Below are 56,824 nucleotides of genomic sequence, written 5' to 3'. Positions count from 1 at the left end.
ACGGCGTCGTACTCGTAAAGGCCTTGCTGGGCCTTGGTGGTCGACTTGATGTGCCACTGCAGCAGTGGCATGTCCAGCGCCTGAGCCACTTCCTCGGCCAGCATGGTCTTGCCCGTGCCGGGCTCGCCCTTGATGAGCAGAGGGCGCTGCAGGGTAGCGGCAGCGTTGACGGCCAGCATCAGATCTTGCGTGGCCACGTATTTGTCGGAACCTTGAAACTTCATGGGCGGTATCAGCGTAAGTATTGATAAGCGTGCGAAATTCTCACTGCCATAATCGTTTGCACTGCAGCAAGGCTTTTGAGCACCCGTCTGAACTCTTGAAGGATTGTGCGCGCAAAATGATAAAAACTTGGACCACGGTATTGGCAGTAGTTGTCGCATCAGTGACCGGCGCGGCAAACGCCCAGGCTGTCAAGGGCGATGCAAAGGCCGGCGAAGGCAAGATCGCCATGTGCATAGGCTGTCATGGCATCACCGGTTATCAGGCCAGCTTCCCTGAGGTTTACAAGGTGCCGATGATCGGCGGGCAGAACGAAGCCTATATCGTCTCGGCTCTGAATGCCTATAAAAAAGGCGAACGAAAACACCCTACCATGCGTGGCATTGCCGACTCGCTGAGCGAGCAGGATATGGCTGATGTGGCGGCCTTCTATGCAGGTCATGGCAAGGCCAAGGACGGCAAGGCCAAGGAGGCGAACCCTGCTGTCACGGCGCTGTTGCAAAAAGGTGCTTGCTTCTCCTGTCACGGAGAAGGCTTTTCAAAGCCCATTGACCCGTCCTATCCCAAGGTGGCAGGGCAGTATTCGGACTATGTTTTCCGCGCGTTGCAGTCATATAGAACCGATGGCAATCCGCTCATCGGGCGCAGCAATGGCGTGATGGCCGGCATTGCCAAGCAGTTCAAGAGCGACGAGCTGCAGCAACTCGCCAAGTACATCGGCAGCCTGGACAGCGAGATGCAGGTAGTGGCGCAGCCGCACTTCCGCCTGGGCCAGAAATAGACCTTGTTTCAGAAAAAGCCAAAGCCCGTGAAGACGGGCTTTGGCTTTTTCTGAACTGGATGCAGCTCAGGGGCCCGGTACCCAGGGCTTGGAGGATACAGAGCTGGAACCCTCCTGCAGCGATTGTGTCATCTCCCGCCGGAGGCTGCGCAGCACATCAGGGGGTACTTCTCGGCGCGTACCTGGGACCAGTCGTAGGCCACTGGCACGACCTGCCAACGTTCGAAGGGGTTCCACCAGCGGTACCTAAAGTTGTAGGCGTAGATGCGTTGACGGGCGCGGTTGAAGCGGAGAGGCTCATCGCGAGGAGGAGACACATCCAGTCGAACTCCTGACGCGACACACCAGGTTACAGCGCCTATACATAGCGGGCCGATGAAGAACATCAATGCTTCCCCATACTTCCATGTATCTCTCAAGAGGCTTGGAACGAACAGCAGCCAGAAAAATGCAGGGACACATATCAACATGAGGAGTCCACGCTTTGCCAAGGCGTTTCGGCTAATCTCCAAGTACACATTGTCCCTATGATTCGGGGCGTCAAATCCCAAATCGAGCATCGCGACTGGAGGTTCGTTTGGTCCGGGCAGGTCCTCTTGCCAACCAGAGCAAGGCGGACTGAGACGGGGTCCTTTCACTGTCGAATTCCTTGATTCAATTGTCGGTTTTGTCTTCTTTAACTATCAGGCGCGCTGCACCAGATTCATCACTCATATCCGGCCATCCCATATGCCGTCACAGGCATCGATTAGTTCTTGTGGCCACTTTCGACGGGGCAGGATGCGATCGAGCCCCATATAGAGCAGGTCACCTACTGTTATCAACCAGAGGACTGGCGCTGCAACTGGAAAGAGGAATGGAGCCAGGAGGCGCTTCCACCAACTACGGCTGCGGAACATCTTGAATGGAGACCAGAGAGAGAAGCACTCTCGAACGCTGGTGGCTCGATAATTACTAAGGGCCGACGACGGCGGCAGGGCAATCATGCCCTCACGCATATAAAGCCGAATGTATTCCCAAATCATGGCGGCCCCATAGATGCCGCGATTAAAGAAAGCTTCGTCGGCATCCTTCGTGGCGGAAATTCCAATGCGCAGTCGGTCATCGGATTGCTGGTGGTCGTGTTCAGCATAGGGAATGGCTAGCGTCAAAACGCCCTCATTTATGGGGGCGCCACCGGCAGCAAAGCTCGTAACATCCTTGATGTAGGCTTCCAGACAGTCCCAGGACTGGCTCGCAATTTTGCCCCGTGCCAGGTAGGTAACCTTGCGCGTTCTTCGATTAAATATGACTGGAAGTTGAGTGCGCCACGGGATGAATAGCCAAAAACAGAAGATGAGAAACACCGCACTAATGCCAACTGGGTAATACCAGTTTTCTAAATAGTGAGCTATAGCGCCGGCGCTGTATCCATTAACCGAACTGTCGTGACGATAGCTGATGTATTCCACTACAGAGAAAAACACGAATACAAATGGGAGCACTGTTGTTGCCCACCAGCTCATGCTGAACCTTCCGCCATAAATGCTGCCGGAGGCGGGGCGCATGAAAAGACAGCTCTTGGTCACTTTCATAACATTGTTGTCGGCTGCCGGGGCGACACCTAACGGAGGATCATGTGGGCGTAGGGCATCTACGCGCGTGAAAAAACTACTTTTCTCTTCTCTTGGGATAGGTCGCTTTCCCACTACTCTCTCCCATCCCATATGCCATCGCAGGCGTCAATGAGCCCCTGTGGCCATTTTCGTCGCGGGAGGATGCGGTCGAATAGCATATACGTGATATCCCCAGCAAGCACACAGCTCAAGAACGGTACGAAGATTGGTGAGAGAATTAAGGCAATGAGCAATTTCCACCAAACACGGTAGGTGAATGGCATCCACGGATTCATATAGTTAATGCAGTCGAGAATGTTTTTCCCAATGTGGCGAGCCTCCGGAGCCGGAGAAGGAACTGCATCTGCTCCTTCCTGCATATAAATCCGTATGTATTCCCAGATTATCCCTGCTCCATAAAACCCACCGTTATTATGGCTGCTGGCGCATCCTCAGTCGCCTTGATCACGGCTCGGGGCCTTGAGTTGCCCTTGCCGCTGTGCCCTGGAAAAACGAGTGTCAAAACTCCTTCATTAATTGGAGCGCCGCCAACAGCTATCGTAGACACGTCCTTGATGTAAGTATCAATCAGTTTCCACTCACAAGTAACCAGCTTGCCTTCAATAGTGCAAGCCACCTTTAAAACTGCCGTCGGTGGTGGCCAGGCGCTGAACTCCGGCGACATACGCCTCACCATCGGGCGGGCGTCCCGAGCGTTGGCTTTCCCAGAGCATCTGGCCCAGGCATTCCATGGTGGCGTGATGGGCGTCATGCAGATCACGCTTTCTGGTCAGCAGTTCCACGGCCTGGCGTATGCCGCGTGGCGAGTCCACGCTGCACTGCTCGCTGATGGACAGATGCATGGACAGATGCAGAAACGGGTTGGTGCGCTCGGTCTCCGCATCGTAGTTGCGCGCCACGGCGGCATCCACGTCGGAGAGTTCATCAAAATACTCGGGGTGCTCGTCTATCCACAGGCTGGCCAGCGTCTCGATGGCCTCCATGGGCGCGCCGCTGATCATCTTGGCGCGCACACCGCAAAAAAATCGCCGTACGTCGGCTTGACTCGGGTTGAACATGATGGCGCGCAGCGTATCACGGCTGCCGGGCGTCGGCTGGACTGTGGTCTTGCTCGCTGGCTAGGGGCGTATCGGGTACATCTGCGTTGTCGGCCAGCAGATCGGCACGCTCCTTGGCCATCTGCTCCACCAGTTGCTGGCGGCCCTGCTTGGCCACTGCAATCAGCTGGTTCTTGTCCTTGTAATGCGGGTACATGCGCTCGGCCAGCGCCAGATTGTGCTCCCTGAAGCGTGCCGTGATGCGTTTGGCTTCCGCCGGACTCTGACCCAGCAGTTCCAGCACTGACTGGGCCGAGATCAGGCTGGACTCGAAGACTTCGCGCTGGGCATGCTCGACTCCGAGATCGCGCAGGCGGAACCAGTGATCCAGGTCTCGGGTACGGGCCACGATCTCGAGGTTGGGGAAATGCTTGCGCACCTGACTGGCTATCTTGAGGGACTGCTCGGTGGTGTCGACGGCAATCACCAGCACATGGGCCTGGGCCGCACCTGCGATGCGCAGCAGGTCCATGCGTGTGGCATCGCCGTAGAACACGCGGTGGCCGTAGATCTGCGCGGCCTCCAGCATTTCCACGCTATGGTCCAGGATGGTCGGGCGTATGCCCTGGGCCAGCAACACACGAGCCACGATCTGGCCGTAGCGGCCGAAGCCGGCAATGATGATGGGCGAGTCCTGAGGCTCGGAGATTTCCTGGGCCTTTTCCATGCCGCATTCCTCGTCACTGATGGTGGAGAAGCGGCGCAGCAGCAGTTTGTCCAGCAGCACCAGCAGCAGCGGGCCCAGCAGCATGGACAGGGCCACGGCCGCGACCAGCATGGACGAGACGCTGTGGCGAAAAACCTTGTACTGCGCCGCCGTCTGGAACACCACAAAGGCGAATTCGCCACCTTGCGCCAGCATCAGCGTGAACACCGGGCGCTCGCGCCAAGGAATCTGCATGAATCTGGCCAGACCGAAGATCATCACTGCCTTCAATGCAATAAAGCCCGTCACCATGGCGGCCATGGTCCAGGGGGACTGGAGGATGACGCCAAAGTCAATGCTCATGCCCACGGCCATGAAAAACAGGCCCAGCAGCAGGCCTTTGAACGGCTCGATATTGGTTTCCAGCTCGCTGCGGTATTCGCTGTCGGCCAGCAGCACGCCGGCCAGGAAGGCGCCCAGCGCCATGGACAAGCCCACCTGTGTCATCAGCATGGCAATGCCTACGACCAACAACAAGGAAGTGGCGGTAAAGATCTCGGGGGTCTTGCTGCGCGCAATCCAGCGCAGCACAGGTTGCAGCAGCAGGCGGCCGCCAATGATGACGGCGCCAATCGTGCCCACGGTCTTGAGAATGGCCAGCCAGACATGACTGTCACCGTGGCTTGCATAGGCGGCCTTGTAAGCGCCGAGAATCGGAATCAGCGCCAGGATGGGGATGGCCGCGACGTCCTGGAACAACAGGATGGAGAAGGCGGCCTGTCCGCTGGGAGTACGCATCAGATTGCGCTCGGCCATGATCTGCAGGCAGACAGCGGTAGACGACAGTGCCAGGCCCATGCCCGCAATCAGGCTGACGCGCCAGGACAGACCAAAGGCCCAGGCGGCTAGAAACAGAATGCCGGTGCAGACCACCATTTGCGCCATGCCCCAGCCGAAGATGGGGCGCCGCAGCTCCCAGAGGCGCTTGGGCTGCAGCTCAAGCCCGATCACGAACAACATCAGCACCACGCCAAATTCGGCAAAGTGCAGGATGTCGTCCACATTGCGCACCAGGCCAAAACCCCAGGGGCCCATGGCAATGCCGGCGCCCAGGTAGCCGATGATGGCTCCCAGGCCCAGGGCTCTGGCGATGGGGACGGCCAGAACCGCCGCCGTAAGATAGATGAAGCCGTAAGTCAGCCAGATGGGAGAGCCGTGTTCCATGGGAATGTTATGTGGTGTTAACCCTAGAGAGATTCCATTTTGGCACCCGCAGCCAAGCGTCAGATTTTTGACAGAAAGAAAAAGGCACGAATGTTTGCCTAGTGCTTATAGCGCCTGGTCAACCATGCGTCTGCAAGTTGACAGCGCAACTTTTAAGATAGTCGTTTTGTGACTGGCGCTGAAGATCGGCGTTTGGAGTGAGTATGGATCTGCACACGTGGTTTGCTTTTTTTGTGGCCTCCTGGATCATCGCGGTCTCCCCGGGGTCGGGGGCTGTGCTGTCCATGAGCCATGGTCTGTCCTACGGTGTGCGCAAGACCAGCGCCACCATAATGGGTCTGCAGCTCGGGCTGTTGCTCATCTTGTTGATAGCAGGTGCCGGCGTGGGCTCGCTGCTCATGGCGTCCGAGTGGGCTTTCAATGCCGTCAAGATCGTGGGCGCTGGCTATCTGATCTATCTGGGCATCAGCCAGTGGCGCTCGGGCGGCTCGCCGCTGGCTGCGCAAGAGGCAGTGCCCGAGGCCAGTCTCAAAAAGCGCGTGCTGACGGGCTTTCTGACCAATGCCACCAACCCCAAGGGCATCATCTTCATGGTCGCCGTGCTGCCCCAGTTCATGACCACCAGCCGTCCACTGGCTCCACAACTGGCCATTCTGGCCGTGACCATGCTGGCCGTGGACACCACGGTGATGCATAGCTATGCCGCAGGTGCCAGCGCCTTGCGTGGCCTGATGCGCAGCGCACGCGCCATGCGCAATCAGAACCGCGTCTTCGGCGGCCTGCTGATGGCGGTGGGCACAGGCCTGTTCTTTGTTCAGCGCTCCAGCGAAGCCTGATCCGCTTTGAAAAGCATAGCTGCCAGCGTATGAATAGATTGAGCCAGCGGCATATTTGATCGAATAATCTAGGGTAAGCCCCTTGTCCCGCGTCAGACATGGCGCAGGGCAGGGGGCTTCTACATTGGGGGCATGAAAACCTTTCGCTCCTACTCCGAAGTGCTGGCCTCGATTGGGCAGGAAGTCGCCGTCAGCGACTGGATCACCATCACACAGGCCCAGATTCAAATGTTTGCCGATGCCACGGGCGATCAGCAGTGGATCCATACCGATCCCGAGCGTGCAGCCCAGGGGCCGTTCGGCGCGCCGATTGCCCATGGCTTTCTCACGCTGTCCCTGCTGCCCAAGTTCTTCGAAGGCACTTTCAAGATCGAAGGCGCCAAGATGGGGGTGAACTACGGGCTCAACCGTGTGCGCTTCATGGCCCCGGTTCCCGTCAATAGCCGCTTGCGGGCGCGCATGACCTTGCAGGCGGCGGAACGCATCGAGCCTGAGGGTATTCAGATGACCTGGCTGGTGACGGTGGAGCGCGAAGGTAGCGACAAGCCTGTGTGCGTGGCCGAGTCGCTGGCGCGCAGCTTTGGTGCGGCGGCCTGATTCGCGGCGTAATTTTCAAGCCATGAAAAAAGCCCCTTGGCTTCTGCCTTGGGGCTTTGTTATTGAGCCGCACCTTGCACAGCAGGGTGCTGCGCACAGTCCGTCATTCGCCATAGTTGTCCAGCAAACCGGCCTTGCCTGCGGCAATGGTTTCCTGGCGCACTTGCTCACGGCTGAGGTTGCTGGATTGCTGTTGCTGGGACAGGGGCAGATAGGCATCGCCAACGAGCTGCAGCTGGCCCTTGGCCATGGCGTCCTGCACCTGGGCATTGACCTGGGCACGGGTCAGGGTGGACTGACCTGCAACTTCGGGAGGGTAGTGATCGCCGGTGAAGTCAAAGCTTGCAGCCTGTGCAGCGGCGGCAGACATGGCCAGGGCGGCAACGATGGCAAAGCGGTTGGCGTATTTCATGATTCGTCCTTTGGTACGTCGGGCCTGCAGTCCTGGCGGATATCGTCGGTCGGCTGCAAGTCCATGTGTCGTACTTTAGGACGATCTAATTGCGAGAAAAACCCCCTGTTGCGCAACTTATTGTTCCGAAAATAGAGACAATAAGCGGGAACTTAAAGAGGCGTCTTGGGCTCTGCAAGGGCAGCACCCGCGAAGCCCTGCTGGCGCCAGGCTTCGAACACCGTCACAGCAACGGCATTGGATAGGTTCAGGCTGCGCTGAGATGCCAGCATGGGCAGGCGCAGTCGCTGCTCGTTGGGGAACTGGGCGCGCACCTCGGGTGGCAGTCCCTTGCTTTCAGAACCAAAGACCAGCCAGTCGCCAGCTTTGAATTCCATGGCATGGGCCGGGCTGCTGCTATGCGTGGTCATGGCGAACATGCGGTCGCGCTGCGGCTGACAGGTTTCGAGGAAGTCGTCCCAACTGGCGTGGCGGGCCACATTGGCGTACTCGTGATAGTCCAGTCCGGCGCGGCGCATATGCCGGTCTTCCATGGAAAAGCCCAGCGGCTCGATCAGATGCAGGCTGCAGCCCGTATTGGCGGCCAGACGGATGACATTGCCCGTGTTGGGAGGGATCTCGGGCGCCACAAGAACGATATGAAACATGGGGCGCTATTGTGCAGCCCGGCTTTTACCCACGCTGGCCGCCTCCGCAGTTCCAGACTGGCGAATATGGGTCAAGGCGTGCGTGCCAGCACGACGGCGCTGACCGATGCCGCGCCGGCCGACAACAAGCTGCCTGCCAGTGCATCCAGCGTGGCACCGGTGGTCATCACGTCGTCGAGCAGCAAAATCTCCCGTCCTTTCACCAGAGCCTGTCGAGCCGGAGCGAGGCTGAAAATGCCGCGCAGCTGGCGCAGTCTTTGTTCCCGGCTGGAGGCATGTTGGGGCAGCTCCAGATGTTGGCGTTGCACAGCCTCGCTCAGCAAGGGCAAAGGCCTGTCGTATTGCTCCGAGAGGGAGCGTGCCAGCAGCAGGCTGTGGTCAAAGCCGCGCTCGCGCACGCGCTGTGCGGAGGCCGGCATGGGCAGCAAGGCATCGCAGGCCCGCAACTGCTCCCTGACGTCGGGGTGACTGGCCATCAGCCTGCCCAGGCTGCGTGCCAACCCCAGATCGGCCTGAAATTTGTAGCGTGTGATGAGGTTTTGCCAGGGGTAGGCATAGTCCAGCGCGGCGGTGCAGCGCTTGAGTCGGGGTGGTTGCTTGAGGCAGTTGCCGCAGAGGCTGACCAGAGCGGGCAGCGGCAGGGCACAGCTGTGGCAGCGGTGCTTGTGCTGAGCCCAGCGTGCATGGCAGTCGCGGCAGATGCGTGGCCCCGGCCAGCGTCCACAGACTGCGCACTGGCTGGGCAAGGCATCCATCCAACGCTGCTGCTGGCGGCGAAGGTGTGAAAGCCATGTCGCATGAAGGTCGGGCATGGAATCAATATACTCGCGCCGCATTGATCTTCACTCCGGTAGTTGGCGAGCGGCTCGCTTGCTCGACTCTCTGCCTGCTTTTGTCTGCCCATGTCCCACGTCCTGCCTCCAACAATTGATTCTGCAGCTGCAAACCATTGGCAAATGGCCGCTCCGGCCGAATCCCCGTGGTTGCACGAAGAGGTGGCCAGTCGCATGCAGCAGCGCCTGGACTGGATAGTGAAGCCGCCTGAGAAATGGTGCCACTGGGAGCCGACTCGCGGCGGCATGCAGGCTCACCATCTGCTGCGCGAGCGCTATCCGCAGGCCGAATGCACGATCTATGAACCCGTAGCCCGCCGCGAGGCCGTGGCCCAGGACAAGCTCGGAAGCCGCTGGTGGCAGCTCTCGCGCTGGAAGGGGGCTGCCGTGCAGATGGGGGCGCCAGCAGATGCCAGCATGGACATGCTCTGGGCCAATATGCTGCTGCATACGGCCGCCGATCCGCAGACCCTGATCGAGCGCTGGCACAAGGCCCTCAAGGTCGACGGCTATGTCATGTTCTCCTGCCTCGGGCCGGATACGGTGCAGCAGCTGCATCGGCTCTACGCCGAACTGGGCTGGGGCCCGGCAGGTCATACGTTTACCGATATGCATGACTGGGGCGACATGCTGGTGCAATCCGGCTTTGCCGAACCGGTGATGGACATGGAGCGCATCACCCTGACCTTTGCCACGCCGCAGCGTCTATTGCAGGAGCTGCGCGAACTGGGCCGCAATCTGCACCCCGGGCGTTTTGCCGGCCTGCGCGGCCGTGGCTGGAAGGCCGAGCTGCTGCAGAAAATGGCGGAGCGCTGGGCCGACAAGCAGCCCGATGGCCAGCTCTCGCTGACCTTCGAGATCGTCTATGGCCACGCCTACAAACCGCAGCCCAAGCTGCGTCTGGAGGCCAACAGCGCCGTGTCGCTGGAAGACATGAAGGCCATGCTCAAGCAACCGCGCAACACGGGTTTGCGATAGCACATCTGTCGTTTTCCAGTCATTGATTCGACGCAAAGCTGCCTACAATTTCCCCAAGTTATTTCATGGATAGCAGCAATCTTTCGGGCTTCTCTCCTGCCTGAAGGAAAACAGACAGTGCGGCCCAAGCCGCCAGGGGAGATATCGGGTGTTTCGCTTTGCCAAGGGGACTGGCCAGCGGGTTCTACAGCGGCCGGTTTTCGCATTTCATCATCACCACAAGCCAGCCTTTTGCTGCGCTGACGCATCCCTGTGCCCGGCGGTTGTCGCGGTGCCGGGGCGTCCCATCTTCTCCCCTTCTGTCTTGGCTGCCAGGCCAGTTTCAGCCATGTCCGGCACTTGCCGTGAGATGCGCTTGCCAGTACGAGTTTCAAGTCCGGTCAGGCCCGCTTGCGCAAGGTCGATTGGCATGGGTTTCCGGTACATGCATTAGTGAATGCGCGCAGACAGTGCTATCAAATTCTGGGGCATGCTGCGTTGAAGTTCGCGAGGTAGTGTGAGTGTCACAGCCTTCTGGCCAGCCAAGGTGGAAGCGGTGTGAGCGAGTGGACAACTGAGGCTTAGAGGTAAGTGAAAACGATGAAAAACATTTCCACCAAGCTGGTTCCCTGGAGTTTGGCCTTGGCGGCATGGGGTAGTTCCATGGCCTATGCGGCGCAGGATCTGCCGGGAGGCCCTGCCGTCAACCAGCTCAATCTGCATCCACCTGTGACACGCATTGCCGTGGAACAGCACTGGCTGCACTGGATGATGCTCATCATCTGCACGGTGATCTTCATCGCGGTGTTCGGGGTGATGTTCTATTCCATCTGGAAGCACCGCAAATCCCAGGGTGCCAAGGCCGCGAACTTCCATGAATCGGTCAAGGTGGAAGTGGCCTGGACGGTGGCTCCCTTCATCATCGTGATTCTGATGGCGCTGCCCGCCACCAAGGTGCTGGTGGCACAGAAGGACACGACCAATGCCGACCTCACCATCAAGGCCACCGGCTATCAGTGGAAATGGGGTTATGACTATCTGAGCGGCGAGGGCGAAGGCCTGGGCTTTGTTTCCACGCTGGACAACGCCCAGCGCCAGATGTCCAACAGCGGCGATGTGAGCAATGCGCCCAACGACTACCTGCTCAGGGTCGACAACCCGCTGGTCGTGCCCGTGGGCAAGAAGGTGCGCATCATCACCACGGCCAACGATGTGATCCACTCCTTCATGGTGCCGGCCTTTGGCATCAAGCAGGACGCGATTCCCGGCTTTGTGCGCGATACCTGGTTCAAGGCCGAGAAGACCGGCGACTACTACGGCCAGTGTGCCGAGTTGTGCGGCAAGGAGCATGCCTACATGCCCATCCATGTGAAGGTGCTGTCTGCCGAAGCCTACAGCGCCTGGGTGGCCGAAGAAAAGAAGAAGCTGGCTGCCAAGGCCGATGATCCGAACAAGGTCTGGGTGCTGGCCGATCTGGTGGCACGTGGCGAAAAAGTCTATGCCGCCAACTGTGCAGCCTGCCACCAGGCCAATGGCAAGGGAGCCGGGCCCATCAAGCCGCTGGACGGCAGTCCCGTGGTGCTGGGCCCCACGGCCGACATGATGCATGCCGTGCTCGAAGGCCGCGCCAACGGTGCCATGCCGGCCTGGAAGCAATTGAGCGACACCGAACTGGCCGCAGTGGTGACCTTTGCCAAGAACCATTGGAGCAACCAGACCGGCCAGCTGGTTCAGCCCGCCCAGTTCGTGGCTGCGCGTGGCGGCAAGTTTCCGGAAGGCGGCGGCAGTGCTGCACCCGCAGCTCCTGCTGCTGACTCTGCAGCCCCTGCGTCTGCCGCCCCTGCGCAAGGTGCAGCCGCTGCTGCCAGCGACGCCGGCCCTTATCAAGTCTTTTTCGAGACCGGCAAGAGCGTGCTGGATGACAAGGCTCAGGCTGCGGTGAAGAAGGCGGCCGAGTACTGGAGTGCCCACAAGGACGGCAAGATTGCTCTGTCGGGCTTTGTGGACTCCACCGGCAACGCCGACAAGAACGCGGAGCTGGCCAAGGAGCGAGCCAAGGCCGTGGCCAAGCTGCTGGAGGACAGCGGCATTGCCGGTGACCGCATCGAGCTGCGCAAGCCCGAGACCATCACGGCTGCGGCAGGCGCGGACCAGCAGGCACGCCGTGTTGACATCACGGCCGCGAAGTAAGCCCCGGGTATAGAGACCGATTGGAGAAAAGAATATGAGCGCCGTAGTTCCTCCCGTCCACACCCACGAGGGCCATGGTCACGACCATGGGCACGACGACCATCACCACGCCATGCCATCGGGCTGGCGCCGCTGGCTGTTTGCCACCAATCACAAGGACATCGGCACGATGTACCTGCTGTTCTCCTTCACCATGCTGATGGTGGGAGGCATTCTGGCCATGCTGATCCGTGCCGAGCTGTTCGAGCCCGGTCTGCAGATCGTCAACCCCGAGCTGTTCAACCAGCTCACCACCATGCACGGCCTGATCATGGTGTTCGGCGCCATCATGCCGGCCTTCGTGGGCTTCGCGAACTGGATGTTGCCGCTGCAGATCGGCGCGTCCGACATGGCGTTTGCGCGCATGAACAACTTCAGCTTCTGGCTGCTGATTCCTGCGGGCATCATGCTGGTGGGCTCGTTCTTCATGCCCGGTGGTGCGCCGGCGGCCGGCTGGACACTGTATGCGCCGCTGACGCTGCAGATGGGTCCGTCCATGGACACCAGCATCTTCGCCATGCACATCATGGGCGCCAGCTCCATCATGGGTGCGATCAACATCATCGTCACCATTCTGAACATGCGCGCGCCCGGCATGACGCTGATGAAGATGCCGCTGTTTGCCTGGACCTGGCTGATCACCGCCTATCTGCTGATCGCCGTGATGCCGGTGCTGGCCGGTGCCATTACCATGACGCTGACCGATCGCCACTTCGGCACCAGCTTCTTCAACCCTGCAGGCGGCGGCGATCCGGTGATGTACCAGCACATCTTCTGGTTCTTCGGCCACCCCGAGGTCTACATCATGATCTTGCCGGCCTTCGGCATCGTCAGCCAGATCGTGCCCGCCTTCAGCCGCAAGAAGCTGTTCGGCTACACCTCCATGGTCTATGCCGTGGCGGCCATTGCCATCCTGTCCTTCATCGTCTGGGCGCACCACATGTTCACCACGGGCATGCCGGTCACGGGTCAGCTGTTCTTCATGTACGCGACCATGCTGATCTCCGTGCCCACGGCCGTGAAGGTGTTCAACTGGACGGCCACCATGTGGCGCGGCTCCATGAGCTTTGAAACCCCGATGCTGTTCGCCGTGGGCTTCATCTTCGTGTTCACCATGGGCGGCTTCACGGGGCTGATCCTGTCCATGGCGCCCATCGACATCCAGCTGCAGGACACCTATTACGTGGTGGCCCACTTCCACTATGTGCTGGTGGCCGGTTCGCTGTTCTCCATGTTTGCCGGCTATTACTACTGGTCGCCCAAGTGGACGGGCGTGATGTATTCCGAGACGCGCGGCCGCATCCACTTCTGGGGCTCGCTGATCTTCTTCAACATCACCTTCTTCCCCATGCACTTCCTGGGTCTGGCCGGCATGCCGCGTCGCTATGCCGACTACCCCATGCAGTTCGCCGACTTCAACATGATTGCGTCCTTGGGTGGCTTTGGCTTCGGCCTGATGCAGGTGTACTTCTTCGTCTTCGTGGTCTGGCCCGCCATGCGCGGTCACGGCGAAAAAGCGCCGCAAAAGCCCTGGGAAGCGGCCGAAGGTCTGGAATGGGAGGTGCCTTCTCCGGCTCCGTTCCACACCTTCGAGACGCCACCCAAGCTCGATGAAACCGCCACCAAGGTGATCGGCTGAGGAGGCGCGCATGACGACACAGGAGCAACGCAAGGCGAACCTGAGGCTGGGGCTGATCCTTGCCTCCACGGCTGCCGTGTTCTTTATCGGCTTTGTGGTGAAGATGACCTGGCTGCATTGAGGCAGCCCGATGGCAACTGAGTGAAGGAGCTTGAGGTGAGCATAGCCAAGGAAAACGCGAAGATGGTGGGCAAGCTGGCGATCGTTGCCCTGGGCATGTTTGCGTTCGGCTATGTGCTCATCCCCATCTACAAGCATATCTGCGAGCTGACGGGCATCAACATCCTGTCGCTGTCCGAAAAACAGGTGCCCGGCGCGGGCGTGGCGGGCCGTGACGTGAAGCTTCCGCCCAACAGCCAGATCGACACCAGCCGCACCATCACCGTGGAGTTCGATGCCAATGCACGCGGGCCCTGGGACTTCAAGCCGGCCAAGCGCTCGGTGCAGGTGCACCCCGGCGAGCTCGCCACGGTGATGTATGAGTTTCAGAACGTGCAGAACCGCCGCATGGCCGCTCAGGCGATCCCTAGTTACGCACCGCGCCAGGCTACGGCCTTCTTCAACAAGATGGAGTGCTTTTGCTTTTCGCAATACACGTTGGAGCCTGGTGAAAAGCGTGAATGGCCGGTGGCCTTTGTCATCGATCCGCGCATCTCCAAGGACGTGAAGACCATCACGCTGTCCTACACATTCTTCGAGGTGGGAGGCAAGACCCCCGCAGCGCCCGAAGGCAGCACGGCTGCAGTCGTCACTCCAGGAGGCAGCTCATGACGCAGGACGCAAAGAAGACCGGATTCTGGCGCAGCATTGTGGCCGTCGCCTGGGCCATGCTGGGCGTGCGCAAGGGCAAGGAGTACGAAAAGGATTTCGCCAGCATCACGCCGCTGCATGTGATTGCCGTGGGGCTGGTAGCGATTTTTGCCTTGGTATTAGCGTTGATATGGATCGTTAACCTGGTCGTTTAGCCTTGGCTGAAACAGGTGTGGCGAATGCAGTGCAAGTGATAGTGGAGCGTCGGTCAAAACAACGATCAACAGAGTCAGGAGCCGAGTGATGAGTGCAACCCCGCAGGGCGCAACCCCTTACTACTATGTGCCAGCCGAATCCAGCCATCCCGTGATGGCGGCCATCGGTCTGTTCTTTGTGATTCTGGGCGCAGGCACCTGGATCAATGGTCACGAATGGGGAATGTATTCCCTGTTCATCGGTCTGGTCTGGTGGCTGGCCGTGCTGTTCGTCTGGTTCCGCGATGCAGCGCGCGAAAGCGAAGCCGGGCTCAACAGCCGCAAGATCGACCTGTCCTACCGCTGGAGCATGAGCTGGTTCATCTTCTCGGAGGTGATGTTTTTCGGCGCCTTCTTCACCGCGCTGTGGTGGGCGCGCGCGCACTCGGTGCCGGCACTGGGCAGTCTGGCCAACGAGCTGCTGTGGCCCAACTTCCAGGCCGTGTGGCCCAGTGTGGCCCCTGGTGCAACGGCGTCGCCCGCGAATATCGTCGAGCCCTTCAAGACCGTGGGCCCGTTCTGGCTGCCTACCATCAACACGGCGCTGCTGCTGACTTCGGGCGTGACGCTGACCATCGCCCACCATGCGCTGCAGGTCAACAACCGCGCGCGCTGCATCAGCTTCATGTGGATGACGGTGATTCTGGGCTTTGTCTTCCTGTGCGTGCAGGGCTACGAGTACCACCATCTCTACAACGACTACAACCTCAAGCTCAACTCCGGCGTTTTTGGCTCGACCTTCTACATGCTGACGGGCTTTCACGGCTTCCACGTGCTGGTGGGCATGCTGATGCTGTTCTTCATCACCATCCGCCTGATGAAGGGCGACTTTACCGACAAGCACCACTTTGGCTTCGAAGGCGCGGCCTGGTACTGGCACTTTGTGGACGTGGTCTGGGTCTTTCTCTACATCCTCGTGTACTGGATGTAAGACTCTCAAAAATAGAAGCGTCTTACGCAAGGTCAGCATGGATTTCAGCATCAAATAATGCTGAATTCAATGAGTGGCAAGCGCAAGGCGCTTTTTTTTTAGGAGCGCTGAAAAGCGCTGCACCAAACCGGCTATTGCCCGGGCTGCCATCCCGTGGGCTGTATCCAGCCCAGCTTGGCCGCCATCAGAACGCAGAGAAACAATGCAATCGACAAAGCCACGCGCAGGGCCAGGGCGCGAAACATCTTGCGGCTGCGATCGGCATCGTCGGCCTCCGAGCTTTCGCCGCCGTCGCCCCTGCGCATCATGAAGAACAGCGCACTGCCAAGGCTCGCCAAAATGGCGAGAAAGGCGAGAATGATCACGAATTTCATGAACGGATTATCTGGTGCGCATTTCCCGATTTCCAGACCTCTGGCGGTTTCTACTGATTTCTGCGGCGGCCTTGATCTGCGTGGCCGTCACTGCATCGCTGGGCTTTTGGCAACTGGGCCGGGCCGCGCAGAAGCAGGCTGTTTTCGATGCCATCACGCGCCAGCAGGCTCTGCAGCCCTGGCATAACGCCCAGCTGGCCGCCGAAGTGGCTCTGGCGGCAGACTCGGCCGGCGAAGCGCGGAAGGCGCATCTGTTGCATAGACCCGTGCAACTGCAAGGCCAGTGGCTGGCCGAGCAGACCATCTTTCTGGACAACCGCCAGATGCAGGGCCGCGCCGGCTTCTATGTACTCACACCCTTCAGACTGAGCGCTCCTTACGAGCAAACGGTCGTCATCGTGCAGCGTGGCTGGGCGCCGCGCAACTTCATGGACCGCACGGTTTTGCCCGAGGTGCAGACCCCTGCAGGCCTGGTCGGCATCGAGGGCCGACTGGAAGCGCCGCCCTCCAGGCTGATGGAGCTGGAAGCCGCCCATGGCGGGGCAGACCCTGATGAGCAAAAGTCGCGCATCCGACAGAATGCAGACATTGCATTGTGGGCACAGCAAAGCGGCTTGCCGCTGCTGGCCCTGAGCGTGGTGCAAGGCGGCGGCGCCAGCGAAGGTCTGCTGCGCGACTGGCCGCAGATCAATGCCGGGGTGCAAAAGCACTACGGCTATGCTTTTCAGTGGTTCGGACTCAGTGTCCTGGTAGTGTTGCTCTATGTCTGGTTTCAACTCGTCCGACGCTTTTACCCCCGCCGCCGCGCCGCGCAGCCACGGTGATGAACCGCTGAGCTTTGCGGTCCACAGCCTGCCCGATCCCGCACAAAGCCGCACACAGCAGGCGCTGCTGGCGCACAGCGGTCGCTGGAAGATGCTGGCCGTGCTGCTGGTCTGTGCGGCGCCGGTGCTGGCCTCCTACTTCACCTACTACGTGTTGCGTCCCTCGCAGCAGCGCAGCTATGGCGAGCTGATTGCCGAGCAGCCCGGCCTGCCCGATGTGCAGGCGCAGACGCTGGACGGGCGCAGCGTGAATCTGAAAAGCCTCAAGGGCCAGTGGCTGCTGCTGAGCACCAGTGCCGGGGACTGCGGGCAGCGCTGTCAGGACCATCTCTACCTGCAGCGCCAGCTGCGTGAAACCCTGGGCCGTGAAAAGGACCGGCTGGACTGGGTCTGGCTCATCAACGACCAGCAGCCCGTGCCGGAAAAAATCCTGCCTGCTGCCGAGCAAGCCATAACGGTACGTGTGCCCGCTGCAGTCATCGGCAACTGGCTCAAGCCCGAGGTCGGGCATGCACTGGACGAGCATCTGTATGTGGTCGATCCGCAGGGACACTGGATGATGCGCTTTCCTGCAAGCATGGACAAAGCAACGGCCGGCAAGGCCAAGCGCGATCTGGAGCGGTTGCTGCGCGCCTCTGCCTCATGGGACGAGGCCGGGCGAGCTACGGCCGATGCAGCAAAGAAATAGGTGTTGAAGTCGGCTTTAGCCTGATTTCTCAAAGCACTACCAGCCATCTGATTCATCGTCAGCCAGGAGGGCGCATGCAGGCAGATATCTCGGATTTGAAAGACGCTGTTTCGGCAGCAGGAGCGGCTGCTTCGCGCTGGGAACAGTACCACGCGCTGACCAAGCCCAAGGTGGTGCAGCTCATCGTCTTCTGCGCCTTCATCGGCATGGTGCTGGCCGTGCCGGGCGTTCCCGGCTGGCAGGATTGGGGACGCATGCTGGCGGCCTGTGCCGGCATCTGGCTGGTTGCGGCAGCGGCAGCGGCGTTCAACTGCCTGGTCGAGCGCAGCATCGATGCACGCATGAAGCGCACGGCCTGGCGGCCCACGGCGCGCGGCGAGCTCTCGCATTCCCAGGCCTTGCTGTTTTCGGCCTTGCTGTGCGCAGCAGGTGCCGCCATCTTGCTGCTGGCCGTGAATGCTCTGACGCTGTGGCTGACGCTGGCCACCTTCATTGGTTACGCAGTGATTTATACCCTGGTGCTCAAGCCATTGACGCCGCAGAACATCGTCATCGGCGGGGCATCGGGTGCCATGCCGCCCGTGCTGGGCTGGGCCGCGATGACGGGACAGGTGGGGCATGAAGCCCTGCTGCTTTTTCTCATCATCTTTCTCTGGACGCCACCGCATTTCTGGGCGCTGGCGCTGTACCGTGTCGAGGACTACCGCCGCGCCGGCCTGCCCATGCTGCCGGTCACGCATGGCAATGCCTTCACGCGACTGCAGGTGTTTCTCTATACCCTGGTGCTGTTTGCCGGCTGTCTGCTGCCTTTTGTGGTGGGAATGAGCGGCTATGTCTACCTTTTTGCCGCAGTGATTCTGGGGTTGGGCTTTTGCGGTTATGGTTGGGCACTGCTGCGCAACTACTCGGATGCGCTGGCACGCAAGACCTTCCGCTTTTCCCTGATCCATCTGAGCCTGCTGTTTGCCGCGCTGCTGGTGGATCATTACCTAGCCTGACCGATCATGGATAAACGAGCTGTGCTGCGCGTACTCGGCGCTTTAGGCGCTGCAACACTGGCCGGTGCGGCCACATTGACATTGACTGGCTGCAAGGACGATAGCAAGCCCAAGTTTCAGGGCGTGGATGTGACGGGCGCAGACTACGCCAAGGACATTCCGCTCACCGATGTCCACGGAAAAAAGCGCAGTCTCAAGGACTTCTCGGGCAAGGTGGTGGCCGTGTTCTTCGGCTACACCCAGTGCCCCGATGTCTGCCCCACCACGCTGCAGGAGTTGCTTGAAGTCAAGCAGGCCTTGGGAGCCGATGGCGACAAGCTGCAGGCCGTGTTTGTGTCGCTGGACCCCGAGCGTGATACGCCTGAGGTACTCAAGGCCTATCTGGCCAACTTCGACGAGAGCTTTGTGGGGCTCAGCGGTACGGCCGACGAGATTGCTGCCTTGGCCAAGGATTTCAAGATTTTCTTCAAGAAGGTGCCAGGCAAGGTCGAAGGAACTTACACACTCGATCATTCGGCCGGTACCTATCTTTTCGATCCCCAGGGCCGGTTGCGCGTGTACGAGCGCTACGGCGCGGGGCCGCAGTTGCTGACTCAGGACGTGAAGGCACTGCTGGGCTGAAGCGGTTGCGACCAGCAGTATTGGTCTCGGGTTCTGAAATTTATGGTTACATGTTGGTGTTTGATGTAGCGCAATGAGAGCGTGCAATGTCGCGCGCATAGTGAGCGACTTCAAACACTTGGCAAGGCTCAATCCAGCTTCCTAGAGTTGGGCATGCAGGCCGTTGATGCAGCATAGGGAGTGGCTGCACGCAGGGACGCCAGAGTGGATATCTGGAGTCTGTGTATGGCCGAGTGCCCTTTTTCTTCAATGCTCAAACCGGTGTCTGAATCAGCGCTGGCGGACTGCCAGCGTCGGTTGCGACTGGCCATGTCGGCCTGGCAGGAGGGCGTGAGTCTTTCTGCCATGCTGAGCCGGCGTGAGCAGCAGGCGCTGGATGCCGCTCCGGACGGCATTTTGCTCGTGGACCGCAACGGGAACATCGTGACGGCCAATGCCGCCATGCAGGCCATTTCAGGCTACGGGCGAAGCGAGCTCGAAGGGCAGGCGCTGGACATGCTGCTGCCGCCCGAGTTTCAGGCCGGGCATGGCCATTACCTGCGCAGCTACTTTGCCCAGCCATCGCGCCGGCCCATGGGGCTTGGCGGCGTGCTGTGGCTGCAGCGCAAGCAGGGCAATGCCGTGCCGGTGGACATTGCTCTTGGCTATTTTGGCGATGACGACAAAGGTCTGGCCATAGCCTTTGTGCGCGATGTGACGGAGCTGCATCAGATGCAGCAGCGCCTGAAGTTCCAGGCCACCAAGGACACCTTGACCGGCCTCAATAATCGCTGGCAATTCGGCCAGGAGTTGCAGGAGCAGCTCAAGCTGGCGCAGGCCGACGGCGAAGCACTGGCCCTGCTGCAACTTGATCTGGACAACTTCAAGGCCATCAATGACGGCTACGGCCATGCGGCAGGCGATCAACTGCTGCGGGAGGTCGCCAGGCGGCTGAAGTCCCAGCTGCGCAGCGAGGGCGTGCTGGCACGCCTGGGTGGCGACGAATTCATGGTGCTGCTGGTGGGTGAGAATGCGGCCCGAGCCCGCTTCTGGAGCGAGCAGATACTGGCTGCGCTCTCCATCCCCTTCAAGCATGACGGGCTGGCGCTGGATTTTGGTGCCAGCGTGGGCATTGCCTTTTATCCCGACGATGCGCAGACGGGTGACGACCTGATGCGTTTCGCCGATATGGCCATGTACAGCGCCAAGGGCCAGGGGCGCGGCCATGCGGTGTTTTTCGAACCCGCCATGGGCAAGGAAATGGCCGAACGCGTGCAACTGGCCGAGCGCTTGCGCATGGCGCTCAGCTATGGTGGCTTGCAACTGCACTACCAGCCTCAGGTCAAGGTCGAGAGCGCCGCAGTGGTGGCTGTGGAGGCCTTGCTGCGCTGGCATGATCCCTTGCTGGGCAATGTCAGTCCGGCGCGCTTTATTCCGGTGGCCGAGGCCTCGGGCCAGATCGTGGCTCTGGGCAACTATGTGCTCGACGCAGCCTGCAAGCAGATCGCTTTGTGGCTCAAGGCCGGTACGCCGCTGCGGGTTGCGGTCAATCTTTCTGCCTATCAACTGCGGCAGGTGAATCTGGTCGAGCAAGTCAGCAGCTGTCTGCAGCGCTATCAGGTACCGCCGCAATGGCTGGAGCTGGAGGTGACCGAATCCCAGGCCATGATCAATCCCGCTCAGGGCAGCGAAGTGCTGCAGGGGCTGGCGCAGCTGGGAGTGACGATTGCGCTGGATGATTTCGGCACCGGCCATTCGTCATTAGCCTATCTTCAATATCTGCCGCTGCAGCGCGTCAAGCTGGGGCGGGAGTTTCTGTTTCCATCGCCTTGTCGGGACAGGCTGATGGGCGGCATTGTGCATATGGCCCATGCGCTGGATCTGGAGGTGGTGGCCGAAGGTGTCGAAGAGCTCGATCAGCTGCAGCTTCTGCGCGACATCGGCTGCGAGTTTTTCCAGGGCTGGCTGCATTCGCGTGCCATGCCCGCCGAGCAGGTACGGGACTGGCTGGCAGTGGCTTGATGATATTGACTGACGGGATTAGCGTGGCTGCTGCTTCCAGTCAGGCTCGGGAAAATGCTCGTTGGATGCGGTGACGATCAGGTCCAGCACCGGTTTGCCATCCTCGCCGAAGCGCACTCCGGGGCCCCAACGCGCCTGTTGGCGCTGGCCCGAGAACCAGAACAGCTTGCGCTCCCAGCTGCAGGGCTTGGGCGGCTTGCGGTTGGCCTGAATCAGGTGCTCCTGTATGCGTTGCAGGCCTGCTGTGAGACGCCACGGAGCCAGTTGCAGAAGAGCATCTCGCAGCTCTTGCACCCAGGGCTCTGGCGCGGGCGAGAAGCGCTGGAATGACTGACCTGCGGCAAGTCTTCGCACGCGTTCGTGAAGCTCGATGCCATACAGTGCGCAGGCCTCGCTGACCTTGCCTTGTGCCATCAGATTGCGTGCCTTGCGCTCCAGAGCCAATTCCTTGGGGGGCTCTGCTGGCGACCACAGCCAGCGGGCATCGCTCCATTGATGGCGACAGTTGTAGAGAAACTCGGACGACACAAGCAATTGCCATCCCGGCATCTTTGACCGCATGACCGATCGAACCATCAGGCAGGGCTGGCGCTTGCGTGTGGCTGGGCCATAGGCCGCGAGTATGGCGGTGGTGCGCGCTGCAGGTCGTCCGCGATCATCGCGTGGCCAGGATTGAAGCAGGCGCATGAGGTCGACAGCGGCCACATCGGCCTTGAGCCGTTCAAGCGCCTGCTGAGCATCCGCGAGCTTGTCCAGCAGGCCGAGGTTCAGGTCCTGATCTATCGAAGGGACGCAGGCTTCAGTCTCATCGGTAGATGGACTGCAAGCCATGGCCTGGATGGTGACTTGTTCCGGTGCTGCACCAGGCGCTGTACGCCATTCATGCAGCAGCTGTGCAAAGCGCCCGGGGTTGCAGCTGACTTCATGGTGTATGACTTCACCGGCCGCATTGCGCAGCGTGATCCAGGCATGAAGCCGATGCTCCGCACCCAACTGCATGGCCTCCTCATACCTGGTGGCCGAGAAAGCGCCGTTGCCACCGTGGTGCACAAAGAATTCAACATCCATGCAGCCGGCTGCCTCGCTGCTGGTAATGCGTGTTCTGGCTGCGTCCTTGTGTTCGGCCTGGCAATCGGGCAGCTGCAGCCATTGCTGCGAAATCTGGGCAATGAAGTCTTGCATGAAGAAAATGGAAAAACGCCGGAGCTGCGTCAGTCGTCAAAAAGCCCGATGTAGCTCAGTCCGTTGTAGAGCTTGTCCGGATCGGTGATCGGCTCGGTGGGGTCGGCATAGACAAACATGGCGTTGGCTGTGTGAATGCCCTGAGTTTCACAGGCCTGCACGATGAGCGCGAGCGATGTGTCGGAGTCCAGAGTGCTGTGGCTCACCAAGGCAGAGACAGGGACAGGCTCGGGCAGCCAGATCATCAGCAGCAGGTCTTCGTCGAACAGGAATTGCCTGCCCAGATCCTGGCAGAAGCCGCAGCCCGTGACATCTTGCTTGCTGCTTTCAATGTCTTCGACTTCCAGCTCCCAGTAACTGTCTGCATGTTCAAAGTGGCGGGCAAATTCCGGCTCGCCCAATGGCGTATTTCCTATCCAGAAATGCAGTGCAGAAAAAGGCGCAGGCGGTGGTGTCGGACCCAGCTCCTCGACCCAGTCGAACAAGGTTCCGGGCTTGAGATGGTGGCGCTTTTCCAGCTCCGGAAACCCGCCACCGGGTGTGCGATTGAGCGCTGCGTCCACCAGGGCTTTGCGAAATGCCAGCGAATAGGTCTTGCCGGATTTATTGTCAGACTTCATTGGGCGGCTCCGTAGTGCATGACCACGAGCTTGTTCAAAGGCTCCGGGTAGTCCCAGAAGGCTTCTTCCAGTTCCTGCAACTGCTCATGTTCGGCGTCCGTCAGCAGCGCAGGCAGATCGGAGAAGTCCACATTTTCTGGCATGTCTTCAAAGCGCCTGAGCACCGCAAACATGTCTTGCAGACATTGCTGCGTGACGGGAGCGCCTATGGCCTGCAGAGCCTGCAGTGTGAGCTGATGGTTCTCCACTCCCCAGTTGCCCAGAAACTGCAGAAAGCCGCCGTTGTTGATGTCGGCTTCCATGCGCCACAGAGCCACCAGCTCATGCTGGATCGGGGATATGCGGGTGACGTCCCATTGGACGGCGTGCAGCGCGCCCATGGCCTGACGGTAGAGGCTGTCCTGATCCAGGTCCCAGACGCTGACCATGCCCGCAGGAGAGGGCTGCCACAGCGCCGGCCAGTTCAGACCGTGATCCTCGTCGCTCAGAACCCAGTGCAGTCTTTGCTCGGGTGTGGCTTTTTCGAGGCGGATATGCCGCTTGATGGGCTCGGCCAGTTCACGTCCGTCCGCGAGTGCCAGCCAGATGGTCTGCTCGTCGATGCGAACGCCTGTGATGCGGTTGCTGTGTGGGTCCATGGCTCAGCCTTGCACTGCGGTCTGATCCATCACCGTACCGGCGGCTTTGTGCATCTTGGCCAGCTCGCGCGCCGGAATCGGCAGCTCGCCATTGGCCATGCGCATCAGCAGCGAGTGCAGCATCTCGGTGGACAGGCCGTGCAGCACCAGCCGGTAGGCTGCATACAAGGTGGACAGCGGCACCATGGGATGCTTGTTGTTGAGCAGCACCAGATGCTCTGGCGAGGCCAGAATCTTGGCGCAGTAGATGGCAACGGTTTCGTCGAGCTGCAGCGAGTTGCTGGCGCGCCAGAAGTCGTTGTCGGTCAGCAGCAGCTGGTAGATGGGCGTGTACAGCTCGATGGCGCTTTGCAGGTCGATGACGTTGAAGCGCCCGCGCGGCATGTCTTCGAGCCTGAGATCGGGCTCGCGGATCATGGAGAAGTCGGGCTCGGCCACGGGCACCAGTTCCTGCCCGTTCTCACGCAGTGCCTTGTTCAGGCGAATCACGAAGTTGAAGAGGTTGAGGTCGTGCTTGAGAAACAGCTCGTCCTTCACATCGTCGATTTCCATGGGCATCAATGGCGCGGTGCTGACCTTGGTCGGGGCGTTGGCGGCGACGAAGGCCAGTACCTGGGAGCCCAGATGAAAGTGGCGCATGATGAGCCAGTTGGCCTCTGGCGAGAGAAACTTCTTCATGCCGAAGGCCAGCAGGCGGTGAAGCAGCATGGAGTGCGACCAGCGCTTGGGCAGAAAGATCTTCAGCGCCTGAATGATGATCATGGACAGCCGCGCCAGCGGCCGCATGGCCGGCAGAAAGAACTGGCGCGAGCTGCTGCTGCAGTCGCGCAGCCAGGCGGCCTTGACGTCATCTGGCAAAGGCGTGCTCTGGTCGAGGTAGAGCGCCAGCCAGGGGCTGGGGTCGCGCTCGTCCCAGACATGGTCGTTGAACTCGTTCTTCATGAATCCTCCCGGTGCTTCTTGCTGTTTCTGGTTATCGCTCGGCCAGCACATGTTGGAACTGCATCAGGTACATGGCGGCCGTGTTGCGTGCGGTCTGCAGGATGGCCTGCTGGGCCGTGCCTTCACTGTCCAGCTCCAGCGCCATCTGCACGGCCAGCAGCCATCGCTCCAGGTGGTTCTCGTCATTGGCGCCGTGGTACTCGAGAAAGCGGAAGGCATCGGGCGGCAGCGACAGGCTCTGGCGCAGCAGGGGCAGCAGGCTGGGAACGATGCGCTGACCCGTGCCTTCGATGATGTAGATGGCGCCCAGCAGGCCGATCGGGTTGGGCGTGGCAGCCACGCTGTGCAGATAGGCATTGAGCGCTTCGCCGCCAGGGTTGCGGCGCAAGCGGTTGATATCTGTCTCGGTGCCGCCAGCCTTCAGATAGTCGCTGTGCAGAATCTTGAAGTCGTTCTGCTCCTCGCCTGCATGCAGGTCGATCAGTGAGGCGAGCGTGGCATAGTCACCGGTCAGCGAGGCCGCGCCTTCGCGCATCCACAGACTGCCTTCGCGCACCTGGGGAATCCAGTGGCTCATCCAGCGCAGATAGTCGGTGATCTGCAACTGGCGCGTGCGCATGCGCTGGAGCAGGGGCGTGCGCCAGACATTGCTGCGGTAGTCCTGCCAGATGCTGGCCAGCTCGGTCAGCAGTGGTGCCAGCTGCGATGGCGCAGCGGCCGGGTCATGGGGTGCGGCGATGGTGGATACATCGGGAAGAGCATCATTCGGCAGCGCCGCTGACTGTGCCGATTTCCGAGGGAAATTGGCCTCTGGCGCATGCTCGGTATTCGCATCCAGCTCTACTTCCCATAGCATGTAGCCTGCGGTAAAGCGGCCCGACTCGGGGATGAAGCAAAGCACGGTGTCGCCGGCTTTGAGGCTCTGGCCCTGCTTTTGCAGAAACTCCGACAGCATGATGAAGATGGAAGCTGCACCCGTGTTGCCGCGCCATGCCAGATTGCTCCACCAGCGCTCGCGCGGAATGCTGAGATGGGCCTTGTCCAGCAGTTCGTCGACAACGGGGATGAAACGCTCCGACGAGTAGTGGCAGAGAAAGTGGTCTATGCCGCGTGCGGGCACCCAGCCCTGGTGGGCCAGGGCTGCATATTCGTGAATGCAGACATCGAACAGATGCGGAAGCAGGCGAATGTCCTGGCGCAGTGCCAGAGCGCCGGCGGCCTCGGCATCGCTCCAGGCAGGGAAGTCCAGATGGCTTTTGCCGCGATCGGCCGTCATGCCCAGTTGCATGCACACGGGGTAGTCGCCGGCAAAGCTGCGCTGGTGCGTCCACTTGAGCTTGAGGCGCAGTCCGTTGGCCTGAGGCAGGGCCTTGGGGCCGCCCAGCAGCACGGCGCCCGCGCCGTCGGACAGCATCCAGCGCAGAAAGTGGGCATCAAAGTCAGTGTCATAGCCTTGGGCCGCAAAGCGCGAACGCTTGAAAAGGCGCGAGGGCATTTCGCTGGCCACCGACAGGGCCAGCGCATGAGCGCCGCTTTCCACGGCCATGGCAGCGGCCTGCATGGCACCCACACTGGCGGCGCAGACCCCATGCACGGACAGCGTTTCCATGGGCGGAGCGGCCATCTCTCCCTGAATCATGCTGGCAAAGCCGGGCATCAGCGCGTCCCCCCCCGAGGAGCCGCTGGACAGAAAGCCGATATCGGAGAGCTTTTTGCCGGCCAGGGCCAGGGTCTCCTCGATCGCGCCGGCCGCCATGCGGGCGTTGCTGAAGACGGTCTGGCCTTCGCCATCGATGGCGTAGTGCCGGGTCTGGATCCCGTTTTCGGCCAGGATGCGGCGCTTGATGCGCTCGGAGATGCGGTTCAGCGGTGCTACAAACGCATCCATGCCAGCGTTGTCCACCGGGGCGCCGGGCAGAAACATGCCGGCAGATTGCAGATAGACGTTCGAATAGGCAACAGGCATAGATCCTCAACAGGTTTTTACTTCACAGCGTCGGGCGGCATCTGCGGCTGGGTTCTTGCCGCGGGCCAGACCAGACCCAATACAAACACGCGTCCCATATAAGGCAGCAGGCCACCTTCGTTCAATGCAGGTGTGACCCGTTGGCGGTAAATGCGCTCATGCAGCCCGCTCAGTTCGGACCAGTGGGCATGCGGGCATTCATGGTGCGCGGTGTGCAGGCCAATATTAAAAAGCAGGGGGTTGACCAGGCCTTCAAAGTTGCGCGCGTAGTTCAGCTCGATACCCGGAGTATTGCGCTGTGCTCTGGTCAGTGGTCGGCCATCGGCGTGGGCATGCTGCAGATAGTTGGTGGCCAGCAGCCAGTGCAGGCCGTGCAGCTGGGGGACGATGATGAAGATCAACGCCTTTTGCCAGTCCAGCCAGAGAAAAAAGCTCCAGCTGCCCAGCCACAACGCGTATTGCCCCATGCAGTAGCGAAAGGCTCCAGGCCAGCGACGGCGCAGGTTGTTCAGCCAGCGAAAGAACAGCGGATACAGCACGAAAGCCGCCTGAATCGGATGAAGCAGATAGCCCCACAGATGATTGGTATCGCCACCCCACTCAGGCCGGTAGGTGCGTGCCAGATCGCGCGGTCCATGGCGAAATCGATGGTGATTGGCCACATGGGCGGGCCAGAACACAAAGGTGGGGTGACCCTGAAGCAGGGTCAGCCAGTAATCGGTGAAGCGGTTGGTCCAGCGCCCCCACCACATGCGCACATGGGTGTGGTTGTGGTGAATCACACCTACGCCCAAGGTCAGAAACAGCTCGATGCTGTAGAGAATGACGCTGAAGCCATGCCTCCATTGCCACCACACGAGCAGCGGCAGCAGGAGCATGTAGAAGACGGATTGCCAGTCCCGCCAGTGGCGCAGGACTGGATACCGGCGCTGGCCTGGGTGCCTGCTCATTCAGTGACTGGAGCTTTTGGGGGTGTTGTCTGCGACCCGTGTGCGCATGAGCTGGTCCATGAAGGCCAGCGCAAAGCCATAGTTGCCTGCCGGGCGCGCATGGTGCAGATGGTGACGGCGGCTGGCGGCCAGTGGATGGGAGTCGGGGACTGAGGGGAAAAAATCGTAGTTGGAGTGGCCGATCAGGTTCAGGATCAGGCTCAACACCGGCACAGAGGCCAGCGACCAGAAATAGAAGTCATGCACCAGCATGGGCAGCAAGATGATGTTGCCCAGCATCAGCGCCTCGATGGGGTGAAAACTGTAGGTGGACCAGGGCGTGGTCACCACGGAGCGATGATGATCACCGTGATAGCGCACCAGGCGGCGTGTGTGCAGCAGGCGGTGGTTGATCCAGAAGTGCACATCGTTCCAGATCAGCAGCGCAAAGATCTCCACAGCGATGCGTCCAGCACTGGCTGTGGGCGAGAGCTGGGCCCAGCCCAGTTGCAGAAAGCCCCAGGGAACGACCATGCCTATGCCGAAGATCAGTATGGAATTAAAGGACTGGCGCCATTCACGTTGCAACTGGTCGGGCTTGAGCGGACGTGTATCCAGCGGCCTGCCAATACCTGCGCGGGCAAGAGATGCCGTCAGAGCGCCCATGAGCAGGCCGCCCAGCAGATAAATACCCCCGAAAAAAACCAGGCCCAATGCCATGACTTGCCAGGCATTGAGCTGCGTGAACCAGGTACCAGCGTCCATGAAGACTCCAAAAGCGGTGGCGCTGCCCTAGATGCAACAATGCGCCCGACGGCATAGCGTAAACCCATGCCTGTCGGGCGCATGATAAAGGACGCCGCAGTAGCGCTCGTTGATACCCGGAGTAGCTTCAGCGTGTGGGATGGAGGAAAACTGGCGCACGCCATGTGCGTGACAGCGAGCAGGCGCTGCCGTGCAGCGAGGCTGTCGTCCACCCTCGGGTGGGAGCCGCAAGGCGGCTCAGGGGGAGTGTTTACTGCGCGGTGATGCCCTGCTCGCGAATGATGGTGCCCAGCGCCTTCACATCCTGCTGGATGCGGTTGCTCAGGCCTTCGGGCGAGCTGCCGACGGCTTGCCAGCCTTGCATGGACAGCTTCTGGCGCATCTCGGGCGTACGCACGATCTCGCTGACGGCGGCCGCCAGCTTGTCCACATGGGCCTTGGGCATGGACCTGGGCGCAGCCACGGCGTTCCAGATTTCCAGATCAAAGTTGTTGACGCCGAGCTCTTTGAGGCTGGGAAGGCCGGGAGCCAGCGGGCTGCGTGCTGCAGAGGTCACTCCGATGCCGTGCAACTTGCCGGCCTGAATCTGTGCCATTGCCAGTGCCGGAGGGAGCATGGACAGCTTCAAGTCGCCGCCCTGAATGCCGTTGAACACTTGGGGGTAGCCGGTATAGGGCACATGCACGGCCTTGATTGCCGAGCGACTCTTGAGCAGTTCCATGCCCAGATGGCCCACGGTACCGACACCGGGCGAGCCATAGCTCCATTTGTCGCCAGCCTTGGCGGCCGCTTCCATAAAGGCCTTGCCTTGTGGGGCCGACGCAGGGGCCACCAGCACCAGAGGAGCCACGCCGATCAGGCTCACGGGCTGCAGGTCCTTGATGGGGTCATAGCGCACGGCAGGGTTGAGCATCTTGGCAATGGTCATATTGCCGTTGATCATCACGCTGAAGGTGTAGCCATCAGCCTTGGCGACATATTCGCCGGCGATATTGCCGCCAGCACCCACGCGGTTTTCCACGATGATGGTCTGACCCAGCTTCTTCTCCAATGGCTCGGCCAATGCGCGGGCTGTCAGGTCAGGCGAAGAGCCTGCGGGGAAGCCCACGATCAGGTGCAGGGGCTTGTCGGGCCAGTTGTCGGCTGCCAGGACGGCCGGAGCCATTGCTGTCACCACGATGGCGACTCCTGCTGCAGCCAGGCTGCGGCGGGACAGGTTCTTCAAGATGCGCGAAGTGTGAATAGGCATGGCAGGTCTCTTTTGAATTTTTGAGGGGTGATCGCTGTGCATGAAAACATGCATCGATTCCGAAAAATAAAAAACCCGGAAATTATCCGGGTTTGAGGTTCAGCATTTCAGCCTTTTAAGGCCTTGGTGCGCAAGCTGGCGTTTACGCAAACTCGGCCAGCGCTTTTTTCATCTTTTTCATGGCGGCTACTTCAATCTGGCGAATGCGCTCGGCGCTCACTCCATATTCGGCAGCCAGCTCATGCAGCGTCATGCCGCCGGAGCCGTCGTCATTGACCTTGAGCCAGCGCTCTTCAACGATGCGGCGGCTGCGGTCATCCAGGCCTTCCAGAGCCATGACCAGACCGTCGGTCGCCAGATGATCGCGCTGGCGCGATTCGAGCATGGCTGTAGGCTCGTGGCTGGCATCTGCCAGGTAGGCGATGGGGCCGAAGGCTTGTTCTCCGTCATCACTGGGAGAGGGATCCAGCAGCACATCGCCACCGGCCAGACGGGTTTCCATCTCGATGACTTCCTCACGCTTGACGTTGAGCTTGGCAGCGACCGCGTCAATTTCGTTCGAGGTCAGGGTCTCGCGCAGGGCCAGCTCTTCGTCCGCCATGGCGGCATCGGACTTCAGCTCATGCTTCATCGAGCGCAGATTGAAGAACAGCTTGCGCTGGGCCTTGGTCGTGGCGACCTTGACCATGCGCCAGTTCTTCAGAATGTATTCGTGGATTTCCGCCTTGATCCAGTGCATGGCGTAGCTGACCAGACGCACGCCCTGATCGGGGTCGAAGCGTTTGACAGCCTTCATCAGGCCCACATTGCCTTCCTGAATCAGGTCGCCGTGAGGCAGGCCATAACCCAGGTACTGGCGCGAGATGGAGACGACCAGACGCAGGTGGGACATCACCAGACGCCCGGCGGCGTCCAGATCATTGTGTTCTTTGAGCTTGCGAGCGTAGTCCTGCTCTTCCTCAAGGGTGAGCATTGGCATACGATTGACCGCCGAGATATAGGCATCCAGGTTGCCCAGCGGAGGTACCAGCGCCCAGGGGTTCGCGGGCGCCAAGGCAGTAGCAATGGAGCCGGAGGCAGTTTTCATTGCAGGTTTCCTTTCTTCCATGATCTTCATATTAGCACTCCGTTAGAGAGAGTGCTAAAGACAAAGTTCCCACAGCTTTTGTTGGTTTTTGGCGGCGCAGGCGGCTCGTATCGATCAGCGGAGAATTTTTCGCATTCCCATCGCCCCTCCTTTTCCCTGCATCTGGAGCAGCGCTCTAGCTGGAATGAGAGGCCAGGTTGTACAGGCTAGTTCTGATTAATGCCTCCAATTCCTTGGCCGCCGAGCTTCGAGGTGCGTGGCGGCGCATCACTATGCCCAAGGGACGTTGAATGCCAGGGGGCGACAAAGGAATCTGCGAAAGGCGGCCAGCTTGTAACAGCGATACGGCCGTTTCGGGCAGTGCGCTGATGCCCAGACCAGCACTGACCAAGGCTCCGATAGTTGCAATGTGGTCAACTTCAAAGACAGGAGCGAAATAAAGCCCTTTTGAGAGCAGATCCGTATCAATGTACTGGCGGACGCTGGCAGAGCTGGGCATGGAGACATGCGGATAGTCCAGAGTGGCCTCGATCGGGACGGGACCTGCCTGCTTGGATAGAGGGTGGTCATCAGGACAGATCAGAAGGAACTGGTCCTCCGTCAATTGCTCATATGCGAGGTCTTCTTGCTTGGGGTCGGCTGCAGTGAGTGCAAAGTCGACCTTGCCATCACGAACGAGATCAAAAGCAGGGCCTGAAAGAGTATCAAGCAAGGACAGGCGTACCCCAGGGTGAATCCGCGTGAATTCAGCAAAGACCTTTGGCAGCAGCGAGGCGGCCAAAGAGGGAAGTGCGGCAACAGCCACCGAGCCTGTTCTGAGCTGGACGGTGTCCGTCACGGCGCGCAAGGCGCGCTGCGTATCGCGCAAGATATCCTGGGCATGGGCGACAAAGACATGGCCGGCATCGGTCAGCTCGACAGCGCGAGTGGTGCGCTCGAACAGTCTTGCACCGATCTGTGCTTCTACACGCGCAATCAAGGCCGACAGCGCAGACTGCGAGAGGTGAACCTGGAGGGCGGCCTGGCCGAAGCTCTTGGTCTGGCTCAGGGCTACTACCGCTCTCAGGTCTTTGGTTGATAGGTTGGCTTGCACCACCGCAGTATAGGTAGCGGAGCTGCAGCATCCTGAAGCTCCGCTATCTTCGCTTATTCAGCCTTGATGTCGCTGTCTTTGATCAATCTGGCCCACTTGGCGTACTCGGCGTTGATGATCTTGGCCGACTCGTCCGGCGTGCTGTAGGTGGCAATAGTGCCCTGGGCGAGCATGGAGTCCTTGACATCCTGCTTGGACAGAATCACTTTCAGTGCGGAGTTGATCTTCTGAATGACTGCACCTGGAGTTCCTGCAGGAGCCGAGAGTGCAAACATGGAACTGACCTGCATGTCTGGAAATCCAGCTTCCACGACAGTAGCGATGTCTGGAATCGAGGCAACGCGTTCTTTGGTCGTTGTGGCCAGAGCCCGGAGCTTGCCTGCCTTGATCTGACTTTGTGCAGCAGGGACGGTGTCAATCATTGCATTGACCTGACCGCCGAGCAGATCGGAAAGAGCGGGTCCGCTGCCTTTGTAGGGCACATGAACGACTTCAACCTGTGTCTGACGCTTGAACATCTCGATCGAGAGATGCTGAGGCGAGCCATTGCCTGCGGATGCAAACGTGACGCTGCCGGGGCTGGCCTTGGCAAGGGCTACCAGTTCCTTGACGGATTTCGCCTGAACATTGGGGTTGACCACAAATACCAGCGGAACGGTGCCTACGACCGAGATGTGAGAGAAGCTCTTGTGGATGTCAAAAGGAGTCGCAGCAGGCGTCAGCGCTGCATTGATGGTGTGGCTTGTGAATGCCCCCATCAGCAGGGTGTAGCCATCGGCGGGTGATTTGGCGACTTGACCTGCGCCAAGGCTACCGCCAGCTCCGGCGCGATTGTCGACGACGAACTGCTGCCCAAGCGCGTCTGAAAGCTGCTTGGCAAGAACGCGGCCGATGACATCTGTCGCTCCGCCTGGAGCATAGGGAACCACAAGCCTCACGGGCTTGTTGGGGTAATCAGTTTGTGCACTGGCTGCTCCCGATGCGCCCGATGCAGCGAGGACTGTTGCAACCAGGCTAAGGAGCTTGCGGCAGCGCATGCCCGGATTGGCGAGTTGTGTGGGTTTCATGAAGTCTCCTTTAGGGTTTTCAGGTATGCGCTTTCTTGTTTGAGCGCTCGATTTTTCTTTTAATCAATAATATTATTAATAATCAGTGCATCAACAATGGTTAACCCTCCCATGACGAACAAGCCAGACCAGCAAGCCACGATTCATCCGGAAGCCGCTTCGAGCGGAATTTCCAAAGGACTCACCAACTACGGTGATCGCGGCTTCTCTCTTTTTTTGCGCAAGGCCTTCATCAAAGGGGCGGGCTATACCGACAAGGCTCTGGACAGACCTGTGATCGGTATCACGAACACAGGCAGCTCCTACAACCCTTGTCACGGAAACATGCCGCAATTGATCGAGGCAGTGAAGCGCGGCATCCTGATGGCAGGTGGCCTGCCCATGGACTTCCCGACCATCTCGCTGCACGAGAGCTTTTCGCAGCCGACCAGCATGTATCTGCGCAACCTCATGTCCATGGACACGGAGGAGATGCTGCGAGCTCAGCCCATGGATGCGGTCGTGCTGATCGGGGGGTGTGACAAGACAGTGCCGGCGCAGCTGATGGGCGCGGCTTCGGTCGGTCTGCCGGCGGTTCAACTGGTGACCGGCTCCATGCTCACTGGATCGCACCGAAGCGAAAGAGTGGGGGCCTGCACCGATTGCCGGCGTTACTGGGGCAGATTCCGTGCCGAGGAAATTGACGCGGAGGAAATTTCCGACGTCAACAATCAACTCGTCGCCAGTGTCGGAACCTGCTCGGTGGCCGGCACTGCCAGCACGATGGCCTGCATTGCAGAGGCTCTGGGGATTGGCATTCCTGGCAGTGCAACCCCTCCAGCGGTCACTGCCGACCGCATCCGCATTGCGGAGCGATCCGGTGAGGTGGCCGTGCACATGGCGCGTACAGGGTTGAGCATTGACAAGATTCTCACGCCTGCTGCCTTCGAAAACGCCATGCGCGTGCTGCTGGCCATGGGAGGCTCGACCAATGCCATCGTGCATCTGGCCGCGATCGCGGGTCGCCTGGGCTACGAGCTCGATCTCAAGGCCTTGGACGTCATGAGCCGCAATACTCCCGTGTTGCTCGATCTCAAGCCTTCCGGCGACCACTACATGGAGGACTTTCATGCAGCCGGCGGCATGCACACCCTGCTTCGAGAGCTCAAGCCCCTGCTGCATCTGGATGCTCTGACCGTGACGGGGCGCACCCTGGGCGAGGAGCTGGAGGCGGCCGGCCCCGGCTTCAAGCAGCATGTGGTCAAGACTTTGGATGCCCCCTTGTATCCACAGGGAGGCATTGCCGTGCTGCACGGCAATCTTGCTCCGGGAGGCGCCATCATCAAGCAGTCCGCAGCGAACCCCGAGCTGATGGAGCATGAGGGCCGAGCCGTTGTCTTCGAGAATGCAGAGGACCTGGCCGCGCGTATCGACTCGCCCGAGCTTGATGTGCGGGCCGAGGATGTGCTGGTGCTCAAGAATATCGGCCCCAAAGCAGCGGCGATGCCGGAAGCGGGTTACCTGCCCATTCCCAAGAAACTCGCCGCTCAAGGCGTGAAAGACATGGTGCGCGTCTCCGATGGCCGTATGAGCGGCACCGCTTTCGGCACCATCGTCCTGCATGTGACGCCAGAGGCGGCGATTGGCGGACCATTGGCCTGGGTGCAAACCGGAGACCGAATTCGCCTGTCGGTGCGCGAGCGCTGTATTGAATGGCTGGTCAGCGATGAAGAGCTGGCTATGCGTCAGAATGCCAAGCCTGTTCAAGTTCCTGTAGCAGAGCGTGGTTACGCGCATCTGTTCAAGAAAACTGTTTTGCAGGCTGATCGTGGCGCAGACTTTGATTTCTTGACCGCGACGCAGCGCAAGGGTTCGATTCCAAGGAGTTAAGTTCATATGCCGACGGGCGCTTTTGCCAAGGAGCGCCGTCCATCCGAGGACGGTGCATCCGTGATTGCCGCGACATTGGAGGAAGACATTGTTCTGGGCCTCTTGGCTCCCAGAGTGCGTCTTGTCGAAGATGAGCTGATGGAAAGGTTCGCAGCCAAACGACATGTGGTGCGAGACGCATTGGCTCAACTGGAAAGTGCTGGCCTGCTTGAGCGCAGGCGCAACATTGGTTCCATGGTGAGGGCTTTCAGCAGGGAGGAAGTCATTCATCTCTACGAAATGAGAGAACTGCTCGAGCTGGAGGCGATGCGCAGAATTGCGCTGCCTCTGCATCGTGACGCCCTGGAGCAGCTCAGGCGCATTCAGGCCGGGCATGACGCAGCCATCCAGCAACAGGACCCGCGCGGCATTTTTCGGACCAACCAGGAGTTTCATCGGCTTTTGTTTGCTCAATGCGGCAATGTTTTCTTGTCGCAATCCATCGAAGACTTCGCGCGCCAAACGCATGCGATTCGATTTGGAACGCTGATGTCCAGAGAGCGTCAGCTGCAATCCCAAAAGGAGCATCACGAGTTGCTGGCAGTCTTGGGGCAGGGAGAGGGATCGCGGGAGCGCCTGATCCGCCTGACGGCAGAGCATCTGGTGCCTCCAAGAGATCACTACTTGAAGACCCAAGAGGCTCTGCTGCCTTGAAGTGCTGATCAGTTCAGGAACAGGCTTCGAATATCGTGAGCCGTGGCCAGCGGGCGGCCCAGTGCGGCGGCCCCCTGGCAAACCTGGGCGACCAAGGCGGCATTGCTTGCTGCGGGCTCGCCGCTTTTCAGAAACAGGTTGTTCTCGAAGCCGACGCGCGCATGGCCTCCCAGGCTTGCCGCAGCCATCGCGCATGCATTTTCCTGAGGGCCGAAGGCGCACATCGCCCATGGATAGACATCGTCATGGGCATTCAGGAACGGCAGCAGATCGATGGGTGAAGAGGTCTGGCCCGCCGAGTAGCGACCCAGCACAAACAGCAGAGACCATTTGTTTTGCGGAATGACCTCGCTTGCAAGCAGGCGCTGCCAGGCCTGCACGTCCGCCACGTCATACAGGATGACCTGGGTCATCACATTGCTCTGCTTGAGCCATGTGAAGAAGGAGCGGATATCCGCCTCGGGAACTTCAGGTTTGAGTATTTCGCGCAAGCCGACAGAGATCGCTTCTGGCGCCGTTTCCCGTGCGACCCGCATCTGCTCGTAGGGCTGGTAGACCTGAGCCGCTTCAGTGGTGACCTGAACCACCAGCTCCTGGCCCACCGCTTTGCGCACAGCAGCAGTGGCTTCAATATAGGCGTGGGCATCGAGCAAATGCTTGCCGTCAGGCTTGCGTACATGCATATGAATCATGGACGCCCCGGAGTCCAGGCATTCCTTGGCGGTCTTTGCCAGATCGGCAGCAGTCAATGGAACCTCAGGGTGCTGCTCCCTGGTCTTGTAGGCTCCGTTGGGGGCAACGGTGATGATCAGAGGTGTATTCATCATGCGTTCCTCTTATTGCTCGGCAGCGTCGCCCACGGAAGGCAATTCGCTCTTGAGAAGCTCCAGACCTGCCAGCAGCGTCTTCTGATAGCGCTGCTTCTCCTGCGCGATGCTCTCGGGAGTCCACTTGAAAAAACCTTCTCCGGACTTCATGCCGAATTTGCCTTCAGCCACTCTTTGCGAAAGGCATGGGCTTGGCTCCTTGTTGGCCGCCAGCGATGGATACATCGTCGCACCGGCGGCGCAGTGGACTTCCAGACCTGCATGGTCGCGTTGAAGCACGGGCCCCGCTGCAAGAAAGCGAAAACCGAAGCCAAAGCGCACGGCTGAATCCACGTCTTCGGCTGATGCAATGCCCGCTTCAATCAGTGCAAAAGCCTCGCGAGCCAGCGCGTGTTGAAGACGGTTCGCCAAAAAGCCTGGCAAGTCCTTCTTGACCAGCACCGGCACCATGCCGCACTGGCGCATGAAAGCATGAAGGTTCTCTGCACATTCCATGCGGGATGCCTCGCCGCACACTACCTCAACAAGAGGCGTCAGGTGTGCAGGCATGAAAAAGTGCAGACCCAACATTCGTTGCTGCGTTGCCAGGCCTTGTGCAATTGCGGTGATGGGGAAGCTCGAGCTATTGCTGGCCAGCAATGCATCTTTGCGCGCGCGCTGCTCAAGTTGCTTGAAAAGCGCTTGCTTGATGTCCAGACGCTCCGGGATGCATTCGATCACAAGATCCACAGAGCTCCAGTCGAGGTCGTCCAATGACGAGACGACGGACAGTTGGGCAAGCTGCTGCGCCGCGCCCAGCTGTATCAATCCCTCACGGACCCGTTCAGGGACTTTGGCAGCCTGATCACGATTGGACTCGACAACAGTCGTTCTGCACGCTCCGCGGCAAAGGACAACCGCGACATCGGCTCCCATCGTTCCGCCGCCAATAACCACAGCATGTGAACGCGAGGGACGGAAAAAGTGCCCAGGCGCACTGAAAATCTTTTGCTCCAACGGATGTCTCCAAGTTCTATGAGTCTTGGAGGAAGTCTGGATGGTTTCGATAAATTTGTTAAACAAATTTATTGGGATAAATATCCTGATTTTTAAATATATTGCAATCTGACTCTTCTATCCGTGAAGAGCCGCCGACACGATTGAGCAAATCGCAGGCGGTGCAAAAGTACCGCAGTCTTTGATCGACTTGGAGCGTGCTATGAATTTGCCACGGCAACGCATTGAGCCGCTATGCCGCACACTGGCACCCACGTGGACGCTGCCTGGAGTGCTGCACTGACCAAGAATAGAAGCAAGGTGCGTGGTGAAGAGATGCACCAGAGCTGGAAAGGCAAGCAGTGGTACTTCGGCATGGATGCTGATTCTGGCCTGGTGCACACAGGAGGTGGCACGGCCGCCAATGTCGGCGAGGTTGTCGAGGCCTGCAGCTTGCTATAGAGCAAGGAAAGAGCAAGGAAATCGATGTCCATGGCAATGCAGGCAACCAAGTTGCGGATCAGCGAGCAGATTCTTGCCCATCGGCATGGAGCGCCATAAAAGTCACCGGGCTGTCCTGCGACCCGAAAAGATCACAAAGCTGCCCAGTGCCAGCAGCCACACGGCGATGGCGGCATAGAGCATTACGCCGCCAAAGCTGTGTACCAGTGCCTCGCGGGCAATATCTGTGAGTGCCTGTGGCGAAGTGGCGGCGCCAGCGCCTGCCTGCAGGGCGTACAGGGCTTGCAGGTTGCCAGAGACAATGCCGTTGGCCATCTCGCGCAGCGCTGCAGCATCTACGGGTTCATGCAATGCGGTTTGCAGGTGCTGTTGCACGCCGTGCACCAGCAGGAAACCCATCAGCGCGATATTGATCGACAGCGTAATCATGCGGGCACTCATGTCGATGCCGGACGCCATGCCGGCGCGTGCGCTGGAGACTGCTGCCGTGGTGGTATTGGTCACCGGGGTGTTGGTGATGCCCAGCCCTGCGCCGGCAATCAGGCAGCCCGGCAGCACGTAAAGCCAGTGGCTGTGGGCGAGCTGGCTGCCAGCGAGCATCAGCATGAATCCAAGACCGATGGCGAATAACCCCAGCGGAATGGCGATACGCGGGCCATAGCGCATGGCGATGCGTTCTCCAACCACCGGGAACACCAGCGTGGGAAGGGTGTAGGCTAGCAGCGAGACGCCGGCGGCCGTGACATCCTGACCTAGCGCACTTTGAAAATAGATGGGCAAGTAGATGATGAACGCCCAGAAGCTGAAGTTCATGCCCATGGAGCCCAGCAGCGCACCGGAGAAATTGCGCACCCGAAAGACGGAGAAGTCGAACATGGGATGCTGGGCACGCAGTTCCACCCACACAAAGGTCGCAAAACTCAGCAGACCCACAGCCATGGCGGCCAGCGCAGACATGCTGCCAAAACCGGTATCGGAGCCCTGCGTCACAAAGAAGGCCAGGCCGAATACTGCGAGGGACAGCGTGACGATGCCCGCAACATCCAGCGCGCCGGCCTTGGGGTCATGCGATTCCTGCACGGCGATGGTGGCCAGAAAGAAAGTCAGTGTGGCAATCAGCACGTGTACCCAGAACACCCAGCGCCAGTCCGAGAGGGCGACGATCATGCCGCCAATCAGCGGGCCAAAGCCCAAGCCTATGCCGAGCATGACCCCCCAGGTGCTGAAGGCGCGGCTGCGCTCGGCGCCTTGCGGAAATTGATGCGAGAGGACGGCTACCAGGCAGATCAGCATGGCGCCGCCGCTGGCCCCCTGACACACGCGGCTGGCAATCAGCATCGGTGTGTTCCATGCCAGGCCGCACAGCAGCGATGAAAACGCAAAGAGGACTATGGAGATCAGAAAGACCCGCTTGCGGCCAAACCGGTCTGCCAGTGTCCCGGTGGCCATGAGCACCGAGACGCAGGCGATGGTGTAGGCATTCATGATCCATTGAATGTCTTTGAAGTCACTGTGCAGAACGGACTCCAGCGTGGGCAAGATGATAGGCACGCTGGAGATTTCAAGGCTGAACATCAGTGCGGCCAGACAGACCGATAGCAGCGCAATGCGATTGCGCCGGGTCGGTGCCGGCTCCAGGCTGCTGGTGTTCAAGAGATCAACATCATTCGAGGACATGGTTGCGCACTCCGGAAAAGAGAAACGGCGTTCTGGCGCAGAACGTTCAACGCGAGTCTATGGGAATAAAATTCTTAAATTTACGCATTTATTTCCCATCATTGGGGAGCTAAAGGATCCAATCGACATGACTGTGCAAGACCCTCTGGAAGGAGTCTCCACCTTTGTGCAGGTGGTGGAAGCGGGCGGCTTCACTGCTGCAGCCAAGCGGCTTGGCGTGACGCGCTCTGCTGTGGGAAAGGCTGTTGCCAGGCTGGAGGCACGTCTGGGCTCGCGGCTACTGCAGCGCAATACGCGTACCCAGACCTTGACTGCGGAAGGGCAGATCTACTACGAGCGCTGCACCCGTGCACTCAAGGAGCTGGAGGCAGCCGAGGCGGATCTGGACAGTGGCCGCATGGAGCCCATCGGCCGCCTGCGGGTCAGCGTGCCAGAAGGCTTTGGGCAGCTGTGCGTGGCGCCAATACTGCTGAATCTGACGCGTCTATATCCGCAGCTGAGCATCGATCTGTCGTTTGGCGACCGTACAGTGGATCTGATCGAGGAGGGATTTGACCTGGCCATACGCATAGGCCCGCTACAAGACAGCGGCACCTTGTCTGCGCGTCTGCTGGGAACACAGCACATCAGCATCGGAGCTTCCCCGGCCTATCTGGCACGCCACGGCACGCCCGGCAAACTGGAGGAACTCGATGGTCATGCGGTCATCAGTTACTCGCACTCGGGTGTCGTTGCTCCGTGGGATGTTTCGCCAGTTGCTGGGCGAGGCGGCAGCTCGGATTACCGCCTGCAGGTGCGCTCCCAGATCAGCATGGACGATATACAGGCCATTGCCGCTGCTGCTGTGGCGGGCTATGGCATTGCCTGGGTCCCCTGCTGGTTGCTGAGCAGCTATGCCAAGCGTGGCGAGCTGGTACACATCTTGCCCGCTTATCGGGCCCGCTCTTACGAGATCCATGCACTCTGGCCACAGGCACGGCAATTACGTTGCAAGTTGCGGGTGGCCATTGACGCGCTGGTGGCCGAGATTCCGGCTTTGCTGAATCCTGAGGATGATGCGGTGGCAAAAAATGGCAATTCAATCCTTTCTCGGTAAGGGCTGCGTTTTCCCACTAGCGAAGCATGACCCGGGCGGATGTGTTTGAGTCGCAGAAGGATCACAGTGAATGAAATGCTTCGAAGTGGTCCTCACGACGAGACGCGGAATTTCGCTTGATTGATGCCAATATCCGTTTGACAACTAGGCTGTCGCATCCAGCTGCGCTCAATCGGCGGCTGAGCCTGCTGGAGGCAGGGATGATTGGGCCGCTGCCTGCTCTGCATCCCAAACAAGCCATTGAGCATGTTGTCCATGCATGGCATTCATCTCAATGGCTTGCTCCCACTTCTTGCTGGCTCACTGACCGGTCAGCGAGCGAGAAAGTCTTGAACCATATTGTTGAAGACTTCGGCGTGCTCCCACTGTGCCCAATGGCCGCACTGACTGAACACGTGGAATTCCGAATTGGGAATGCCCCATAGCAGGCGCAGGCCGATGTCCAGGGGTACGAAGCGGTCGTCACGCCCCAGATGATCAAGGTCTTGGCCTTGATCTCCGGTAGGCGCAGACCGTAGTCGCTGAATTGCTTCGGGTTGATCTGGGCGCTCTTGACGAAGTTTTCCAGGTGATCGCGGCGGGCCAGGATATTGCTCAGGCGCTGCTGATAAAGCTCTTCGGTCAGGTTACTGGTGTCGTACACAAACACATTCATCATGCGCTTGAGGTTCTCCACCATGGAGTCGCGGTACAGCGCACCGATGAGCTTGATGCCCTCGGCGGGCATGGGTACGAGGGCGCTGAGTCCGCCGGTGGCGCCGCCCATGAGGATGAACTTGCCCACCATCTCGGGATTGGCCAGCGCAAAGCCCACGGCGCTATGACCGCCCATGGAGTGGCCGATGAGATGCCCCCTGGAGATGTCCTGCGCGTCCAGCACCACCTTGAGACAGCTGCGTTCAGATCCGAACGCGAGCCTGTGCTGACAATGGTGTCGCTTTTGCTCCAGCCGGGGCAGTCCAGCAAAATGACACGGTATCGCGCGTCCACCAGCGGCTCGATATTGCGGTGGAAGTTGGCCCAGCCGCTGGCGCCTGGTCCCGAGCCGTGCAGCATGATCACGACTTCGCTACCAGAGCCGACATCGTTGTAGTGCAGCCTCAGGGGCTGTCCCGCTTCAGTGATCGTGACAAAGCGGTTGGTGGAGGCTTTCGTGTTGGGGGCGTTCATAAATGACTCCATGAAGGCGGCAGCCACGGATGGCCCACCGCGAAGAGGGTGAAAAGATCAGAAGGAGGCGGCTTCGCGTTGCCTCAGCAGGTCCAGGGCGACGTCGACAATGGCAGCTGATGTTGATATCAGACATTGAGCGCAGCAAAGACAAATTCGACAGTTGATAGATGACGAGCGATCTAAAAAAGCGGCTCAGTTTCAAGTGCGTCGAAGTTCCGAGTAGAAGCAGGTCTACCGAGGCGCTGTCTCTTTGGAGGCGCTAGAGAAAAAATCCCGAGGGACTGCCGCCATCTAGAACATCAGTTTCGGGGGAGCAGTCTGTGCAGCTCGGCGAGGCGTAGGCTTTATTGTTTTATGAATGAGATTCATTCTCAATCATGGATACAATCCACGCCTTCATCATGCCCAGCGATCCTCAAAGCACTTTCATTGCCCACCGCCGGGAATTGCTGGCCTGGCTTACCTACCGCGTGCACGATATGCATGTGGCTCAGGACATGTTGCAGGAAATTTTCCTGCGCTTCATCGAAGTCACGGCGGCAGCACCGGTACAGGACGCCCGAGCGTATCTGTTCCAGATGGCGCGCAACATGCTCGTGGACATGGCACGTCAGCAGGAGGTGCGCAAGACGGCAGCGGTTGCGCCAGAGGAACTGGTACACATAGCGGACACCGCGCCCGGCCCGGATCAGTCGCTGGCTGGCCGCCAGCGTCTGCTACAACTGGCTGAGGCTTTGCAGGAGCTGCCGCCACTCACGCAAGACATCTTCATGCGGGTGCGGGTGCAGGAGCAAAGTTATCAGCAGGTGGCCGAGGCGCTGGAGATCTCCACCAGCTCGGTGCAGAAGCATCTGGCGCGGGCCTTGGCCCACGCCATGGCGCGCTTGCCGCTTCACTGAAGCTTTGCAGTGTGTCAGAGCGCCAGATGCTTGCCTTGGATGAAAATTACTGGTTTGCCAATGCTTGAACGTCTTCCCATCATGCACTCCAATCGTTTGCATTCAGACAGCAGTTTTTTGTGAATCCTTCATCTCAATCCACATCCCTGCACGATGCAGCTCAAGACATCCGCCTGCAGGCAGCGGCCTGGCTGGTGCGCCGTGCGGACGAGGGCTGGCTGCCTGAGGATGAACAGGCCTTGCAGCTTTGGCTGAATGCGGATGCTGTCAATCGCCAGGCTTATGCCCATGCCCAGCGCACCTGGGCTGAACTGGGGGCGCTGGGACCGTCGGGGCTGCTGCCGGATCGGGGTGCAGACACGGTTCTGCAGACCAAGCCTTTGCGACAAGGATTGGTGCGGCGACGCCTGTTGTGCCAAGGGGCCGGAGCTGCAGTCTTTGCGGCAGGTGCCTTGTGGGTGGGTGCAGGCAGTCAGATCATGCTGGCCTTCGAGGCGGATTACCGCACCGGGGTGGGCGAGCGGCGCGAAGTGGCGCTACCCGATGGCAGCCGCGTACATCTGGGCGGCGACAGCGCCGTGGCCGTGCGCTACGACACAAGGCAGAGACAGGTGATCTTGCTGCGAGGCGAAGCCTTGTTTGACGCAAAACCCGTCGCAAAACCCGTGGATGCGTCCGGTGGGCGTGATGCGGAGCAGCGACCTTTTGTGGTTGCCGCAGCCGACGGGCGTACCCGTGCGCTGGGCACCCGCTTCATCGTCGAGCGACTGGACGCAAGAACGCAGGTGACCGGTGTGTTCCACCAGGTGGAGGTGTCGCTGGACCATATGCCGCAGGATGCGGTGGTGGTATCGCCGGGCCAGCGCGTCAGCTATGACAGGCAGGGAATGACGGCCTTGCAGTATCTGGGCGAGGATGCCGGCCAGTCCTGGGCGCGTGGGCTGCTGGTCTTCGAGCGCATGATGCTCGCCGATGTGGTGGGGCGCCTCAACCGCTATCACACCAGCCGTATCGTGGTGCGTGACCAGGCGCTGGCGCAGCGGCGCGTCAGCGGTGTTTTTCTGCAATCCGATGCTCACGGTGCCGTGCAGGCCATAGCCCAGGAACTGGGCGCGCGCTTGCTGCAGTTGCCGGGATTGGTGGTACTGCTTTGAGTTATTTCAAATAATTTTGATTCGTATTTACTGAATCTCGCGCGTCAACCGTCTTCTCTGAAGAGAGGCATCGCGGAGCGCACCCGGCAATCGGGTGTTGCGTCTGCCTTGCGGTCACAGAACTTCAGAGGACGCCATGAACCGATGGGCAACAGGAGCCGATAGTGCTCTGCCGCAGACATACAGTCGCCAAGTCAATGAGCACGCCAGGGGGCGTCGCACAGCCATTGCCATGGCCATCAGCGTGGCCTTGCTGGGGCAGGCCTGGGCTGACGAGAATCCGGCCCGGCCTGCTGCAGCGGCACAGGGCGATGCAGCTCAGGAACGTGTCGAGTTCGATCTGCCCAGAGGAGATCTAGGCCAGGCTCTGGTGGCTCTCGGTGCGGCAGCCGGACTGCGCCTGGTCTTCGATCCGCAGAGGTTGCAGGGCCTGTCCGCTCCTGCAGTGCGGGGTGCGATGACGCCGGGCGAGGCATTGACCCGGCTTTTGCACGGCAGCGGCTTCGCACATGTGTTCACGGGCAACGGAGTGGTGCGGCTGAAGCCCGTGTCCGGCCCCTCGGCAGAGGCCGCTTCAGCCGCAGAGACTCAGGACGATGAGCCGCCAAGCCGCGTCATGCCGACCGTGCTGGTCCTGGCGGATGCCGAGCGGGATGAAAAAGACCGGCAGTACCGCACGGCAGGCTCCAGCAATGTGCTCAAGCGCGAAGACATCGAACGGTTTCGCGGAACCTCGGTGGGAGATATCTTTCAGGGCACGCCTGGTGTGCTGATTGGCGAGAATCGCAACAGCGGTGGCCTGGATGTGAACATCCGCGGCATGCAGGGGCAGGGCCGTGTGCCTGTGCTGGTCGATGGTGCGCGCCAGGAAACCACGGTCTACCGTGGCTATGCGGGCGTCGCTTCGCGCTCCTATATCGACCCCGATCTGATTGGCGGAATACAGATCGAAAAAGGCCCAGTCATGGGTGCGCAGGGCACTGGCGCGGTGGGGGGGCTGGTCAGCGCCCGTACCCTGAATGCCGATGACATCGTGCTCCCGGGCCAGACCTTTGGCATCCGTCTGCGCGGCAGCCTGATCGGAAACAACAGCGGATCGGCACCGGCGCCGGGGACCAAGGCAGGCTTCAATACCGGCGGCAGTTCCAGCAACGGAACGGGAGGTGTCTATCGCACCAACTGCGTGATTGCCAGCCTGTGTGACGGGCCATTCGACATCGCCCATGTGGTGCCGCCTTCCGAGAGCATGAACCGGCCCGGCCTGATGCAGCCCAAGAGCTGGGCGGGAAGCATTGCGCTGGCCAAGCGCTTCGAGAAGGCCGATATTGTCGCGGCCTACGCGCGGCGCAGCCAGGGCAACTATTACGCGGGAACCAAGGGGCCGGTGCCTTCCCTGGATCTGTCGGAAACCTATAACCGTGGCTTCTATACCGAAGTGGTTCCCAAGGTGGTGGGAGCCACGCGTTTCCGTGGCGGCGAGCGCATTGTCAACACCAACCACGAGAACGAGTCCGTGCTGCTCAAGGCACGCTTGTACCTGCCCAATGATCAGGAGCTGGAAGCAGGCTATATGCGTTACTCCAGCACCTATGGCGAGCTGATGCCATCGCAGCTGCTGTGGCTGGGGCAGGTGGCACAGACCTCCAACAGCAAGGTGACCGCAGACACCTATACCCTGCGTCACCGTTGGAACCCCGAGAACAATGACTGGCTGAACCTGACCAGCAATCTCTGGCACACCAACACGGAAAGCCTGAATCAGAACTACTCGGAAGACACCGTCAACGAGATGTTCGGAGCCGGCACCGAGAACTACAAGCGCTGGGGCTTGGACATCAGCAACAGCATGCGCTTTGGCAGTGCCGGCGGCATCAAGCTGGACTACGGACTTGCCGCACAACTGGAGAAAGTCAACGGCGTTGCCACCGGCAATATGCTCACCTCCGGCGGGCGCATGGGACGGCGCACTGAATGGAGCCTGTTCACCGATCTTCAGTGGAAGCCCCTGCCCAGCGTGACCCTGGGGGCCGGGCTGCGTCATACCCGCTTCGAGTCGCGTGATGACAAGCCCATGATGGTCAGCCCCGACAGCGCTTACTGTGTGGACAGCAAGGGCACGGGAAGCTGTGATCCCCTGATGATGAACAGCCGCAACAACGGCACTTCACCCATGTTCAGCGCGCTATGGGATGTCACGCCCAGCGTGCAGCTGTACGCACGCCATGCACGTGCCATGCGCATGCCCAGCCTGTTCGAGACCACGGCGGGCTACTCCGTATCTCCCTCGCAGGACATCCACCTCAAGCCGGAGCGCACGCTCAATCGCGAGATCGGCATCAACTTCCTCAAGGATGGCGTCTGGCGCAGCAGCGACAAGCTGCGCGCCAAGCTGGCTTACTTCAGCAACACCACCAAGGACTATCTCACCCGCACCTTCCCCAACACCTGGGAGGAAGGCTCCGGCCGCCAGTTCTTCACCTTGCGCAATATCGAAAGCGTGAGCTTCGACGGCTTCGAGGTCTCGGGCTCCTACGACATGGGGCCGGTCTTCATGGAGGCCAGCGGCACGCGCTATACCTTCATCGAGACCTGCCACTTTGGCAGCTTCCGGCGCTACACCTGCACCGACTACGGCATCGCCAACAGCTATGTCAACAACATGATTCCGCCCAAATGGCACGCCAGTGCCCTGCTGGGTGCTCGCCTGCTGCAGCGCAAGCTCACCGTCGGAGTGCGCGGCACCTTCATGGGCAAGCGCAATCCGACACCGGAATTCAACAACGAAACCGCCCAGGGCTTCAACCAGGTCGTGCCGTGGCACTCGTATGTGCTCTGGGATGTCTTTGCCAGCTACAAGCTCAGCGAGCGCGTGAATGTGGACTTCAACGTGGACAACGTGACGGACCGCTATTACCTGGATGCCCTGAGCCTGGGCATGGTCCCGGCGCCGGGGCGCACGGCACGCCTGAGCGTGACCCTGCAGTTCTGACAGCGCATTGCACGCCTGCGGCGTGCCTGCCTTCGATTCTTTCGCAGCATCAGCCTGCTTTATTGCAAAGGAAATTTCAGCCATGAAATTCTTGTCTCGCCATGTCCTTTGGGGTCTTGGCCTTTCCATGCTCCTGGCCGCCTGTGGCGGCGGAGGAGGCGGAGGTGATGATGGTGGCGGCACGGGCAACCTCAACCGTCCCACGGCCCGCATCGCTGCCTCCGCTGCCGCTGCGAGCGCCGGTGACACCGTCACTTTCGACGGCTCTGCGAGCACGCCAGCCAATGGCAGCACACTGACCTATCAATGGAAAGTCACGGAGCGCCCCGCTGGCAGCACGGCGGCGCTGGCGACACCGACCGCTGCGACCTCCAGCTTCACGCCCGATCTGCCCGGCAACTACAGCATCAGCCTCGGTGTGAGCGATGCCGTGACCTCGAGCAACGAGGTCAGCGTCAAGCTGGAAGTCCGCAATCCCAACCCGGTGGCCGTGACGTTGCCCGAGCTGGCGCAACTGGTCAACACCACGGTGCAGCTGGACGGCACGGCCAGCCAGCCGCCCGCAGGAGGCAGCGCCGCTGACCTGCGCTTCAACTGGACGCTGGTGGAAAAGCCGGACGGCAGCAAAGCCGCGCTGGACAGCCCTCATCTGTCCCAGCCTCGCTTTTTGGCTGATGTGGTGGGCCTGTACCGCGCAACGCTGGTGGTCACGCATGGCAGCAAGAGCAGCCAGCCGGTGACGATCAGGATCAACGCCAATCAGATGCACACGGCTCCGGTGGCCAAGGCTGGATCGAATATCGACAACGCGGTGCGCGGTCAGCGCGTGCAGCTCGACGGCTCGGCCAGCACCCATGTGGAGGGCAGCACCCTGCAATATCGCTGGTTCTTCGCACCTGCCGGCCGGCCCTGGGGTTCGCAGGCCGTGATCGAGGGCAGCAATACGGCCAGGCCGACCCTGGTTCCGGACTTTGCCGGCACCTATCGCTTGACGCTGGTGGTGTATGACGGCACGACCACGGCTTTCAGCGAGATTCAGATCAAGGTCAAGAAGCCGGATGGCGCGCCCAACACCAAGCCGGTGGCTGTCATCTCCCGTCCTTTCGGCAAGTCTTTCGAAGCGGAACTGGGCACCTCCGTCATCCCCATCGGCGCCTATTCGCAGGACAAGGACGAGGACACGCTGACGCGTGAATGGACGCTGGTGTCCGCGCCTGCCGGCTTTGATGCCGCGAGCAAATTCAACCCCACCTGGGGCAATTTCACCGGCACGCATTACGGCAACTATGTGGTGCAGCTGCGCGTGAATGACGGCAAGGAGTGGAGCGAGCCGGTGACGCAGGTCTTTACCGTGCTCAACGGCGCCAACCGTCCGCCGGTGGCCAAGGCCTCAGTCATGGGGGGCGCGACTGCCATTGGCGTGGGCACCACGGTCACATTGACGGGCGAGGCCAGCACCGACCCCGACAACAACCGCATGAGCTATGCCTGGACCCTGCTGGACAAGCCCGATGGCAGCACCGCCAAGCTCAGCAATGCGACAGCCATGAACCCCAGCTTCGTGGCCGACAAACCGGGTCCTTACTCCTTCTCGCTGCTCGTGACCGACGAGCATGGAACGCCCAGCTCCGACGGTGTCTCCACTCTGGACACCGAGCTCAGCCTGAACGTCAAGACCAGGAACAACACGCCCATCGCGCGTCTGGCAGCGGATGTGCTCTACACCCAGGAGCAGCCTCTGGTCATCGGCCAGACCGGCAGGCAGCTGCGCTTTGGCGATTCGCCGGATGCTGCCGATATCTGGAACAGCTTCCTGTTCAACGGCAACGGCTATGACCCGGATGGCGACACGCTGACCTATCTGTGGACTCTGTCGCGTGAGCCCGCAGGCAGCAAGCTCAAGGTGCCAGAAAACATCTATATATGCGGCAACACCGGCAGCAACCAGTGGCCTGGTGCAACGGTCTCCACCTTTGTCAGCTGGATTGAAAAGAGCCTGGCCCTGCGCCAATGGACCTGCCCCGACCGTATCGGCATTGCGCCTACGGTGGCCGGTGCCTATGAGCTGCAGCTGGCGATCAGCGACGGCATGGCGTTTACCGGTCCTTTTGCCATGACGCTGCACGCCGTGGAGCGCCAGAACTACCCCAGCCTGTTGCTGGAGTACCTGGGCACTGCCACCTCTTCTGGTACCTTGTCCGAGCACGCACACCCCAACCGCCTGCCGCAGCAATTGTTCCCTTACGCCTCCGTACAGCGCGGCGAATTTCCCATCTGGCAGCATGAGCTGACAGGCGGTGTGCCGATGGCGGTGCAACGCTATCGCCTGACGGCCTATGGCGGTGACTACACCATCGCCGATCTGGCCGCCACTTCGGCGCAGAGCGGTTATGCGCTGAGCTTCCAGGGCCTGAGCAACGGCCAGGTGATTCGCAAGGGTGAGACGGTGGAATTCAGCCTGGTGATGCAGGTGCCGTCGCCCGTGCCAGCGGCTGCTGACCTGAACAAGGCCAGCGAAGGCATGCAGTGGTCCTTCCGCATTGCCGAGAAGAGCGGCTGGACCTTCAGCCACAAGCCCTTCATCTTCCCCTATTGATGAAAGCGCAGGCGGGCACCGAATCCAGAGGACTTGGTGTCCGCCTTCTGGATGGAAAGCGGAATTTCCGATGGATATATCGACGATAGAAGCCCAGGGGCTGAGCGCCTTGCTGCGCTCGGCCTCCCAGGCCAGCCATGGCCAGCTGGATCAACGCATCATGGCCGCCAAACCGTTTGCCAGTCGCGAGAGCTATGCGCAATTTCTTCGGGTGCAGTATCTCTTTCAGCGCGATGTGGCGGCCCTGTTTGAGCAGCCGGAACTCAATCGACTGCTGCCTGGTCTGGCCGGGCGCCAGCGTTTGAGTGCGGTCACCTGCGACCTGAGCGATCTGGGTCGGGCCCTGCCGCAGGATCTGCCCGCACCAGTGTTCGCGTCGGGTGCTGCCGTGGACCTTGCCACGGCCCTGGGCTGGCTGTATGTGGAGCAGGGCTCCAATCTGGGGGCAGCCTTTTTGCTCAAGGCAGCCGCAGCACTGGAGCTGAATGCCGACTTCGGCGCGCGTCATCTGGCACCGCATGCGCAGGGACGAGCGCTGAGCTGGAAGGCATTCAGCGCTCAGCTCGATGCCGTGCCGCTGGACCCTGTGGGCAGGGGGCGTGCGGCAGAAGCCGCGCAAGCTGCGTTTTTGACGGTGCATGGCTATGTGCAAACGCACTGTGAGCTTCATGTCTAGGCCAGCGCGGCTGCCGTCCTGGACTGTGCTGGTATCTCTGGTGCCGCTGGCGCTGCTGATCAGCGTGGCTGCAAGCCCGCCATTGCTGGCTCAGACTGCACAGTGGCAGGGCCTTTACGACAAGGCCTTGCGCCAGCAGAGCGAACAGGCGTATGGGCCAGCCGAGCAAACCGCGCGCCAGGCACTGGAGCTGGCAGAGCAGCAGCGCCAGGGCCAGCGCCCCTATATGGCCAGTAGTCTGAACCTTCTGGGCCTGATCCAGCAGGCCCGAGGCCACAACGCCGAAGCCGAACAGTCTCTGCTCAAGGCGTTGAAGCTGAATCAGACCAGCCTTGGAACGCATGCCAATACCGCATCCGTGGCCTGGAATCTGGGCAATGTGCAAAAGGCCATGCAGCAGCCGCGCGAGGCCGTGCAGAGCTATCAGCGGGCTCTTGAAGTGGCACAGGCCCTGCCGGCAGATGCCGTCTCGCTGGCGCTGCGCGAAAAAGCGCTGCAGGCCCTGGGCGATCTGCATGCGAGCCTGGGCGAGCATGACAAGGCGCAAGCCTATCTGCAGCAACTGTCGGCCCTGCCGGTCGATGCTGCGGCCCAGGTCGATGTGGCGACCCGCGTTCAAGGCCTGTTGACCCTGGCACGCAGCCAGGAGCAGCAAGGCAGTCTGGAGCAGGCGCAGCAGACATTGGACCAGGCAATGGCGCTGCAACAGCAGACAGGCGGCAGCAGTTCGAATCTGGTGTCCGTACTGCTGGCGCAGGCCAGGCTGCACCACCGAGAGGGCGACGATGCGAAAGCCGCCGCCCAGTACGAGCGCGCCAGGGACGTGCTGCTGCTGCAGGATCCGCAAGCCCTGGTCTTGGCCCAGGTGCTTAACGAGCTGGGCCTGTGGCGGGCGCAGAACAAGGACTATGCGCAAGCCCATGCATTGTTCGAGCAGGCGCAGGCCATTGCCGGCCTGCATGCGCCCGATGTGCTGTGGCAGGCGAATCTTCTGGCCAGCCGTGCGCGCATGGCCGAGGCCCTGCGCCATGAGGAGCAGGCGCAGACGCTATATGTGCAATCGCTGGCGCTGTACAGGGAGCAAAAAAGTCCCGAGGCCCAGGTGGGCAAGGCAGGCGTGCTCAACGGCCTTGCCGGCCTGGCCTACCGCAAGCGTCGTTTCCAGGAAGCGCAGCCCATGTTCATCGAGGCCTTGGGTCTGATGGAGCATGCGCTGGGCGGCAGCGATGCGCGCCTGTTGCCGCTGCTGGATAATCTTGCCGCCTTGCACCGCAGTCTGGGCCGGCCCGGCGAGTCGGAGCATGCGCGCCGGGCGGCGGCATTGCGCCGGGAGCTGAACCTGGACGGCTAGTGCTGCCTCGGGCCTGGATGCGCAGCCCTGAGGCCGGGGTTGGCCATTGCGCTTGAACGCCTTGGGACCGAGGGATTCGGACAGGGGGCGCCGGTGTCGACCCTTGTTCAGGCCGCTGCGTCGCGGCGGTGCAGCAGATCCAGGAACATCTGTGCCGAGCGGCTGATGGGCCGGTCCTTGCGAACCAGGCTGCCATAGGCCTCCAGACTGCGTCTGGTCCGATACGGCAAGATATGCAGCATGCCGTGGTCGGCATGCAGGTCCGCCACCGTGCGCGGAATCACGCCCACCATATTCGAGCTTCGCACCAGATTGATGGTGGTGAGTATGGAGCCGGTCTCGATCAGGCCGCGCGGCAGCGGCAGACTGTGCTCGCGGAACTCCTGCTCTATCAAGCTGCGCATGGGGCTGCCGGGCGGCTGCATCACCCAGCCATGTCCCTGCAAGGCCTGCAGACCGGGCCGCTGCAGCGACAGCAGAGGATGCTCCTTGCGCACGATGAACGCCAGCTGCTCGTCGTCGATCGGGCAAAAGCGGCAATCGCTGCCCGCTTCATTCGTCATGCGACCGATGACCACCTCCAGCACGCCCTCGCGCAACTGGGCCAGCAAGCGATCGCTGGTGTCCACGGCCACTTCCAGCTCCAGCAAGGGAAGCTGCTGTTTCAGCTCCAGCAAGGCCTGGGTCAGCCGCCCGGGCGATGCGGCCATGATGCTGCCCACGGCCAGCCTCCCGGAGCTTCCCTGGCGCAGCTCGCCCAGTTCGCGATTCAGGGCCTCGATATTGCCGCGCAGCGAACGGAAATATTCCAGCACCCGCTCTCCGGCCGCATTGCGCTGCAGCCGCCGTCCCACGCGCTCGAACAGCGGCTGACCCAGTGCATCTTCGAGCTCCTGCAGCATCTTGGTGGCTGCCGGCTGGGTCAGACCTAGTTCGGCCGCTGCCGCGCGCAAGGTCTGGCGCTCGTCGATGGCCAGTATCAAGGCCACCTGGCGCATGCGCAACCGGTTCAGCAGCTGGGGCGTGTTGTCGCGTTTGTCTATCGATCCCATGGCATGGCTTCTTATTGCTCCAGGTTATCGATTAATCAATAACTTTCAATTTACGCATATCAGCGCCTTCCCTAGCATCGGGCTGCGATGAAATAAAAAAGCCAAGGAGACAAATGTGCAAAGACGTCATCTACTTTCCATAGCCGCGGTGTGCGGCGCCGCCGCGCTGCCCTGGCAGGTCCAGGCACAGGACTCGGCTAATTGGCCCGTCAAGCCCGTGCGCATGCTGGTGGGTTCTGCACCCGGAGGCGGCACCGATGCCATGGCCCGCGCCGTGGCCGACAGGCTGGGGCCGCTGCTCAAGCAGCCGGTGATCGTGGAGAACCGGCCTGGCGTCTCCAACACGCTGGCTGTGGACATGACGGCCAAGGCTACCGACGGTCACACCATGGTCATGGGCGTGGTCACGGCCCATGCCATCGCACCACATCTGCTCAAGCTCGGCTATGACAACAACCGGGATCTGGTGCCCGTGGCCTTTGTCGGCTCGGTGCCCAATGTGCTGGTGGTGGGCAACTCCGTTGCCGCCAACACGGTGGCGGAGCTGGTGGCCATGGCCAGGAAGAATCCCAATCAGATCAACTTCGCCAGCAGCGGCACGGGCAGTACCCAGCATATCGCTGCCGAGGTGTTCAAGGATGCCGCAGGCATTCAGATCACCCACGTGCCCTACAAGGGCAGCGCTGCCGCCCTGGTCGATCTGGTCAGCGGCCAGGTGCAGATGAGCTTCGACACCATGCCCTCGGTCATAGGCCAGATCAAGGCCGGCAAGCTGCGTGCCCTGGCGGTCACTTCGCCCCAGCGCAACCCTCAGCTGCCCCAGGTGCCGACCATGGCCGAAGCGGGTCTGCGCAATGTGGAAATCAGCGCCTGGTACGGCATCTACATGCCCGCCTCCACGCCCAAGGCGGTTCAGCGAAAAGTGCATGACGAGGTCAACAAGGTCATCGCCATGCCCGAGACCAAGACCCGTCTCGAAGCCGTGGGGGCCGAGCTGCGGCCCATGCCCCAGGCCGACTTTGGCAGTTTTCATCTCGCCGAGTACAAGCGCTTCGGCGACATCATTCGCAAGAACAACATCAAGCTGGACTGAGCATGAGCAAGGCTTCTCTTCCCGTTGTCGCCCTGACCCTGGGCGATCCTTGCGGCATCGGCGCCGAACTGATTGCACGTTTGCTCGCCAGGCCGCAAGCCACCGAGCAGGCGAACCTGGTGCTGATCGGTGATCCCTGGCTCTGGGAGCAGGGCCAGCGCATCGCCGGCCTGCAGGTTGCAACCGCGGCGCTGGCCGGCCTGTCCGCTGCGCGCGAGCGTGCCGATACGCGGCTGCCGGCCTTTGTGGCCGTGGACACCGTCGCCCAGGCCGATGTGGTGCAGGGGCAGGTGGGGGCGGCAGGCGGCCGCTCGGTGCTGCAGGTGCTCGACCAATGCATGGATGCGGCCATGGCCGGCGATATCGACGCTATCTGCTTTGCGCCCTTGAACAAGCAGGCCATGAAGCTGGGCGGCCTGCGCCACGAGGACGAGCTGCACCACTTTGCCGAGTACCTGGGCGTGACCGGCTACTTCTGCGAGTTCAACACGCTGGGCGATCTCTGGACCTCGCGCATTTCCTCGCACGTGCCGCTCAAGGATGTGGCCAGCTACCTGAGCGTGGAGCGCATCAGCCAGGCGGCCGAGCTGATCTACAACGCCTTGCGCGCCAGCGGCCTGGCTGCTCCCAAGGTGGCGATTGCCGGCTTCAACCCGCACAACGGCGACGGCGGCACCTGCGGCCGCGAGGAAATCGACATCATCGCGCCCGCCGTGCAGGCCCTGCAGGCGCGCGACTGGCCCAGCGATGCGCCGTTTCACGGCCCGTTCCCGGCCGACACCATCTTCCTCAAGGCCCAGGCCGGCGAGTACCAGGCCATCGTGACCATGTACCACGACCAGGGCCAGATCGCCATCAAGCTGCTGGGCTTCTCGCGCGGGGTGACGGTGCAGGGCGGCCTGCCGATTCCCATCACCACGCCGGCCCATGGCACGGCCTACGACATCGCGGGTCAGGGCAAGGCCAATGTGGAGGCCACCTGGCAGGCGCTGCAGATTGCCGCACGCATGGGGGCCGCCCACCGCGATCGTCAGGCCGCACCGGCGGTCTGAGCCCATTTTCCTGGCGGCTTGGGCCGCCTGTCCTACTCACTCTTTTCTTCCGAGGTCTGTATGAAGATCAAGTCCGTCCGCGCCCGTGTCTATGAATGGAAGGGCAAGACCGTTCCGCCCCAGGGCAACTTCTGCTCCAACGCCATGGATCTGGTGTACTCCAACACCGAGTCCATGAGCACCTTCCGCTTCCATTCGTGGACTGTGGTGGAGATCGAAACCGATGACGGCATCATCGGTCTGGGCAATGTGGCCCTGGCGCCAAAAATAGCCAAGGCCATCATCGACGAGTACCTGGCACCTCTCGTCATCGGTCAGGACCCCTGGGACTACGAATACCTGTGGCAGCGCATGTACCGCGCCACCCACGCCTGGGGCCGAAAGGGCGTGACCATGGCCGCCATCTCGGCCGTGGACCTGGCCATCTGGGACATTCTGGGCAAGAGCGTGAACAAGCCCGTGTTCAAGCTGCTGGGCGGGCGCACCAAGGAAAAGATCCCCTGCTACTACAGCAAGCTCTACCGCACCGACCTGAAAGAGATGCAGGACGAGGCGCAGAAATTCCTGGATCAGGGCTTCAAGGCCTTCAAGATGCGCTTCGGCTACGGCCCAGCCCATCTGCAGGAGGGCGTGCGCGAGAACCTCAAGTCCGTCGAGGCGATTCGCGAAGTGATCGGCTACGACAGTGACCTGATGCTGGAGTGCTACATGGGCTGGAACCTGGAGTACGCCAAGCGCATGCTGCCCAAGCTCGCCAGGTTCGAGCCGCGCTGGCTGGAAGAGCCCGTGATCGCCGACGACATCGACGGCTACGCCGAGCTCAACGCCATGAACATCGTTCCCATCTCGGGCGGCGAGCACGAGTTCAGCCTCTACGGCTTCAAGCAGTTGCTGGACAAGAAGGCCGTCTCCGTCGTGCAGTACGACACCAACCGCGTGGGCGGCATCACGGCGGCGCACAAGATCAATGCCCTGTGCGAGGCCTATTCCGTGCCCGTGATCCCGCATGCCGGCCAGATGCACAACTACCACCTGACCATGAGCACGCTGGCCTCGCCCATGGCCGAGTACTTCCCCATCTTCGATGTGGAAGTGGGCAACGAGCTGTTCTGGTACATCTTCGACGGCGAGCCGGTTGCCGACAACGGCTTCCTGCAGCTGCGCGACGACGTGCCGGGCCTGGGCCTCACGCTCAAGACCGAGTACCTCGACCAGTTCCACATCATCGAGTAAGGAGACGCAGCATGCCCGGACTCTCCAATCCCCGTTACAGGGGCATCTTCCCCGTCGTGCCCACCACCTTCCACGAGGACGGCACGCTGGACCTGGCCAGCCAGAAGCGCTGCCTGGACTTCATGATCGACTCGGGCGTGGACGGCCTGTGCATCCTGGCCAATTTCTCCGAGCAGTTCCTGGTCTCGGACGAGGAGCGCGAAATCCTCACGCGCACGGCGCTGGAGCATGTGGCCGGCCGCGTGCCCGTGATCGTGACCACCACCCACACCAGTACCAAGGTCTGCGCCGAGCGCAGCCGCCGCGCCCAGGACATGGGCGCCGCCATGGTCATGGTCATGCCGCCCTACCACGGCGCCACCTTCCGCTTTGGCGAAGCCCAGGTGCAGGCCTTCTATCAGGGCGTGTCCGACGCCATCGACATTCCCATCATGGTCCAGGATGCGCCGGCCGCGGGCACGCCGCTGTCGCCGGCCTTTCTGGCCCGCATGGCCAGGGAGATAGCGCAGGTCAGCTACTTCAAGATGGAAACCGCCGGTGCGGCGGGCAAGCTGCGCGAGCTGATCGCTCTGGGCGGCGAAGCCATCGAAGGCCCCTGGGACGGCGAGGAGGCCATCACCTTGCTGGCCGACCTGGAGGCCGGCGCCACGGGCGCCATGACCGGCGGCGGCTTTGCCGACGGCATACGCCCCATCATCGAAGCCCACAGCGCAGGCGACAAGGACAAGGCCTTCGAGCAGTACCAGCGCTGGCTGCCGCTGATCAACCACGAAAACCGCCAGGCCGGCTTCCTGGCCGCCAAGGCGCTGATGAAGGAGGGCGGCGTGATCGCCTGCGATGCGCCGCGCTCGCCCTGGCCGCCCATGCATCCCGAGGTGCGGCGCCAGCTGCTGGACATTGCCCGCCGGCTGGATCCGCTGGTGCTGCGCTGGGCCCGTTGAGACGACTATGAATACAGGAGCTGGTTGCGCTTGTCTATTAAAGAATCTAGATGCTTTTCATGCTGATATCTATGAATAACAAGCGCAGCAAGCTCCTTTATCAAGAGCATATTCATGACCCCACACCACAACCTCATCAACGGCCAGTGGACGGCTGCTGACAGCTACTCCTCCAACACCAACCCCAGCGACCTGTCCGATGTGATCGGCGAGTACGCCCAGGGCGGCTCTGGCGACGTGCAGGCGGCCGTGGCCGCCGCCGCTGCCGCGTTTCCCGCCTGGTCCACCTCGGGCATCCAGG

General features: G+C 60.8%; 53 protein-coding genes and 3 pseudogenes (1 of these 56 cut by a window edge). 30 read left to right on the top strand and 26 right to left on the bottom strand.

Annotated elements, in window-relative coordinates:
- Positions 1-224, bottom strand: the start of a protein-coding gene (locus P353_RS05160) for an AAA family ATPase (protein WP_034366252.1). It extends 619 nt beyond the left edge of the window; only the first 224 of its 843 coding nucleotides appear in the window; it begins with the start codon at positions 222-224; its stop codon lies off the left edge, out of view.
- Positions 225-340: 116 nt separating this feature from the next.
- On the opposite strand from P353_RS05160, the gene P353_RS05155 reads away from it, so the two are divergent.
- Positions 341-1,003, top strand: coding sequence for a c-type cytochrome (locus tag P353_RS05155; RefSeq protein ID WP_034366246.1), 663 nt, complete (start codon positions 341-343; stop codon positions 1,001-1,003).
- Positions 1,004-1,131: 128 nt separating this feature from the next.
- Here the strand turns inward: P353_RS05155 and P353_RS05150 are convergent, their stop codons facing one another.
- The 4 genes from P353_RS05150 to kefC all read right to left on the bottom strand — a co-directional run bounded on the left by P353_RS05150 (position 1,132) and on the right by kefC (position 5,586).
- On the bottom strand, positions 1,132-1,389 hold the full coding sequence (locus P353_RS05150) for a DUF6708 domain-containing protein (protein ID WP_332835642.1): 258 nt from the start codon (positions 1,387-1,389) through the stop codon (positions 1,132-1,134).
- A gap of 324 nt (positions 1,390-1,713) precedes the next feature.
- Positions 1,714-2,550, bottom strand: coding sequence for a DUF6708 domain-containing protein (locus tag P353_RS05145; protein WP_034366244.1), 837 nt, complete (start codon positions 2,548-2,550; stop codon positions 1,714-1,716).
- A gap of 668 nt (positions 2,551-3,218) precedes the next feature.
- On the bottom strand, positions 3,219-3,677 hold the full coding sequence (locus tag P353_RS05135; protein WP_034366241.1) for a DUF1841 family protein: 459 nt from the start codon (positions 3,675-3,677) through the stop codon (positions 3,219-3,221).
- A gap of 16 nt (positions 3,678-3,693) precedes the next feature.
- On the bottom strand, positions 3,694-5,586 hold the full coding sequence (gene kefC / locus P353_RS05130; RefSeq protein ID WP_034366239.1) for a glutathione-regulated potassium-efflux system protein KefC: 1,893 nt from the start codon (positions 5,584-5,586) through the stop codon (positions 3,694-3,696).
- A gap of 203 nt (positions 5,587-5,789) precedes the next feature.
- Between kefC and P353_RS05125 the strand changes: the two genes are divergently transcribed.
- The gene (locus P353_RS05125) at positions 5,790-6,422 is read left to right on the top strand and encodes a LysE family transporter (RefSeq protein WP_034366236.1); all 633 of its coding nucleotides are present in this window, start codon (positions 5,790-5,792) and stop codon (positions 6,420-6,422) included.
- 132 nt (positions 6,423-6,554) lie between these two features.
- Positions 6,555-7,019, top strand: a complete 465-nt coding sequence (locus P353_RS05120; RefSeq protein WP_034366233.1) for a MaoC family dehydratase — start codon at positions 6,555-6,557, stop codon at positions 7,017-7,019.
- Between the two features lie 103 nt (positions 7,020-7,122).
- Here P353_RS05120 and P353_RS05115 read toward each other — a convergent pair whose 3' ends face one another.
- The 3 genes from P353_RS05115 to P353_RS05105 all read right to left on the bottom strand — a co-directional run bounded on the left by P353_RS05115 (position 7,123) and on the right by P353_RS05105 (position 8,833).
- On the bottom strand, positions 7,123-7,431 hold the full coding sequence (locus P353_RS05115) for a DUF4148 domain-containing protein (protein ID WP_003051774.1): 309 nt from the start codon (positions 7,429-7,431) through the stop codon (positions 7,123-7,125).
- A 152-nt stretch (positions 7,432-7,583) separates the two neighbouring features.
- Complete coding sequence (trmL, locus tag P353_RS05110) at positions 7,584-8,078, bottom strand: tRNA (uridine(34)/cytosine(34)/5-carboxymethylaminomethyluridine(34)-2'-O)-methyltransferase TrmL (RefSeq protein ID WP_034366230.1); 495 nt, start codon at positions 8,076-8,078, stop codon at positions 7,584-7,586.
- 71 nt (positions 8,079-8,149) lie between these two features.
- Positions 8,150-8,833: a ComF family protein gene (locus P353_RS05105; RefSeq protein WP_232776266.1), complete on the bottom strand. Its 684-nt coding sequence runs from the start codon at positions 8,831-8,833 to the stop codon at positions 8,150-8,152.
- A 201-nt stretch (positions 8,834-9,034) separates the two neighbouring features.
- On the opposite strand from P353_RS05105, the gene P353_RS05100 reads away from it, so the two are divergent.
- The 7 genes from P353_RS05100 to P353_RS05070 all read left to right on the top strand — a co-directional run bounded on the left by P353_RS05100 (position 9,035) and on the right by P353_RS05070 (position 15,671).
- Complete coding sequence (locus P353_RS05100) at positions 9,035-9,889, top strand: class I SAM-dependent methyltransferase (protein ID WP_420093366.1); 855 nt, start codon at positions 9,035-9,037, stop codon at positions 9,887-9,889.
- A gap of 579 nt (positions 9,890-10,468) precedes the next feature.
- Positions 10,469-12,058 (top strand): cytochrome c oxidase subunit II, encoded by a 1,590-nt coding sequence (gene coxB, locus P353_RS05090; protein ID WP_034366219.1) that lies wholly within the window; start codon positions 10,469-10,471, stop codon positions 12,056-12,058.
- Positions 12,059-12,092: 34 nt separating this feature from the next.
- Positions 12,093-13,736, top strand: coding sequence for a cytochrome c oxidase subunit I (ctaD, locus tag P353_RS05085; RefSeq protein ID WP_034366217.1), 1,644 nt, complete (start codon positions 12,093-12,095; stop codon positions 13,734-13,736).
- 10 nt (positions 13,737-13,746) lie between these two features.
- Positions 13,747-13,857: a cytochrome oxidase small assembly protein gene (locus tag P353_RS29810; protein ID WP_232776264.1), complete on the top strand. Its 111-nt coding sequence runs from the start codon at positions 13,747-13,749 to the stop codon at positions 13,855-13,857.
- Between the two features lie 35 nt (positions 13,858-13,892).
- Positions 13,893-14,507 (top strand): cytochrome c oxidase assembly protein, encoded by a 615-nt coding sequence (locus tag P353_RS05080; RefSeq protein WP_003075489.1) that lies wholly within the window; start codon positions 13,893-13,895, stop codon positions 14,505-14,507.
- Positions 14,504-14,701: a DUF2970 domain-containing protein gene (locus P353_RS05075; protein WP_003051791.1), complete on the top strand. Its 198-nt coding sequence runs from the start codon at positions 14,504-14,506 to the stop codon at positions 14,699-14,701. The genes P353_RS05080 and P353_RS05075 overlap by 4 nt, the downstream gene beginning before the upstream one ends.
- 88 nt (positions 14,702-14,789) lie before the next feature.
- Positions 14,790-15,671, top strand: a complete 882-nt coding sequence (locus P353_RS05070; protein WP_034366212.1) for a cytochrome c oxidase subunit 3 — start codon at positions 14,790-14,792, stop codon at positions 15,669-15,671.
- A gap of 131 nt (positions 15,672-15,802) precedes the next feature.
- Here P353_RS05070 and P353_RS05065 read toward each other — a convergent pair whose 3' ends face one another.
- Positions 15,803-16,045 carry a twin transmembrane helix small protein gene (locus tag P353_RS05065; protein WP_034366209.1) on the bottom strand — a complete coding sequence of 81 codons (243 nt, stop codon included), beginning with the start codon at positions 16,043-16,045 and terminating at the stop codon, positions 15,803-15,805.
- Positions 16,046-16,059: 14 nt separating this feature from the next.
- Between P353_RS05065 and P353_RS05060 the strand changes: the two genes are divergently transcribed.
- From P353_RS05060 to P353_RS05040, 5 genes are all read left to right on the top strand, one after another.
- Positions 16,060-16,869 (top strand): SURF1 family protein, encoded by an 810-nt coding sequence (locus P353_RS05060; RefSeq protein ID WP_034366207.1) that lies wholly within the window; start codon positions 16,060-16,062, stop codon positions 16,867-16,869.
- Positions 16,808-17,557 carry a hypothetical protein gene (locus P353_RS05055; RefSeq protein ID WP_034366204.1) on the top strand — a complete coding sequence of 250 codons (750 nt, stop codon included), beginning with the start codon at positions 16,808-16,810 and terminating at the stop codon, positions 17,555-17,557. The genes P353_RS05060 and P353_RS05055 overlap by 62 nt, the downstream gene beginning before the upstream one ends.
- A gap of 74 nt (positions 17,558-17,631) precedes the next feature.
- Positions 17,632-18,555, top strand: coding sequence for a heme o synthase (gene cyoE / locus P353_RS05050; RefSeq protein ID WP_034366201.1), 924 nt, complete (start codon positions 17,632-17,634; stop codon positions 18,553-18,555).
- Positions 18,556-18,561: 6 nt separating this feature from the next.
- Positions 18,562-19,176, top strand: coding sequence for an SCO family protein (locus tag P353_RS05045; RefSeq protein WP_034366198.1), 615 nt, complete (start codon positions 18,562-18,564; stop codon positions 19,174-19,176).
- 225 nt (positions 19,177-19,401) lie between these two features.
- Positions 19,402-21,177, top strand: coding sequence for a putative bifunctional diguanylate cyclase/phosphodiesterase (locus tag P353_RS05040; RefSeq protein ID WP_034366196.1), 1,776 nt, complete (start codon positions 19,402-19,404; stop codon positions 21,175-21,177).
- A gap of 18 nt (positions 21,178-21,195) precedes the next feature.
- On the opposite strand, the gene P353_RS05035 is transcribed toward P353_RS05040, so the two are convergent.
- The 12 genes and pseudogenes from P353_RS05035 to P353_RS04985 form a co-directional block, all read right to left on the bottom strand.
- Entirely contained in the window at positions 21,196-22,359 is a 1,164-nt protein-coding gene (locus tag P353_RS05035; RefSeq protein WP_034366192.1) for a hypothetical protein, read from the bottom strand.
- Positions 22,360-22,388: 29 nt separating this feature from the next.
- Entirely contained in the window at positions 22,389-22,979 is a 591-nt protein-coding gene (locus P353_RS05030) for an immunity 22 family protein (RefSeq protein ID WP_034366190.1), read from the bottom strand.
- A complete protein-coding gene (locus P353_RS05025; protein ID WP_034366188.1) occupies positions 22,976-23,617 on the bottom strand; it encodes a DMP19 family protein in 642 nt (213 codons plus the stop codon). Before P353_RS05025 ends, P353_RS05030 begins: the two co-directional genes overlap by 4 nt.
- Before the next feature lie 3 nt (positions 23,618-23,620).
- Positions 23,621-24,559, bottom strand: a complete 939-nt coding sequence (locus tag P353_RS05020) for a DUF6999 family protein (protein ID WP_034366185.1) — start codon at positions 24,557-24,559, stop codon at positions 23,621-23,623.
- 31 nt (positions 24,560-24,590) lie between these two features.
- Entirely contained in the window at positions 24,591-26,525 is a 1,935-nt protein-coding gene (locus P353_RS05015; RefSeq protein WP_034366182.1) for a StlD/DarB family beta-ketosynthase, read from the bottom strand.
- Positions 26,526-26,542: 17 nt separating this feature from the next.
- The gene (locus tag P353_RS05010; protein ID WP_034366179.1) at positions 26,543-27,475 is read right to left on the bottom strand and encodes a fatty acid desaturase; all 933 of its coding nucleotides are present in this window, start codon (positions 27,473-27,475) and stop codon (positions 26,543-26,545) included.
- Positions 27,476-28,219 carry a sterol desaturase family protein gene (locus P353_RS05005; RefSeq protein WP_034366176.1) on the bottom strand — a complete coding sequence of 248 codons (744 nt, stop codon included), beginning with the start codon at positions 28,217-28,219 and terminating at the stop codon, positions 27,476-27,478.
- A gap of 250 nt (positions 28,220-28,469) precedes the next feature.
- Positions 28,470-29,468 carry a Bug family tripartite tricarboxylate transporter substrate binding protein gene (locus P353_RS05000; protein WP_034366174.1) on the bottom strand — a complete coding sequence of 333 codons (999 nt, stop codon included), beginning with the start codon at positions 29,466-29,468 and terminating at the stop codon, positions 28,470-28,472.
- 142 nt (positions 29,469-29,610) lie between these two features.
- A complete protein-coding gene (gene rpoH / locus P353_RS04995; RefSeq protein WP_034366171.1) occupies positions 29,611-30,555 on the bottom strand; it encodes an RNA polymerase sigma factor RpoH in 945 nt (314 codons plus the stop codon).
- A 175-nt stretch (positions 30,556-30,730) separates the two neighbouring features.
- Positions 30,731-31,423, bottom strand: a complete 693-nt coding sequence (locus P353_RS04990) for a LysR substrate-binding domain-containing protein (protein WP_232776279.1) — start codon at positions 31,421-31,423, stop codon at positions 30,731-30,733.
- Positions 31,424-31,510: 87 nt separating this feature from the next.
- Positions 31,511-31,648, bottom strand: a pseudogene (locus tag P353_RS29805) (helix-turn-helix domain-containing protein); the annotation flags it as partial.
- 53 nt (positions 31,649-31,701) lie between these two features.
- On the bottom strand, positions 31,702-32,715 hold the full coding sequence (locus tag P353_RS04985) for a tripartite tricarboxylate transporter substrate binding protein (RefSeq protein ID WP_034366166.1): 1,014 nt from the start codon (positions 32,713-32,715) through the stop codon (positions 31,702-31,704).
- Positions 32,716-32,826: 111 nt separating this feature from the next.
- Between P353_RS04985 and P353_RS04980 the strand changes: the two genes are divergently transcribed.
- Complete coding sequence (locus tag P353_RS04980; RefSeq protein ID WP_034366163.1) at positions 32,827-34,584, top strand: IlvD/Edd family dehydratase; 1,758 nt, start codon at positions 32,827-32,829, stop codon at positions 34,582-34,584.
- A 6-nt stretch (positions 34,585-34,590) separates the two neighbouring features.
- On the top strand, positions 34,591-35,277 hold the full coding sequence (locus P353_RS04975; protein WP_034366160.1) for a GntR family transcriptional regulator: 687 nt from the start codon (positions 34,591-34,593) through the stop codon (positions 35,275-35,277).
- 8 nt (positions 35,278-35,285) lie between these two features.
- On the opposite strand, the gene P353_RS04970 is transcribed toward P353_RS04975, so the two are convergent.
- On the bottom strand, positions 35,286-36,101 hold the full coding sequence (locus P353_RS04970) for a 3-keto-5-aminohexanoate cleavage protein (protein ID WP_080750446.1): 816 nt from the start codon (positions 36,099-36,101) through the stop codon (positions 35,286-35,288).
- A gap of 12 nt (positions 36,102-36,113) precedes the next feature.
- Positions 36,114-37,019, bottom strand: coding sequence for a 3-hydroxyacyl-CoA dehydrogenase family protein (locus P353_RS04965; RefSeq protein ID WP_232776277.1), 906 nt, complete (start codon positions 37,017-37,019; stop codon positions 36,114-36,116).
- Between the two features lie 315 nt (positions 37,020-37,334).
- On the opposite strand from P353_RS04965, the pseudogene P353_RS30300 reads away from it, so the two are divergent.
- Positions 37,335-37,538 (top strand): annotated as a pseudogene (locus P353_RS30300) (IS5/IS1182 family transposase); the annotation flags it as partial.
- A 105-nt stretch (positions 37,539-37,643) separates the two neighbouring features.
- On the opposite strand, the gene P353_RS04955 reads toward P353_RS30300, so the two are convergent.
- Positions 37,644-39,218, bottom strand: a complete 1,575-nt coding sequence (locus P353_RS04955) for an MFS transporter (protein ID WP_034366150.1) — start codon at positions 39,216-39,218, stop codon at positions 37,644-37,646.
- Positions 39,219-39,345: 127 nt separating this feature from the next.
- Here P353_RS04955 and P353_RS04950 point away from each other — a divergent pair, with 127 nt between their 5' ends.
- Positions 39,346-40,314, top strand: a complete 969-nt coding sequence (locus P353_RS04950) for a LysR family transcriptional regulator (protein WP_080750435.1) — start codon at positions 39,346-39,348, stop codon at positions 40,312-40,314.
- Positions 40,315-40,625: 311 nt separating this feature from the next.
- Here the strand turns inward: P353_RS04950 and P353_RS04945 are convergent.
- Positions 40,626-41,484, bottom strand: a pseudogene (locus tag P353_RS04945) (alpha/beta fold hydrolase).
- A 380-nt stretch (positions 41,485-41,864) separates the two neighbouring features.
- Here P353_RS04945 and P353_RS04940 point away from each other — a divergent pair.
- The 6 genes from P353_RS04940 to P353_RS04915 all read left to right on the top strand — a co-directional run bounded on the left by P353_RS04940 (position 41,865) and on the right by P353_RS04915 (position 51,152).
- Entirely contained in the window at positions 41,865-42,386 is a 522-nt protein-coding gene (locus P353_RS04940) for an RNA polymerase sigma factor (protein ID WP_052084723.1), read from the top strand.
- Between the two features lie 119 nt (positions 42,387-42,505).
- Entirely contained in the window at positions 42,506-43,540 is a 1,035-nt protein-coding gene (locus tag P353_RS04935; protein WP_052084722.1) for a FecR family protein, read from the top strand.
- A 136-nt stretch (positions 43,541-43,676) separates the two neighbouring features.
- Positions 43,677-46,529: a TonB-dependent receptor gene (locus tag P353_RS04930; RefSeq protein WP_232776261.1), complete on the top strand. Its 2,853-nt coding sequence runs from the start codon at positions 43,677-43,679 to the stop codon at positions 46,527-46,529.
- A gap of 82 nt (positions 46,530-46,611) precedes the next feature.
- Entirely contained in the window at positions 46,612-49,125 is a 2,514-nt protein-coding gene (locus P353_RS04925) for a PKD domain-containing protein (protein ID WP_157839512.1), read from the top strand.
- Positions 49,126-49,195: 70 nt separating this feature from the next.
- Complete coding sequence (locus tag P353_RS04920; protein WP_034366144.1) at positions 49,196-49,801, top strand: biliverdin-producing heme oxygenase; 606 nt, start codon at positions 49,196-49,198, stop codon at positions 49,799-49,801.
- Positions 49,794-51,152: a tetratricopeptide repeat protein gene (locus tag P353_RS04915; protein WP_198529025.1), complete on the top strand. Its 1,359-nt coding sequence runs from the start codon at positions 49,794-49,796 to the stop codon at positions 51,150-51,152. The genes P353_RS04920 and P353_RS04915 overlap by 8 nt, the downstream gene beginning before the upstream one ends.
- Positions 51,153-51,259: 107 nt before the next feature.
- Here the strand turns inward: P353_RS04915 and P353_RS04910 are convergent, their stop codons facing one another.
- Positions 51,260-52,204: a LysR family transcriptional regulator gene (locus P353_RS04910; RefSeq protein ID WP_034366138.1), complete on the bottom strand. Its 945-nt coding sequence runs from the start codon at positions 52,202-52,204 to the stop codon at positions 51,260-51,262.
- A gap of 115 nt (positions 52,205-52,319) precedes the next feature.
- On the opposite strand from P353_RS04910, the gene P353_RS04905 reads away from it, so the two are divergent.
- The 5 genes from P353_RS04905 to P353_RS04885 all read left to right on the top strand — a co-directional run.
- Positions 52,320-53,297 (top strand): Bug family tripartite tricarboxylate transporter substrate binding protein, encoded by a 978-nt coding sequence (locus P353_RS04905; protein ID WP_034366135.1) that lies wholly within the window; start codon positions 52,320-52,322, stop codon positions 53,295-53,297.
- 2 nt (positions 53,298-53,299) lie between these two features.
- Positions 53,300-54,349 carry a 4-hydroxythreonine-4-phosphate dehydrogenase PdxA gene (locus P353_RS04900; RefSeq protein WP_034366133.1) on the top strand — a complete coding sequence of 350 codons (1,050 nt, stop codon included), beginning with the start codon at positions 53,300-53,302 and terminating at the stop codon, positions 54,347-54,349.
- Between the two features lie 60 nt (positions 54,350-54,409).
- On the top strand, positions 54,410-55,582 hold the full coding sequence (locus P353_RS04895) for an L-rhamnonate dehydratase (protein WP_034366131.1): 1,173 nt from the start codon (positions 54,410-54,412) through the stop codon (positions 55,580-55,582).
- Positions 55,583-55,593: 11 nt separating this feature from the next.
- A complete protein-coding gene (locus tag P353_RS04890; protein ID WP_034366127.1) occupies positions 55,594-56,523 on the top strand; it encodes a dihydrodipicolinate synthase family protein in 930 nt (309 codons plus the stop codon).
- Positions 56,524-56,637: 114 nt separating this feature from the next.
- Positions 56,638-56,824 (top strand): aldehyde dehydrogenase family protein (locus P353_RS04885; RefSeq protein WP_034366125.1); only part of this gene is annotated, 187 nt, incomplete at its 3' end.

The organism is Comamonas testosteroni, from assembly GCF_000761245.1.
Classification (GTDB): domain Bacteria; phylum Pseudomonadota; class Gammaproteobacteria; order Burkholderiales; family Burkholderiaceae_C; genus Comamonas; species Comamonas testosteroni_C.
The sequence above is the reverse complement of the archived record's forward strand: the minus strand, read 5'-3'. Positions and strand labels throughout refer to the sequence as shown.

Bases quoted from the DNA above. Each gene is read 5' to 3' on its own strand.
- P353_RS05155 (WP_034366246.1), top strand. From the start codon at position 341: ATGATAAAAACTTGGACCACGGTATTGGCAGTAGTTGTCGCATCAGTG.
- P353_RS05150 (WP_332835642.1), bottom strand. From the start codon at position 1,389: ATGTTCTTCATCGGCCCGCTATGTATAGGCGCTGTAACCTGGTGTGTC.
- P353_RS05145 (WP_034366244.1), bottom strand. From the start codon at position 2,550: ATGCGCCCCGCCTCCGGCAGCATTTATGGCGGAAGGTTCAGCATGAGC.
- P353_RS05135 (WP_034366241.1), bottom strand. From the start codon at position 3,677: ATGTTCAACCCGAGTCAAGCCGACGTACGGCGATTTTTTTGCGGTGTG.
- kefC (WP_034366239.1), bottom strand. From the start codon at position 5,586: ATGGAACACGGCTCTCCCATCTGGCTGACTTACGGCTTCATCTATCTT.
- P353_RS05125 (WP_034366236.1), top strand. From the start codon at position 5,790: ATGGATCTGCACACGTGGTTTGCTTTTTTTGTGGCCTCCTGGATCATC.
- P353_RS05120 (WP_034366233.1), top strand. From the start codon at position 6,555: ATGAAAACCTTTCGCTCCTACTCCGAAGTGCTGGCCTCGATTGGGCAG.
- P353_RS05115 (WP_003051774.1), bottom strand. From the start codon at position 7,431: ATGAAATACGCCAACCGCTTTGCCATCGTTGCCGCCCTGGCCATGTCT.
- trmL (WP_034366230.1), bottom strand. From the start codon at position 8,078: ATGTTTCATATCGTTCTTGTGGCGCCCGAGATCCCTCCCAACACGGGC.
- P353_RS05105 (WP_232776266.1), bottom strand. From the start codon at position 8,833: ATGGATGCCTTGCCCAGCCAGTGCGCAGTCTGTGGACGCTGGCCGGGG.
- P353_RS05100 (WP_420093366.1), top strand. From the start codon at position 9,035: ATGGCCGCTCCGGCCGAATCCCCGTGGTTGCACGAAGAGGTGGCCAGT.
- coxB (WP_034366219.1), top strand. From the start codon at position 10,469: ATGAAAAACATTTCCACCAAGCTGGTTCCCTGGAGTTTGGCCTTGGCG.
- ctaD (WP_034366217.1), top strand. From the start codon at position 12,093: ATGAGCGCCGTAGTTCCTCCCGTCCACACCCACGAGGGCCATGGTCAC.
- P353_RS29810 (WP_232776264.1), top strand. From the start codon at position 13,747: ATGACGACACAGGAGCAACGCAAGGCGAACCTGAGGCTGGGGCTGATC.
- P353_RS05075 (WP_003051791.1), top strand. From the start codon at position 14,504: ATGACGCAGGACGCAAAGAAGACCGGATTCTGGCGCAGCATTGTGGCC.
- P353_RS05070 (WP_034366212.1), top strand. From the start codon at position 14,790: ATGAGTGCAACCCCGCAGGGCGCAACCCCTTACTACTATGTGCCAGCC.
- P353_RS05065 (WP_034366209.1), bottom strand. From the start codon at position 16,045: ATGAAATTCGTGATCATTCTCGCCTTTCTCGCCATTTTGGCGAGCCTT.
- P353_RS05055 (WP_034366204.1), top strand. From the start codon at position 16,808: ATGTCTGGTTTCAACTCGTCCGACGCTTTTACCCCCGCCGCCGCGCCG.
- cyoE (WP_034366201.1), top strand. From the start codon at position 17,632: ATGCAGGCAGATATCTCGGATTTGAAAGACGCTGTTTCGGCAGCAGGA.
- P353_RS05045 (WP_034366198.1), top strand. From the start codon at position 18,562: ATGGATAAACGAGCTGTGCTGCGCGTACTCGGCGCTTTAGGCGCTGCA.
- P353_RS05040 (WP_034366196.1), top strand. From the start codon at position 19,402: ATGGCCGAGTGCCCTTTTTCTTCAATGCTCAAACCGGTGTCTGAATCA.
- P353_RS05035 (WP_034366192.1), bottom strand. From the start codon at position 22,359: ATGCAAGACTTCATTGCCCAGATTTCGCAGCAATGGCTGCAGCTGCCC.
- P353_RS05030 (WP_034366190.1), bottom strand. From the start codon at position 22,979: ATGAAGTCTGACAATAAATCCGGCAAGACCTATTCGCTGGCATTTCGC.
- P353_RS05025 (WP_034366188.1), bottom strand. From the start codon at position 23,617: ATGGACCCACACAGCAACCGCATCACAGGCGTTCGCATCGACGAGCAG.
- P353_RS05020 (WP_034366185.1), bottom strand. From the start codon at position 24,559: ATGAAGAACGAGTTCAACGACCATGTCTGGGACGAGCGCGACCCCAGC.
- P353_RS05015 (WP_034366182.1), bottom strand. From the start codon at position 26,525: ATGCCTGTTGCCTATTCGAACGTCTATCTGCAATCTGCCGGCATGTTT.
- P353_RS05010 (WP_034366179.1), bottom strand. From the start codon at position 27,475: ATGAGCAGGCACCCAGGCCAGCGCCGGTATCCAGTCCTGCGCCACTGG.
- P353_RS05005 (WP_034366176.1), bottom strand. From the start codon at position 28,219: ATGGACGCTGGTACCTGGTTCACGCAGCTCAATGCCTGGCAAGTCATG.
- P353_RS05000 (WP_034366174.1), bottom strand. From the start codon at position 29,468: ATGCCTATTCACACTTCGCGCATCTTGAAGAACCTGTCCCGCCGCAGC.
- rpoH (WP_034366171.1), bottom strand. From the start codon at position 30,555: ATGAAAACTGCCTCCGGCTCCATTGCTACTGCCTTGGCGCCCGCGAAC.
- P353_RS04985 (WP_034366166.1), bottom strand. From the start codon at position 32,715: ATGAAACCCACACAACTCGCCAATCCGGGCATGCGCTGCCGCAAGCTC.
- P353_RS04980 (WP_034366163.1), top strand. From the start codon at position 32,827: ATGACGAACAAGCCAGACCAGCAAGCCACGATTCATCCGGAAGCCGCT.
- P353_RS04975 (WP_034366160.1), top strand. From the start codon at position 34,591: ATGCCGACGGGCGCTTTTGCCAAGGAGCGCCGTCCATCCGAGGACGGT.
- P353_RS04970 (WP_080750446.1), bottom strand. From the start codon at position 36,101: ATGAATACACCTCTGATCATCACCGTTGCCCCCAACGGAGCCTACAAG.
- P353_RS04965 (WP_232776277.1), bottom strand. From the start codon at position 37,019: ATGGGAGCCGATGTCGCGGTTGTCCTTTGCCGCGGAGCGTGCAGAACG.
- P353_RS04955 (WP_034366150.1), bottom strand. From the start codon at position 39,218: ATGTCCTCGAATGATGTTGATCTCTTGAACACCAGCAGCCTGGAGCCG.
- P353_RS04950 (WP_080750435.1), top strand. From the start codon at position 39,346: ATGACTGTGCAAGACCCTCTGGAAGGAGTCTCCACCTTTGTGCAGGTG.
- P353_RS04940 (WP_052084723.1), top strand. From the start codon at position 41,865: ATGGATACAATCCACGCCTTCATCATGCCCAGCGATCCTCAAAGCACT.
- P353_RS04930 (WP_232776261.1), top strand. From the start codon at position 43,677: ATGAACCGATGGGCAACAGGAGCCGATAGTGCTCTGCCGCAGACATAC.
- P353_RS04925 (WP_157839512.1), top strand. From the start codon at position 46,612: ATGAAATTCTTGTCTCGCCATGTCCTTTGGGGTCTTGGCCTTTCCATG.
- P353_RS04920 (WP_034366144.1), top strand. From the start codon at position 49,196: ATGGATATATCGACGATAGAAGCCCAGGGGCTGAGCGCCTTGCTGCGC.
- P353_RS04915 (WP_198529025.1), top strand. From the start codon at position 49,794: ATGTCTAGGCCAGCGCGGCTGCCGTCCTGGACTGTGCTGGTATCTCTG.
- P353_RS04910 (WP_034366138.1), bottom strand. From the start codon at position 52,204: ATGGGATCGATAGACAAACGCGACAACACGCCCCAGCTGCTGAACCGG.
- P353_RS04900 (WP_034366133.1), top strand. From the start codon at position 53,300: ATGAGCAAGGCTTCTCTTCCCGTTGTCGCCCTGACCCTGGGCGATCCT.
- P353_RS04895 (WP_034366131.1), top strand. From the start codon at position 54,410: ATGAAGATCAAGTCCGTCCGCGCCCGTGTCTATGAATGGAAGGGCAAG.
- P353_RS04890 (WP_034366127.1), top strand. From the start codon at position 55,594: ATGCCCGGACTCTCCAATCCCCGTTACAGGGGCATCTTCCCCGTCGTG.